Origin of the sequence: Cytobacillus sp. FSL W7-1323, assembly GCF_038595015.1 — a bacterium.
Taxonomy (GTDB): Bacteria; Bacillota; Bacilli; order Bacillales; family Cytobacillaceae; genus Cytobacillus; species Cytobacillus kochii.
Map to the genome: position 1 here is coordinate 3,514,983 of NZ_CP151998.1, position 57,671 is coordinate 3,572,653.

The 57,671-nt window shown below is 36.6% G+C and carries 54 protein-coding genes, 1 riboswitch and 1 other annotated feature (2 of these 56 cut by a window edge); of the genes, 21 read left to right on the forward strand and 33 right to left on the reverse strand.

Annotated features, from left to right (window positions below):
* The 4 genes from MKX67_RS17655 to thpR all read right to left on the reverse strand — a co-directional run.
* Positions 1-559: the 5' portion of a phosphotransferase family protein gene (locus MKX67_RS17655; protein ID WP_095372211.1), read on the reverse strand. The gene continues 233 nt to the left of window position 1, outside the view; the window shows 559 of its 792 coding nt (coding positions 1-559); the start codon lies at positions 557-559; its stop codon lies off the left edge, out of view.
* Between the two features lie 146 nt (positions 560-705).
* Entirely contained in the window at positions 706-2,832 is a 2,127-nt protein-coding gene (gene pulA / locus MKX67_RS17660) for a type I pullulanase (RefSeq protein WP_307316720.1), read from the reverse strand.
* Positions 2,833-3,551: 719 nt separating this feature from the next.
* Positions 3,552-4,499: a nuclease-related domain-containing protein gene (locus MKX67_RS17665; protein ID WP_095372209.1), complete on the reverse strand. Its 948-nt coding sequence runs from the start codon at positions 4,497-4,499 to the stop codon at positions 3,552-3,554.
* Positions 4,500-4,511: 12 nt separating this feature from the next.
* Positions 4,512-5,072 carry an RNA 2',3'-cyclic phosphodiesterase gene (gene thpR / locus MKX67_RS17670; RefSeq protein ID WP_307316718.1) on the reverse strand — a complete coding sequence of 187 codons (561 nt, stop codon included), beginning with the start codon at positions 5,070-5,072 and terminating at the stop codon, positions 4,512-4,514.
* 181 nt (positions 5,073-5,253) lie between these two features.
* Here thpR and cysK point away from each other — a divergent pair, with 181 nt between their 5' ends.
* Complete coding sequence (gene cysK, locus MKX67_RS17675; protein WP_095372207.1) at positions 5,254-6,183, forward strand: cysteine synthase A; 930 nt, start codon at positions 5,254-5,256, stop codon at positions 6,181-6,183.
* A 385-nt stretch (positions 6,184-6,568) separates the two neighbouring features.
* Here the strand turns inward: cysK and MKX67_RS17680 are convergent, their stop codons facing one another.
* On the reverse strand, positions 6,569-8,089 hold the full coding sequence (locus MKX67_RS17680) for an MDR family MFS transporter (RefSeq protein WP_307316716.1): 1,521 nt from the start codon (positions 8,087-8,089) through the stop codon (positions 6,569-6,571).
* A 153-nt stretch (positions 8,090-8,242) separates the two neighbouring features.
* On the opposite strand from MKX67_RS17680, the gene MKX67_RS17685 reads away from it, so the two are divergent.
* On the forward strand, positions 8,243-9,115 hold the full coding sequence (locus MKX67_RS17685; protein WP_095372205.1) for a TetR/AcrR family transcriptional regulator: 873 nt from the start codon (positions 8,243-8,245) through the stop codon (positions 9,113-9,115).
* A 78-nt stretch (positions 9,116-9,193) separates the two neighbouring features.
* On the opposite strand, the gene MKX67_RS17690 is transcribed toward MKX67_RS17685, so the two are convergent.
* The 4 genes from MKX67_RS17690 to MKX67_RS17705 form a co-directional block, all read right to left on the reverse strand.
* The gene (locus MKX67_RS17690) at positions 9,194-10,450 is read right to left on the reverse strand and encodes an MFS transporter (RefSeq protein ID WP_095372204.1); all 1,257 of its coding nucleotides are present in this window, start codon (positions 10,448-10,450) and stop codon (positions 9,194-9,196) included.
* Between the two features lie 24 nt (positions 10,451-10,474).
* Positions 10,475-10,708, reverse strand: a complete 234-nt coding sequence (locus tag MKX67_RS17695) for a hypothetical protein (protein WP_307316713.1) — start codon at positions 10,706-10,708, stop codon at positions 10,475-10,477.
* A gap of 452 nt (positions 10,709-11,160) precedes the next feature.
* On the reverse strand, positions 11,161-13,203 hold the full coding sequence (locus tag MKX67_RS17700) for a catalase (protein WP_342488509.1): 2,043 nt from the start codon (positions 13,201-13,203) through the stop codon (positions 11,161-11,163).
* Between the two features lie 208 nt (positions 13,204-13,411).
* Positions 13,412-15,349 (reverse strand): FUSC family protein, encoded by a 1,938-nt coding sequence (locus MKX67_RS17705; protein WP_307316708.1) that lies wholly within the window; start codon positions 15,347-15,349, stop codon positions 13,412-13,414.
* 245 nt (positions 15,350-15,594) lie between these two features.
* On the opposite strand from MKX67_RS17705, the gene MKX67_RS17710 reads away from it, so the two are divergent.
* The 3 genes from MKX67_RS17710 (at position 15,595) to MKX67_RS17720 (ending at position 17,072) form a co-directional block, all read left to right on the forward strand.
* Positions 15,595-16,176 carry a GNAT family N-acetyltransferase gene (locus MKX67_RS17710; RefSeq protein ID WP_342488510.1) on the forward strand — a complete coding sequence of 194 codons (582 nt, stop codon included), beginning with the start codon at positions 15,595-15,597 and terminating at the stop codon, positions 16,174-16,176.
* 85 nt (positions 16,177-16,261) lie between these two features.
* Positions 16,262-16,618 (forward strand): DinB family protein, encoded by a 357-nt coding sequence (locus MKX67_RS17715; protein WP_307316702.1) that lies wholly within the window; start codon positions 16,262-16,264, stop codon positions 16,616-16,618.
* Entirely contained in the window at positions 16,596-17,072 is a 477-nt protein-coding gene (locus MKX67_RS17720) for a GNAT family N-acetyltransferase (protein ID WP_095372199.1), read from the forward strand. The genes MKX67_RS17715 and MKX67_RS17720 overlap by 23 nt, the downstream gene beginning before the upstream one ends.
* Before the next feature lie 43 nt (positions 17,073-17,115).
* Here MKX67_RS17720 and ytvI read toward each other — a convergent pair whose 3' ends face one another.
* The 5 genes from ytvI to MKX67_RS17745 form a co-directional block, all read right to left on the reverse strand.
* Positions 17,116-18,246, reverse strand: a complete 1,131-nt coding sequence (gene ytvI / locus MKX67_RS17725) for a sporulation integral membrane protein YtvI (RefSeq protein ID WP_095372198.1) — start codon at positions 18,244-18,246, stop codon at positions 17,116-17,118.
* Between the two features lie 424 nt (positions 18,247-18,670).
* A complete protein-coding gene (gene dat / locus MKX67_RS17730) occupies positions 18,671-19,537 on the reverse strand; it encodes a D-amino-acid transaminase (protein ID WP_095372197.1) in 867 nt (288 codons plus the stop codon).
* Positions 19,538-19,628: 91 nt separating this feature from the next.
* Entirely contained in the window at positions 19,629-21,044 is a 1,416-nt protein-coding gene (pepV, locus tag MKX67_RS17735; protein WP_095372196.1) for a dipeptidase PepV, read from the reverse strand.
* Positions 21,045-21,274: 230 nt separating this feature from the next.
* Positions 21,275-22,789 (reverse strand): osmoprotectant update ABC transporter permease/substrate-binding subunit OpuFB, encoded by a 1,515-nt coding sequence (gene opuFB, locus MKX67_RS17740; protein WP_095372195.1) that lies wholly within the window; start codon positions 22,787-22,789, stop codon positions 21,275-21,277.
* Positions 22,782-23,738, reverse strand: coding sequence for an ABC transporter ATP-binding protein (locus MKX67_RS17745; RefSeq protein ID WP_342488511.1), 957 nt, complete (start codon positions 23,736-23,738; stop codon positions 22,782-22,784). Before MKX67_RS17745 ends, opuFB begins: the two co-directional genes overlap by 8 nt.
* Before the next feature lie 409 nt (positions 23,739-24,147).
* On the opposite strand from MKX67_RS17745, the gene MKX67_RS17750 reads away from it, so the two are divergent.
* Complete coding sequence (locus tag MKX67_RS17750) at positions 24,148-24,369, forward strand: DeoR family transcriptional regulator (protein ID WP_095372193.1); 222 nt, start codon at positions 24,148-24,150, stop codon at positions 24,367-24,369.
* 70 nt (positions 24,370-24,439) lie between these two features.
* On the opposite strand, the gene MKX67_RS17755 is transcribed toward MKX67_RS17750, so the two are convergent.
* The gene (locus tag MKX67_RS17755; protein WP_095372192.1) at positions 24,440-25,168 is read right to left on the reverse strand and encodes a pseudouridine synthase; all 729 of its coding nucleotides are present in this window, start codon (positions 25,166-25,168) and stop codon (positions 24,440-24,442) included.
* A gap of 96 nt (positions 25,169-25,264) precedes the next feature.
* Here MKX67_RS17755 and MKX67_RS17760 point away from each other — a divergent pair, with 96 nt between their 5' ends.
* Positions 25,265-25,462 (forward strand): hypothetical protein, encoded by a 198-nt coding sequence (locus tag MKX67_RS17760; RefSeq protein WP_095372191.1) that lies wholly within the window; start codon positions 25,265-25,267, stop codon positions 25,460-25,462.
* Positions 25,463-25,837: 375 nt separating this feature from the next.
* Here MKX67_RS17760 and MKX67_RS17765 read toward each other — a convergent pair whose 3' ends face one another.
* Positions 25,838-27,628: a sodium:proton antiporter gene (locus tag MKX67_RS17765; RefSeq protein WP_095372190.1), complete on the reverse strand. Its 1,791-nt coding sequence runs from the start codon at positions 27,626-27,628 to the stop codon at positions 25,838-25,840.
* Between the two features lie 229 nt (positions 27,629-27,857).
* On the opposite strand from MKX67_RS17765, the gene MKX67_RS17770 reads away from it, so the two are divergent.
* The 4 genes from MKX67_RS17770 (at position 27,858) to MKX67_RS17785 (ending at position 31,431) form a co-directional block, all read left to right on the forward strand.
* The gene (locus MKX67_RS17770) at positions 27,858-28,502 is read left to right on the forward strand and encodes a GntR family transcriptional regulator (RefSeq protein ID WP_095372189.1); all 645 of its coding nucleotides are present in this window, start codon (positions 27,858-27,860) and stop codon (positions 28,500-28,502) included.
* 30 nt (positions 28,503-28,532) lie between these two features.
* Positions 28,533-29,732 (forward strand): CaiB/BaiF CoA-transferase family protein, encoded by a 1,200-nt coding sequence (locus tag MKX67_RS17775; RefSeq protein ID WP_218971963.1) that lies wholly within the window; start codon positions 28,533-28,535, stop codon positions 29,730-29,732.
* Between the two features lie 46 nt (positions 29,733-29,778).
* Positions 29,779-31,074 (forward strand): citrate:proton symporter, encoded by a 1,296-nt coding sequence (locus MKX67_RS17780; protein WP_095372187.1) that lies wholly within the window; start codon positions 29,779-29,781, stop codon positions 31,072-31,074.
* 81 nt (positions 31,075-31,155) lie between these two features.
* Positions 31,156-31,431 carry a hypothetical protein gene (locus MKX67_RS17785; RefSeq protein ID WP_095372186.1) on the forward strand — a complete coding sequence of 92 codons (276 nt, stop codon included), beginning with the start codon at positions 31,156-31,158 and terminating at the stop codon, positions 31,429-31,431.
* Positions 31,432-31,581: 150 nt separating this feature from the next.
* Here the strand turns inward: MKX67_RS17785 and MKX67_RS17790 are convergent, their stop codons facing one another.
* Positions 31,582-33,198 (reverse strand): polysaccharide biosynthesis protein, encoded by a 1,617-nt coding sequence (locus MKX67_RS17790; protein ID WP_095372185.1) that lies wholly within the window; start codon positions 33,196-33,198, stop codon positions 31,582-31,584.
* A gap of 242 nt (positions 33,199-33,440) precedes the next feature.
* On the opposite strand from MKX67_RS17790, the gene MKX67_RS17795 reads away from it, so the two are divergent.
* Complete coding sequence (locus tag MKX67_RS17795; RefSeq protein WP_341052789.1) at positions 33,441-34,721, forward strand: NAD(P)/FAD-dependent oxidoreductase; 1,281 nt, start codon at positions 33,441-33,443, stop codon at positions 34,719-34,721.
* Between the two features lie 13 nt (positions 34,722-34,734).
* Here MKX67_RS17795 and MKX67_RS17800 read toward each other — a convergent pair whose 3' ends face one another.
* Positions 34,735-34,917 carry a sporulation protein Cse60 gene (locus MKX67_RS17800; RefSeq protein WP_095372184.1) on the reverse strand — a complete coding sequence of 61 codons (183 nt, stop codon included), beginning with the start codon at positions 34,915-34,917 and terminating at the stop codon, positions 34,735-34,737.
* Positions 34,918-35,005: 88 nt separating this feature from the next.
* Between MKX67_RS17800 and MKX67_RS17805 the strand changes: the two genes are divergently transcribed.
* Positions 35,006-35,362, forward strand: a complete 357-nt coding sequence (locus MKX67_RS17805) for a DUF3221 domain-containing protein (RefSeq protein WP_095372183.1) — start codon at positions 35,006-35,008, stop codon at positions 35,360-35,362.
* On the opposite strand, the gene MKX67_RS17810 is transcribed toward MKX67_RS17805, so the two are convergent.
* The 4 genes from MKX67_RS17810 to MKX67_RS17825 form a co-directional block, all read right to left on the reverse strand.
* Positions 35,359-36,096, reverse strand: a complete 738-nt coding sequence (locus MKX67_RS17810) for a MerR family transcriptional regulator (protein WP_340975993.1) — start codon at positions 36,094-36,096, stop codon at positions 35,359-35,361. The two genes, MKX67_RS17805 and MKX67_RS17810, sit on opposite strands and share 4 nt — an antisense overlap.
* 9 nt (positions 36,097-36,105) lie before the next feature.
* Positions 36,106-36,840, reverse strand: a complete 735-nt coding sequence (locus MKX67_RS17815) for an ABC transporter permease (protein ID WP_233435207.1) — start codon at positions 36,838-36,840, stop codon at positions 36,106-36,108.
* The gene (locus MKX67_RS17820; protein WP_307316675.1) at positions 36,840-37,556 is read right to left on the reverse strand and encodes an ABC transporter ATP-binding protein; all 717 of its coding nucleotides are present in this window, start codon (positions 37,554-37,556) and stop codon (positions 36,840-36,842) included. The genes MKX67_RS17815 and MKX67_RS17820 overlap by 1 nt, the downstream gene beginning before the upstream one ends.
* An 87-nt stretch (positions 37,557-37,643) precedes the next feature.
* Positions 37,644-38,081: a hypothetical protein gene (locus MKX67_RS17825; protein WP_307316674.1), complete on the reverse strand. Its 438-nt coding sequence runs from the start codon at positions 38,079-38,081 to the stop codon at positions 37,644-37,646.
* 105 nt (positions 38,082-38,186) lie between these two features.
* On the opposite strand from MKX67_RS17825, the gene MKX67_RS17830 reads away from it, so the two are divergent.
* Complete coding sequence (locus MKX67_RS17830) at positions 38,187-38,348, forward strand: hypothetical protein (RefSeq protein WP_322910370.1); 162 nt, start codon at positions 38,187-38,189, stop codon at positions 38,346-38,348.
* Positions 38,349-38,507: 159 nt separating this feature from the next.
* On the opposite strand, the gene MKX67_RS17835 is transcribed toward MKX67_RS17830, so the two are convergent.
* Together MKX67_RS17835 and leuS are read right to left on the reverse strand one after the other, a co-directional pair.
* Complete coding sequence (locus tag MKX67_RS17835; RefSeq protein WP_095372177.1) at positions 38,508-38,813, reverse strand: rhodanese-like domain-containing protein; 306 nt, start codon at positions 38,811-38,813, stop codon at positions 38,508-38,510.
* Between the two features lie 125 nt (positions 38,814-38,938).
* Positions 38,939-41,353, reverse strand: coding sequence for a leucine--tRNA ligase (gene leuS / locus MKX67_RS17840; protein WP_095372176.1), 2,415 nt, complete (start codon positions 41,351-41,353; stop codon positions 38,939-38,941).
* Positions 41,354-41,410: 57 nt separating this feature from the next.
* Positions 41,411-41,641 (reverse strand) — a binding site (T-box leader).
* Positions 41,642-41,826: 185 nt separating this feature from the next.
* On the opposite strand from leuS, the gene MKX67_RS17845 reads away from it, so the two are divergent.
* On the forward strand, positions 41,827-42,180 hold the full coding sequence (locus tag MKX67_RS17845) for a hypothetical protein (protein ID WP_191809793.1): 354 nt from the start codon (positions 41,827-41,829) through the stop codon (positions 42,178-42,180).
* Between the two features lie 48 nt (positions 42,181-42,228).
* On the opposite strand, the gene MKX67_RS17850 is transcribed toward MKX67_RS17845, so the two are convergent.
* The 3 genes from MKX67_RS17850 to MKX67_RS17860 all read right to left on the reverse strand — a co-directional run bounded on the left by MKX67_RS17850 (position 42,229) and on the right by MKX67_RS17860 (position 44,143).
* Positions 42,229-43,413, reverse strand: a complete 1,185-nt coding sequence (locus MKX67_RS17850; protein WP_322910371.1) for an MFS transporter — start codon at positions 43,411-43,413, stop codon at positions 42,229-42,231.
* A 287-nt stretch (positions 43,414-43,700) separates the two neighbouring features.
* Positions 43,701-43,865, reverse strand: a complete 165-nt coding sequence (locus MKX67_RS17855; protein ID WP_095372173.1) for a glycogen biosynthesis protein GlgD — start codon at positions 43,863-43,865, stop codon at positions 43,701-43,703.
* Between the two features lie 14 nt (positions 43,866-43,879).
* Positions 43,880-44,143, reverse strand: coding sequence for a YtzC family protein (locus tag MKX67_RS17860; RefSeq protein ID WP_095372172.1), 264 nt, complete (start codon positions 44,141-44,143; stop codon positions 43,880-43,882).
* Positions 44,144-44,318: 175 nt separating this feature from the next.
* Between MKX67_RS17860 and MKX67_RS17865 the strand changes: the two genes are divergently transcribed.
* Positions 44,319-45,287 (forward strand): TIGR01212 family radical SAM protein, encoded by a 969-nt coding sequence (locus tag MKX67_RS17865; RefSeq protein WP_095372171.1) that lies wholly within the window; start codon positions 44,319-44,321, stop codon positions 45,285-45,287.
* Positions 45,284-45,856, forward strand: coding sequence for a class I SAM-dependent methyltransferase (locus tag MKX67_RS17870; protein ID WP_095372170.1), 573 nt, complete (start codon positions 45,284-45,286; stop codon positions 45,854-45,856). Before MKX67_RS17865 ends, MKX67_RS17870 begins: the two co-directional genes overlap by 4 nt.
* 330 nt (positions 45,857-46,186) lie before the next feature.
* On the opposite strand, the gene MKX67_RS17875 is transcribed toward MKX67_RS17870, so the two are convergent.
* On the reverse strand, positions 46,187-47,272 hold the full coding sequence (locus MKX67_RS17875; protein ID WP_322910372.1) for a tetraprenyl-beta-curcumene synthase family protein: 1,086 nt from the start codon (positions 47,270-47,272) through the stop codon (positions 46,187-46,189).
* 24 nt (positions 47,273-47,296) lie between these two features.
* Positions 47,297-48,100, reverse strand: a complete 804-nt coding sequence (locus MKX67_RS17880) for an alpha/beta hydrolase (protein ID WP_095372168.1) — start codon at positions 48,098-48,100, stop codon at positions 47,297-47,299.
* 181 nt (positions 48,101-48,281) lie between these two features.
* Here MKX67_RS17880 and MKX67_RS17885 point away from each other — a divergent pair, with 181 nt between their 5' ends.
* Together MKX67_RS17885 and MKX67_RS17890 are read left to right on the forward strand one after the other, a co-directional pair.
* Positions 48,282-48,803, forward strand: a complete 522-nt coding sequence (locus MKX67_RS17885; RefSeq protein WP_322910373.1) for a gamma carbonic anhydrase family protein — start codon at positions 48,282-48,284, stop codon at positions 48,801-48,803.
* 64 nt (positions 48,804-48,867) lie between these two features.
* Entirely contained in the window at positions 48,868-49,686 is an 819-nt protein-coding gene (locus MKX67_RS17890; RefSeq protein ID WP_322910374.1) for a C39 family peptidase, read from the forward strand.
* Between the two features lie 94 nt (positions 49,687-49,780).
* On the opposite strand, the gene asnB is transcribed toward MKX67_RS17890, so the two are convergent.
* Both asnB and metK read right to left on the reverse strand, forming a co-directional pair.
* Complete coding sequence (asnB, locus tag MKX67_RS17895; protein ID WP_095372166.1) at positions 49,781-51,673, reverse strand: asparagine synthase (glutamine-hydrolyzing); 1,893 nt, start codon at positions 51,671-51,673, stop codon at positions 49,781-49,783.
* A 462-nt stretch (positions 51,674-52,135) separates the two neighbouring features.
* Complete coding sequence (gene metK / locus MKX67_RS17900) at positions 52,136-53,335, reverse strand: methionine adenosyltransferase (protein ID WP_322910375.1); 1,200 nt, start codon at positions 53,333-53,335, stop codon at positions 52,136-52,138.
* A 300-nt stretch (positions 53,336-53,635) separates the two neighbouring features.
* Positions 53,636-53,761: riboswitch (SAM riboswitch) on the reverse strand.
* A 387-nt stretch (positions 53,762-54,148) separates the two neighbouring features.
* Between metK and pckA the strand changes: the two genes are divergently transcribed.
* The gene (pckA, locus tag MKX67_RS17905; protein WP_095372164.1) at positions 54,149-55,732 is read left to right on the forward strand and encodes a phosphoenolpyruvate carboxykinase (ATP); all 1,584 of its coding nucleotides are present in this window, start codon (positions 54,149-54,151) and stop codon (positions 55,730-55,732) included.
* A 382-nt stretch (positions 55,733-56,114) separates the two neighbouring features.
* Here the strand turns inward: pckA and MKX67_RS17910 are convergent, their stop codons facing one another.
* Both MKX67_RS17910 and MKX67_RS17915 read right to left on the reverse strand, forming a co-directional pair.
* Positions 56,115-56,357, reverse strand: coding sequence for a DUF2584 domain-containing protein (locus MKX67_RS17910; protein ID WP_095372163.1), 243 nt, complete (start codon positions 56,355-56,357; stop codon positions 56,115-56,117).
* Positions 56,358-56,426: 69 nt separating this feature from the next.
* The gene (locus tag MKX67_RS17915) at positions 56,427-57,191 is read right to left on the reverse strand and encodes a prolyl oligopeptidase family serine peptidase (RefSeq protein ID WP_095373622.1); all 765 of its coding nucleotides are present in this window, start codon (positions 57,189-57,191) and stop codon (positions 56,427-56,429) included.
* Between the two features lie 119 nt (positions 57,192-57,310).
* On the opposite strand from MKX67_RS17915, the gene MKX67_RS17920 reads away from it, so the two are divergent.
* On the forward strand, positions 57,311-57,671 hold the 5' end (the start) of the coding sequence (locus MKX67_RS17920; protein ID WP_095372162.1) for an ABC transporter substrate-binding protein. The gene runs 638 nt beyond the window's last position; the window shows 361 of its 999 coding nt (coding positions 1-361); the start codon lies at positions 57,311-57,313; the stop codon falls past the right edge of the window.

Sequence of the window (57,671 nt, forward strand, 5' to 3'; positions counted from 1 at the left end):
CCGGGTCACCGATCATTGCTCCATCCCAATCTATTAAAAACAACTGATTATCCTCGGATAATAGCCAATTATTATGATTCACATCACAATGACACACAGTCGTTACATCCGTTTCAATCGCATTCACTGTGTCTTTTAAAAATGTTAGTGACTCAGCTACTAATGGAATTTCCAATAAGTCTTGATCCAATTCCGTTAATAGTGATTGTAATACTGTCTCTGGATGGATGGCCGATTTCCCTAACCTAGTTAACATGGCAAGCAATGGTTTTGATGAGTGAATCTTCTTTAGCAGCTTGGCTACTCTCTCGCTATTCATTTGCGATTGCCTAAGCTCACTACCACTCATCCATTGCTGAGCAGTAAATACATCTCCATTCTCCATCCTTTTCGTCCAAACAAGCTTCGGGACAATTCCTTCTGCAGAAAGCACGGCTAGAAAAGGAGAAGAATTCCTTTTTAAAAATAATCGCTGTTCATCATGTTGTGCATAATAGGCTTCTCCAGTTGCACCACCAGCCGGGATAATCCGCCAGTCATCCCCGAATAAATTTTCCAAAATAGTTCACCTGCAATTTACTACGCCATTTATGAATAGCTGTATTAAACAATTTCACACTTAAAGTTTCAATTGAAAATAAAAATAGCTATTGATACAAATTCAACAATAGCTATCTTTATAAATTTTATCTCTTTCAAGAGTTTTTAGCAAGTTACTTTTTCCTGAACAAAACAATAGCAGGAAAAGGGAGGCAAAGTAATATTAGAATAGTTACCTAACGAATGAGGAGAGGCTTGATTTTGAGTGACATATAATTTCCATTGCCCATATGGTAAGGAAATTTCATATTCCTTTTCAGTTGGATTAAAATAACATAATACATCCTCATTAAACTTATGATGTGAAAGTAAATACGCCAGTAGTGGTTTTTCAATATCTAGAAAACTTACCGCTTCATTAATTTGCTTCGTACTGGATAAACGTAAAATCGCATACCTTTTTCTGAAAGCAATTAATCCTTTTACATATTCAACATTCTCTTTATATTTACTCCTAGCCATCCAATCCAATTGATTCACACAATCAGGTGAACGATAACTATTCCCTTCACCGTTTTTTGTTCGAAAGAACTCTTGACCACTGTGCAAGAAAGGAATCCCTTGTGCAAGAAGAACCATCGCTGTTGCTAATCGATGTCTTAGTCTTTTACTTTCATCTGTGTCTTCAGGAAAACATATATGGATTTTATCCCATAATGTATGATTATCATGTACTTCCACATAATTAACCGTCTGAAATGGTTCATTAAATATCCCTTGTTGACCAATGCTCCCCTTCAATACTGTTTTAGCTGTTTGATAATAATAGTGATTACCAAGTGCATATCCACAATCGTATAGATTAAATGTATTCCCTTTTATTCCATCTCTAAACTGATCATTAAATTGTGCAATGGCACCAAGCCTATCTTGATTATGAATATTCGCTTTCTCTTCTTTAGCGAGAGGTGTATTTAAGTCCCAACCTTCACCGATAACAAGGATTGTCGAATCAATGCCATCTAACGTTTTCCGGATAAGTTTCATCGTTGTCACATCTAAAATACCCATTAAGTCAAATCGAAAACCATCAACCTTAAAAGTGTTGGTCCAATAAGTAATCGAATCAACAATAAACTTTCTTACCATATGCCTTTCAGATGCGATATCATTTCCGACACCTGTACCATTTGATGGAGTACCATTTAGATCATGTCTAAAATAATAACCTGGTACAATTTTTTCAAAAGAGGAAGTTTCTCTTTCATACACATGATTATAGACAACATCTAAAATGACCCTTATACCTTTTTGATGAATGACATCAATGAGTCCGATTAATTCATTTATTCTTGTATAAGGAGTGGCAGGATTAGAGGCATAGCTTCCTTGTGGCACATTAAAATGAAGAGGATTATATCCCCAATTATAACAATCGTCTGGTCTAGTCTCATCAACTCCAGCAAAATGATTCAATGGTAAAAATTCGATATGTGTTATACCTAATTCTTTCATATAATTGAGCGCTGTAGAGTCTCCTTTTACGTTAGCAGTGTTCTCTTCAGCTATGCCTTTATATAAACCTTTGTGGCGGACACCGCTATTTGGATGAATGGTCAAATCCCGAATATGCGTTTCGTAAATAATAGCATCTGTCATCATTGAGAAGGATGGGCGTGCTGTTTTTGGATGTTTATATCGATTCTCATCAATAATGACACCTAATTGCCCATTTGGAGTAATTGCTTTTACATATGGGTCTACAGCTTCTCTCCAAACCCCGTTCACACATATGTGGTAGCAATAACACCATTCATGTACATCCATTGATACAGTAACCTGCCAAACACCTTTTTGCTTCCTACTCAGTTCAATCATTTCTGAATCATTGCCATGATGTAACTCTAATCGTAGGGCAGTTGCCGTTGGTGCCCATACTTTAAAAGTCGTTGCATGCGGTTGATATTCATATCCAAGAGGCCCTTCATATTTGAAGAGCTCATCAAATTCAGGTGTTCTTGTCACCGACCCAATATCGACCTCAATCACATCTCCGTGTTCACTTTCTATATAACATATCGCCCCAAATGGAAAAGGATGAGGAAAAGAACAATAGTATTTGCGAAAATCATTAATTTCTTCTATTCCTTCTATCACAAGCTCGTAACTTTCATCACGATGGATATAAGTAAAATACTTTGAATGACCCTGGTGATAATCATAAGGAAGTAATAATGTGACTAAATCTAATCGATCTAAATACGCATAAAATGCTTTCTTACTATCATTCATATTACTCCCCCATCCCTTCATTTAATTATTGTCCTCTTTGCTAGATTGGAAATATCTCTTAGGCGAAATGATAAGCCATTCTCCCCTCTATCCTGCACATCAAATGAACGGGAAGCCGCATTGAGATAGAAAGTCCAAGAAGTGACATCACTTCTTTATACTTCCCTACTTTCCTTTGCAATGTGAGCATACTAATCAATTATAATAATGTCCATCCCTGTACTCGCCACAGTTCCTACGACATTTGCGGAAATCATATGTAACGCCAACAAAAAGTCTCAGGTTCTATTCCTATCGGTTTATAAACCGATTCACCTTATAGGCAACTTAAGCATCAAACCACAGCCCATTATTTTTACAAATAGCAAATAGAGTTATTTAATCCCTAAATTCACCCGATATCAAAACTCTTCTTCATTATCTATATTATTCACCAGTGATTTAAGTGCTTGTTTAGCTGAATAGACTTTCAAAATACCTCTTATCAAATCATTACCCGATCTATATGGAAAAAGGCCAGTTTAACAGCCGAGCTCTTATTCCATCCATGCAGTTCATGAATGGTACAAACACTGCCTTACAAACCAATAACACTTTTTATTCGGACCTGTTACTGGACAAGAGTATTTGACTTTGCTGTCTTAAATTTGCCTGAACGAGAGACACACTTATTTCATTTTTTTCGTATGGATAGACAATAATGATTAATCGCCTATTCGTTACCCTTCCCCTATGTCACTCCATTCCGATCTTTCGAATGATATACTTTCCGCATAAGTCAACAAGGCTTGTGCTGCTAATAACTGCTGACTTTTTAACGGTGCTTTTGTTTGTCTTTTATTTATGAACCAAGACGGATACTCTTTCCGATCAATTAAAGTAACATCAAAGGGTACTGAAGGATAATCAATATATCCTTCTCGGCAAAGAACAACCTTTTGAACAGGTAAAGTGACATCATGTTTGTCCAAAATTTTCTTGACTACTGTGACTGTTCTGTTTAATGAGATCAATGGGTTTAAAATTTTCTGTTCATTTTCTTTTTTAGCTAACCAAAATCGGCCAGCACTTCCGGTATAAGCCGTTAATTCAGCACCGTCTAAAAAATGGAGACAGATTACTTCCGTCGGTGTGAGAATAATTGTATCAAGAGAAACCGGTGCTTGACCTAGCTTTAGTATCGGCTGGAATAGGACAAGGAATGTATCTGGAAACCTTTGTAACAAGTATTTTAACTGTTCATTATAATAGTAACTTCTTGGTAGAGATGATTCAGAAAACAAGGTTGAGCTTGCCCACTTTAATTGTGTACGAAATAATTGATCGAGGTACATTTGCTTAAGTTCCTTTGTTGAGGTAGGTCTCACATGATAGTCCGCGGTAAACGAAAATGAATCTTCATTATGATTCGTTTCCTCTTCAGCCACCTCTTCAATCATTGTCTCCTTGTTTCTTTTTACAATATTGAGCAGCTTATCCTTCAAGCGTGGTTTATGATATTGAGCTGGTTCTTCCTCTATGAGTTGGTACTCTTTTCCTTCTTCTTCAAAACGGGTCAATAACAGTTCCCATTGTTGTTTTTTTAATTTTACAAATCTAGATGGATATAAATAAATATTCTGCTCATATCGTGAAATACAATCGACAATTTTTATTAACTGCCCCACCCTACTACCCCCTTAACTTTTTAATGAGAATGTTGCTATTCTTTTATATTTCGGCTTACTCTCTGTATTTACTTCATAAAGACCCACTTCAGTAGCTTCAAATGATAACGGTGTTTCCATAATAGGCGGAAAATGTGTGAACTGATTTTTACCTTGCCATTTTTTAGCTAATGTAATATGTGGTGTGAAATTTCTTCTATCACGTGAGAAACCATACTTTCCACAGACTTGATTAACAATGGATTGAATTTCATGTAATTGCTTTTCTTTATGTATATCACACCATAGAATACGAGGGCGTTCCTTAAGTCCAAAAGTTTGAACACCTTCAAGATACAGCGTAAATGGGGAAGTATTTTTTAAATCATTAACTATCAGTTGGTTCATTTCGTCCAATACTTCTAAAGAAGCACTCCCTAAGAAAGCAAGAGTAATGTGATAATCACATTCATGTACCCAATCTTTAAACGGATAATCAGCCTCTACTGCCAGACATTTTTGTTTTATGATTAATTGTATATTTCTTGGTATACTAATCGCATAAAAGTAATGAGGATTTCTCTTTTCCATCATCTTTATCCTCCCAATTCCTTTTGATTATCTATATCTATTTTATCAGAACAGATAAGAATTTCAGTATTTTTCCATAGGTATGATGTCATGTTTGCCTTTAAGCAATTCCTTTATAACTGATAAGTTAAATATGATATAACTATAATAAAGAGTAAAGCATTGAAGAAAGGATGCGACTTGAATGAAGGTTGTTGAAAACTTAGCGCAACTAATAGGAGACACCCCTCTATTGAAATTAAATAAAATTGGGCCTAAAAATGGGGCTACTATTTATGGAAAACTAGAGTTTTTTAACCCTAGCAAAAGCGTAAAGGACAGAGCAGCATATAATATGATTCTAAAAGCTGAAAAAGCGGGGTTATTAAAACCAGGGGCTACAATTATTGAACCCACAAGCGGAAATACAGGCATAGGTCTTGCTATGAATGCTGCCGCTAGAGGATATAAAAGTATACTCGTAATGCCCGATACGATGACGAAAGAAAGAATCAATTTATTAAAAGCGTACGGTGCAGAAGTTGTTCTCACACCAGGAGATGAAAAAATGCCTGGTTCAATCAGAAAAGCAAAAGAATTAGCTAAACAAATTCCTAATAGCTTTATCCCTATGCAATTCGAAAATAATGCTAACCCAGATGCCCATAGGCATTCAACTGCTATTGAAATTATTGATGGGATGAAACAAATAGGTAAGGATTTGTCTGCATTCGTTGCTACTGCAGGGACAGGGGGAACCATTACAGGTACCGGGGAAGTATTGAAAGATTATTATGAGGGACTCCAAGTCCATGTTGTAGAACCAAAAGGTTCGCCTGTGCTTTCCGGTGGAGAACCAGGAAAACATAAATTAGTAGGGACAAGTCCTGGCTTTATACCAGAAATCTTAAATACAAATGTCTATGATGAAATACATCAAATCACAGACGAAGACGCCTATCAAACAACAAGAGACCTCGCACGAAAAGAGGGCATCCTTGTCGGTCCATCATCTGGAGCAGCTTGTTTCGCAGCGATACAGGTCGCTAAAGGTTTAACATCAGATGATGTCGTTGTATTCATTGTTTGTGACACAGGTGAGAGATATTTATCAAGTGATTTATTTAAAATTTGAATATAGAGCTAGAAAGCCGGACGAATGCTATCGTAGATTTGTCAGGCTTTTTTATTATTACACTCCTAAATTAAAAACCGATCCCCCGTTAACCAAGTTTACCAAGCTTTCACACCTCGTGTGTACCCAATTTAATTCCCTAATTTCCTATTTTAGTTTTCATTTGTGTCTTTCCTGCTGAATGACTTGCAAGTTCGCATTGCTCGGCTTTCATTTCCATTCTCGCTTCTGAGTAATATGCAAACCACACATTTAATAAGTACCTTGTGCTTCCAATATGCCCTAAAGAAACCCTCCCATATTTCTTTCGCGTGTTCCCCGCTCATATGCGTTATGTTTAGAACAACAAAAAAAAGGCCACTCGATTTATCGAATGGCCTTTCTCTTATACTTCAGCACTCACTTGTTTTGAATGCCTATTGTCTTCCTCTTCTTCTAACTTACGTACTGCTTCCTCACTTGTATCCACTCGTTTTATAAATAATACGAGTATAAGTGCAACAATATTAATTGCAAGTGATACATAGAAGGCATATTGTATACCTGATAGTAACGCTTGTTGAGTAACTGCAGCAGTTGTTGCTTCTGTCATTGTTGTAGGGTCTACACCTGTCATTAAGCTTTCTGCTTTAGATTGTGTGACACTATTCATAATCGTTACTAATATAGCTGTACCGATTGAACCCGAAACTTGTTGAGCTGTGTTATTTATTGCTGTTCCATGTGGATTTAAGCGATTTGGAATTTGGTTCATACCATTTGTCATAATTGGCATCATTACCATTGACATACCAAACATTCTCAACGCATAGATAATCACAATATGACTATAGGATGTATCGATTTGTAAATTAGCTAACATATAAGTTGAAATAGCTGTCACTATTAAACCAACAGCAGCTAACATACGCGGTCCAAATTTATCAAATAACTTACCAGTGATTGGTGACATAATTCCCATCACAATTGCTCCTGGAAGCATTAACAGACCAGAATCGAGCGGCGATATTCCACGAACACTCTGTACATATGCTGGAGTTAAGATCATACCTGAAAACATGGCGACCGCATTAACAATTGCAATCACTGATCCCAGTGCAAACATCGGATATTTATATACACGTAAATCTAATAGTGGTTTTTCCATTGTCATTTGACGAATAATAAAGAGAATAAGTGAAATGCCACCAACAATTAAAGTCGTTAGTACCCATGTATCTGTCCAACCATCAGCACTTGCAGAACTAAAACCATAAAGCAAGCCGCCGAAACCTAAACAAGATAGCACGACTGAAAAATAATCAAGTTGCACATTTTTATTTTGAGGCATAACGTTCTCTAATTTCCAAATAGATAGTAATAAGCTGATGATTGCTAATGGCAAAATCATCTCAAAAAGAACACGCCAATCATGATATTGAACAATATACCCAGACAAAGTCGGACCAATGGCTGGTGCAGTAATCATAACTAATCCAAACACACCCATTGCAGTACCGCGTTTTTCACGAGGAAAACTAACAAGCATGACGTTCATTAATAAAGGCCCCATAACGGATGCACCTGCAGCCTGAACCATACGACCTGCTAATAACATACCAAAGTTTGGTGCAAATGCAGCCATAGCTGTACCAATTGTAAATACAGACATACAGAAAATATATAAGCTACGATTTTTAAAACGTGTTAGTAAGAATGCTGAAGCAGGAACAAGCACGCCACTAACTAGCATATACCCAGTTGCCAGCCACTGTACTGTAGAATAATTTTCTACATTTAAATCGACCATAATACTAGGCAACGCCACATTTAATAATGAATTATTTAAGAAAGACACAAACGCACCGACAAATAATATTGCAAGCATTAAATACGGAGGTTTTTGAGGTTGTAAACTTGAATCCATACTTTCTCATCCTTTTTATTTTTTATTTCGAGTACTGAACCATTTTAAACCCAAAGTATAAATCGGTCAACATATTTATACTAAAAGTTCAATTACATTGTATTTCTCTTCTTAAGAATTTATAATTAAAGCCATAAGGGTGGGGAATACACGATGAATAACAAGAAGAAGAAAGTGGCAGATGCAGCATTGAAACTGTTTCAAGAAAAGGGAATTCAACAAACATCTGTACAAGATATTATTGATTCAGCAAATATTTCCAAAGGGACATTTTACAATTATTTCGCCACAAAAAATGATTGTATCGCTGAGATATTAGAGGATTTGCGCTATGAAGCAAGTCAAAGAAGAATTGCACTACAAGTGGGGAAAGATACAAAAGATAGAGATGTCTTTATAGATCAAATCTCCCTATTATACACACTACAAGAAGCCAGTAATCTTCATCGATTATTTGAAGCGATATTGCATTCCAATGAAAAGGATTTAAAGAAACTCGTTTTACAACATAGAGTGTACGATATGGAATGGTTAACATTTAGAGTTATTGAGGTATTTGGAGAAGACACTAGAGATTATGCGTTTGAAGGAGTTGTCTTATTTACTGGAATGCTCCAACACCTTCTCTTTGTGAAAAGAATTACGAATAATGTTTATGATTTAAAACAACTTATTGATGTGACACTATCTTATTTAGAGATGATTTTACAAACGATGAAATCTAGTGGCGTTTCTCTTCTCAATTATTCAGCTATTAATCAGCTAAGAACTCATATAAATAAACGGATTATCAAAATTGAAGAAATTTTTGAGTTTGCTCAGCAATTGCAAGAACAGCACCAATTTGATGAAGATCAACAAGATTTATTTGATGCGATATTAACAGAATTAAAAGCAGACCGAATTCGTAAACCTGTTCTGTTACCTTTACTCAAACCTTTCCAAACCTCACTAGACAAGACAGAGATCGAACTACAAGCTCATACGTTTACAAATTTGATTTGGTACTATTTACAAACAAAATAAAAACAGCTTGGACAGTTTTGCTTTTATCTAAAATAACCACGAGCCAAATGAATTTGGTTCGTGGTTATTTATTTCCCATTAGCTATTTGCTTTTGCTAACTTTGGCCAGAAGACAATTGGTACTAAAATGAATGAAATCAATCCACCAACTATACTTAAAGTAGCATAACTAGAATGAGCAACAACCATGCCCGAAAGCAACCCACCTGTCGCACCAGATAGGGCAATAAACACATCGACTTTTCCCTGAATGTGAGCTCTGTTTTCATTGGTTGTTCCATCAACAATTAATGTCGTTCCACTGATTAAACCGAAGTTCCAGCCTAACCCTAATAAAGCTAAAGCTAAGATTAATCCAAATAAAGAATCCTCAGGCACACTAGCAGCGGTAATTCCAGATAACAATAATGTAACACCTGCAGCAATTGCAATAAAATATCTACCTAATCTATCAACTAGAACACCTGTAAATAGAGATGGTAAATACATCGCACCAATATGAACGCCAATTACCACTCCGATTGCTTGTAGTGTATGACCATGATGAAGCATATGAACAGGGGTCATCGTCATAATCGCTACCATAATTAACTGTGTTAAAATCATTACTGTTGCCCCAACAACGATATGATATTTATTTACATTTTTGGTAGCAATAACAGAATTACTCATTTGATTTTCTTCTTCAGCGACCCATTGCTTCGCTAAGATAAATGGGTCTGGACGTAATAAAATAAACAATACAATCCCAGCAGCTATGTATGCAAGAGCAGATAATAAAAACGGGCCAGCTAAAGGAGGAATGGTTAATCGGCCTGCCACCTCCCCCATAATATTAACTAGATTGGGCCCTAATACTGCTCCAAATGTGGTCATAACCATTGTTAAACTTACTGCTTTTCCCCTTTGATTCTCATTAGCCAAATCACTGCCGGCATATCTCGCTTGTAAATTGGTTGCCGTACCTGCGCCGTAAAGGAATAAAAAAAAGAATAATAGAAAAATATTCTGTAATATAGCTGCCAAAACAACCCCTAATGCTCCTAGTCCACCTACAATAAAACCTATAGTAAGTCCAATTCTTCTGCCATAATGTTGAGAAGTTTTCCCTACTATAAAAGCAGTAACTGCTGATCCAATCGTGAATAAAGCTGTTGGCAAGCCTGCATATGAAGCCGTTCCTAATATATCCTCTGCTAATAACGCTCCTACCGTAATGCCTGCAGCCAAACCTGCTCCACCAAACAACTGAGAAATACTCACAACCGTTAAAGTTCTTTTATATAATCTCTCTCTCTCACTCTCACTATAACTCGATTGAATCGGTTCTCCCATTTCTTCCCCTCACTTTGTTAAATCTTATATTTCTTGATTTTGAAGTTTTATTAGTATTGTATCCTTAATAAACTTTCGGCAGCTTTCAGATAAAAGTGACTTATTCGGATGAATCATATCACCATATATGTTATTCCCTAGAATTCTCACTTCTCCTGCAAATGGTTTATCGGATTGTGCATCGTACCCTTGTAGGACAATATAAATAGATTGTCCCCTCCTCGCAAAATCAATGATAGACATTTGATGTTTACTCAATTTTATTCCATCCCCTCTGGTTATAACCGTTATTGACTAGTTTACTCTATTTTTGGTAAATGGGAGCAATGATTTGATTATCATTCAGTTAGTAAAAGCTTTCATAACACCTTAGTTTAAGGTATTCAACCATTTATTAATCTTCAAGCATAATAAGTAATACATGAGAGGAGTTGATTTTATAAAGGAGTTTTTATAATTGACCCTATTACGACGTTTAGATGGCACTAATCGTCTTTACTGGATCTAACAGACAAGAGAAGATAACGGATGATTTGATTAATAAAATTGAGGGTACAACTATTTCAAAAACAATACATCATAATCATTGAAGAAATTCTCTATAAAACAACTATGTATGATAGAAAAGATGATACATGTAGTTAAATTTACTATTGAACGCAAAAAACAGAGACACCATTAGATGACGTCTCTGTTTTCCTTCTTAGTCATTATACTTGCGACCGATTCCAAAATCTGTGAGCGGACAAAGCATCAATTATTTGTTTCGCAAAATCATTACCTGATTGTTCTTCTAGTAAAATGCCTTCTTCACTAGGATAATCTAAATCTTTAATCCAATAGATGGCATCACCAGTAGCAGCGATTGGTTTGAAGTGTTGGTATGCTTCATCTATAAACAGCAATGCATCATGCTTAAAGGTTGCATCAACTTCATCACTACCAATGAGATACACACCATCAAATACCACTGAACTGTCACTAGCAAATGTATGTTTTGCTTGTAACTCTACTCCCCCACTCCCTCTAATTGTGCCAAGACGGTCACTTATAATACATGGGTTCACACCAGCTTCTTGCAAATCATTGATGATTGACTTTGCTTTTTCACCTTCAAACCCATCTGTAACAATGATTGCTAGTTTACGTGTAGCTGCGGAAAAGATTGTGTTTTGTTGACTTAGTGCAGGTGATGATTTCGCTGTAGTTGTCTCATTTTTATTCTCAACTGCATCTACACCCACTTTTTCAGCAATGCGATTAGCAAGATCACTATTTACGTGACTAAACATTTCGACTACACGCTCTTTTACAGCTTGGCTTTCCACTTTACTCAATTCGAATTGAAAAGCACTAATCGTATGTTCTTTTTCTATATCGCTCAAGCTATTCCAGTACAGTGTAGCTTGACTAAAGTGATCTTCAAAACTATCACTTCGTTCTCTAATTTTCCTACCTTCTACTTTTTCTTGATAGTGAGCATAACCACCTTCAGATTCTTCAACCGTATTCGGCGAACCATTTGCTAGGGTATTATTATGATAAGCAGCTTGTCCTGTATTAATCGTTTGGCGACCATAACCATCTCTTTGATTATTGTGGAAAGGGCAAACAGGTCTATTAATAGGTAGCTCATGGAAATTTGGACCACCTAAACGAATGAGTTGGGTATCTGTATAGGAAAACAATCTTGCTTGTAATAATGGATCATTCGTAAAATCAATACCAGGTACTACATTTCCAACTTGGAAGGCCACTTGTTCTGTTTCAGCAAACACATTGTCTACATTGCGATTCAGTGTCATTTTACCAATTTTACGAACAGGAATTCCTTCTTCTGGCCAAATCTTCGTTGGATCCAGAATATCGAAATCAAACGAAAATTCATCCTTCTCTTCTAAAATTTGCACACCAAGTTCGTATTCAGCATAGTCGCCTGCTTCGATAGACTCCCATAAATCACGGCGATTGAAATCAGGGTCTTTCCCTCCTAACTTTTGTGCCTCGTCCCAAACAAGGGAATGTGTGCCTAATACTGGTTTCCAGTGAAACTTAACAAAGTGACCTTCCCCTTTATCATTAACCAATCTAAATGTATGAACACCGAATCCTTCCATTGTTCGATAACTTCGCGGAATACCACGGTCACTCATCACCCACATCACCATATGGGCAGATTCCTGATTTTGCGAAACCCAATCCCAAAAAGTATCATGTGCAGAAGCCGCTTGTGGCATTTCATTATGCGGTTCAGGTTTCACTGCGTGAATTAAATCAGGAAATTTAATACCATCTTGGATAAAAAATACAGGAATATTATTACCTACTAGATCATAATTTCCTTCTTCTGTATAAAATTTTGTAGCAAATCCCCTGGCATCTCTCGGCGTATCAAGTGAACCACGCGAACCAACAACTGTTGAAAACCGGACAAAAACAGGCGTTGTCGTATGAGGATTAGTTAAAAATTTCGCTTTCGTGAATGCCTTCATTGAATCATCATAAACTTGAAACTCACCGTGAGCCCCAAATCCCCTAGCATGAACAACACGCTCAGGAATTCTTTCATGGTCAAAATGCGTTAACTTCTCACGTAAATGGAAATCCTCTAGTAATGTTGGACCTCTTGTACCAGCTTTTAAAGAATGTTCATCTTCTGAAAGTTTTACTCCTCCGTTTGTTGTTAAGTCTTTATCCTTATTGTCATTACTTCTAAAATTTTCAAGTTGTTTGTCTTTATCATTTTTAGACATAGTAATTCTCTCCTTTTATTATGTAATTATTTTTAAGGAATAGTTGTTTTTATTTACCCTCCATATTTTTTCTAAAACAAAAATAATCATTTTTTTTAAATAATAATTATAAAAAAGATGGAATCAACACATTGATTATTTTAAGCCAACGCCTATTTACAGGTTTCTTTTATGACATACTAGCGTTTTATCATAAAAAAAAAGCACCCTATGATGGATGCTTTTCTTCGTGCATTTGTAATGATCTTTGAAGATGAATCATGTCATTTTTCAAGTTAGATAAACCTTGCATTTTAGGAAAGGACAAATTTGCTGGAGCGTGCTCTCTGTAAGCTGCATTAGCTAAAGATTCATAAGAATACAAGAGTTGCGCTAAAGCCTCATCAGATAATTTCACTTGGTGCGCTTTCTCTTCTGCTGTTTTTTCAAGAAAATAGGTGATTTGCTCTAACCAAAAAACAACTGGCCAATAATAGGTTAATGCGCTGCGATCGATCGGGATCTCACCAGCTGCTGTATTATATACAGTCTTTAAGCCTTGAATATTTGTTTTCAATTTAGATAGTTCTCTTTCTGATTCATGACCATCTTTTGTATGGGTTGAAAACATTGTAAACATGAGCTGAGCTTGGCTACGAATTGTTTTTGAAATGAGGTGGGGTAGCCTACTAGAGGCTGAGCTTCTCCCAATAATTAAAACACCTAATAAACCAATGATACTGCCTATAAAAACATCAATTATTCTTGCTTGTGCGAAATAAGTAAAAGCAAAATCACCTGGCGTTACTGTTTCTGCCATCAACAGCGCATTAGGTGTAAAAAAGATTGCCGCTAATCCATAGTTTTTCACAATAAATAATTCTGTAATAAAGGTAAGTAAAAAGATTAATAAGGCAATGACAAGTCCAGTAGGGTGAAAACTAAGTATAAAGCTAGCGATTAAGATTCCCACTATTGTTCCAATTCCACGTTGAATTGCACGATGATAAGTGGCAACGACTGTTGCTCCAGACATGACAGCTACACAAGAAAGAGGTACCCAAAATGAACGTTCAAAATGAAATTGGTAAGCGATAATCCCTGCAATGATTGTCATAATTCCAATTCTCAAAGCAGACAGTAATACAATCGAGTTCTTATCAAATGAATGAAGTAAAGCTTTTCTAACAGTGGGCTTAGAAAGCTCTATTTCTTCTTTCACATGCGAAGATATATCTTCTGTATCCCAATCGAGGCGTTTAATAATTGCATATAATTGCTTATACTTGGCGTGCCAGCCTCTTACTTCATCTTCTTCGATTTCAATTATATCCAATCTATTTTTATCAACTGAATTCGATAAAACTTGAAGCTGTTCTATTAATTTTTGTGGTGGCGCTGTTCTTTCATTTAAAAAGTTTTTAATCACCTCTAGAAAAATGCGATTCAAATGATCATTTAACACATATAAACGATCATATCTCTTCTTCCTTCTAAGAGGTAGGTAGCCAGCAATTAAGATATCCTCGACATCATTTAAGGAGGACATGACTTTATATCTCTGTTCATCAAACTGCTCTGTACCAATGCTTTTTATCAAAATGGTTAATTCATTATAAGCCCTTTTAACGACATCTGTTTCAGGTCCAAAAGGATTCACAAACCAGCCTGCCATCGCAATCAACCATGACAGTGCACCACCTAAAAACACAAACCCAGCACGCTGAAACGCTAGCTCAGGCTCTGTAGGCATTCCAGAAGTCATTGCGAACACTAATACAAAAAAGATCGCACTTGGCCCGGTAAAGCGTAACGCTCCAAAGACAAACGTGGCCATTGCAGCAATTATACCCATAATGATTGCAACAGCAAGTGGAAACGGTGCAGCAATTGTCCCTAAGAAGGATGATAAAGTAATTCCTATGGCAACGAAAAATAGTTTTTTTGCTCTTTGGGCATAAGGGATATTAAATACATAAAGATAGGTAAACCCACCCATACCTGTTAATAAACCATACTCTAGCTCTCCAAAAAGGATACCAATAATAACTGGAAGACCTGCAGCTAATCCAGCTAGAAAAGCCTTTACCCATGGAAAAGGTTTTTTGTTCACCTTTAGAGCTTGTTGAAGAAGGGATGCATTTCCTTTATCTGTATTTCCACTCATTTATAAAACCTCACTTAAAACCTTAAAATAAAAACAATAAAGAGCATCTATTCACACTAGATGCCCATGTTCTATAGAACGTAAATAAATCCCTTTAAAAGGGAATTTCCTGACATATATATTAGTATAACATATTGCCAAAATACTTATGTGGCAATCCTCATGGTACATTTTCACTTTACTACTTGTATGAATATTTCGTATACTTTTATTGATTGTAGAAAAAGTAAGGAGTGTGGTTGCTGTTGAAAGTACACCAAGCGTTGTTAGCTGATGTAGATGATATTCTTACTTTGCAGAAAGGGATCGTTGAAGAAAATCGATTTTTCATTACTACAAACGAAGAATTTTTAGCAAATATAGATGAAGAAAGAAAAAGATTATCTGCAATCATCACAAATAGCAAAAAACACTCGGTTGTCTTTGTCGCTAAGTCTGATCAAAGAGTCGTTGGATGTATTATATTTCGCTCATCATCCATAGCCCGACTAGCTCATCATGGTAGTTTTAGTATATATGTTGACTCAAGCTATCGTAAAAAAGGCATTGGTATGCAATTATTGCAAACACTGATTAAATGGGCTGAAGAACATCCTGTCATTGAAAAATTATCTTTAGGAGTGTTTTCTACTAATTACCCTGCTATCCATCTTTATGAAAAAATGGGCTTTGTGGAAGAAGGACGAAAAATAAAAGATATTAAACTTAGTCATGATGTGTATGTTGACGATGTTTTAATGTACAAAGATGGTTTAAAAATATTACGAGGTGATTCCGTTGATAAGACGTCATACTGTTCTTATGAATCAATTACACACGTATCGTGAGGAAGTGCTATTAATCCTCAAGAATGTATCTGCATAGCAAGCAGAAATCATTCCTGCCGGTTTCCGCAATAACATCAGATGGCATATGGGGCATATTTACCTTGATCAGTTTTTATGGATACAATCGTTAACAAGAGAGGTTAGCATAGACTTATCAGCCTATCATTCATTCTTTGGTTTCGGTACAACACCAACTGATTTCAATGAATGCACCCCTTCTTATGAAGATCTTATCAGATTACTTCGTGACCAACCGACAGTTATTGAACAGCATTATGGTGATATCTTAAATCGCGAATATCAACCTATTGATATGGGTATGTGCACCATTGAGGATGTCCTCATCAGAACCATCTGTCCTGAGGGAATCCACATGCAAACAATCAATATAATTATCCGTTTAATTAAGGAAGGTTCCTATGACCAATATTCGAAAAATTAAGCAGAAAGATAACTTAAAGATTGCAGCAATTATAAAAGAAGCATTAGAGTCAGCCAATTTAGCTATTCCAGGAACGGCTTATTACGATCCTCAATTAGATTCGCTCCATCAATACTATGAAGAAACCCCAGGCTCAGCCTATTGGATTGTTGAAATGGAAAAAGAAATCATTGGAGGTATCGGCATTGCTCCTTTTGACTTAGACGAAGGAATATGTGAATTACAAAAACTATATGTATCACCTAAAGCTAAAGGACTGGGCTTATCCAAAAAGTTAATGGATACTGCGCTGACATTCGCAAAACAACATTATCAATATTGTTATTTAGAAACACACAATACACTAACAATTGCGGATCGCCTATACCAATCATATGGGTTTGAATTACTTCATGAGCCACTAAAAGGGTCAGAACATTCAGCTATGGATCGTTGGTACATAAAGCCACTGTAAATGAAAAAACGAACAAATTGTTCGTTTTTTCTATTTCACCAAACTAACCAGCTTTTTCATTCTGAAACCCATCTCTTATAAAGTAATAAATACTATGTGTAATCTTTATATCGTGAAGAATGATAAGCAATACAAGTGTGACTGGACCAATAAATAAGCCAAATGCTCCGAATAATTGGAGACCAACAAAAAGAGAGATTAACACAGCAACCGGATTTAAATCCATGCTGCTCGATAAAACTTTGGGCTCTAACAATTGTCTTACGACTAATGTCACACCATAAACAATGGCAATGCCAACCCCAAGTCTGACATCTCCTGTAATGAGAAGATAAACACTCCAAGGAATGAGGATTGTCCCTGTGCCTAAATAAGGTAGAAGTTCTGCGATACCTATAATAACCGCTAGTGTAAATATATTTTCTACTCGCAAAATAGCTAGACCAATGAAGACAATAATTCCTGTTGCGATCATTAGAATAAACTGCGCTCGTATAAAACCAAACAGTCGGTTTCTTATGGCAAAGTTAAACTCTTTTGCCTTCACTCTCACACGAAAAGGGAGGATTCTCCTGAAAAAACTTCTATATTGTCCCCAATCTTTTCCCATAAAGTAAATGCTTAATAAGAAAAAAATAAAGGCAACAAAAAAAGTAGGCAAGCTGAGTAGCAACTGAGATAACCAATCAACAACCCCTTGACCAATATCTCCTAAAATAGAACCAACCTGTGAACCAAGTTCCATTATTCCTTGCTTCATGGCCTGATTATTACCCGAACCAATTGAGTTAAATAACCCTGACGCATCTTGCCAAAAAGGTAAAATAACCGTATTAAAAAAGTGTTGCACATTAATAGAAGCGCCCTCTATCCAGTTAGGGATTTGCAAGAAAAAGGTTTTAAAATTGGCAATTAGTAAGAACAGTAGGCCAGTAATCATACCGCATATAACAAGAACACCGCCTAACAAGCCAACGAAGCTTGCCCATCCTGAAGAAAAGCGTAATTTACTTTGTAATAACCGAACAAGGGGCTGTAAAAACCAGGCAAATAAGGCAGCCAACCAGAAAGGATAGGTAAGGGTGAATGTTTTTATGACGAACCAGCCGACCAACACCAAAGTGAGTATAAGCACGCCAGCTCGTACAATCATCCAAGCATGACTTCTTTTCATAAAACATCCTCTTTTCATTCAATTCTACTGTTTATTTCATGTCATAATTATATACTAGTCCTCTGAAAGAACAAAAAGTCTACACTCGAAAACCATGAAAAATTTGGTGCGTTTTTTTGAAAAGTGCTGGATATTTAGAGATATTAAAGTTAGTAACTTTACAATAATGTCCTTGAAAGTGAAAAATTCCTTGAGCATCTCTATGCAGCTAAAGAAACAGCCCCACGCCCATTCTTCATATTCATGAAGACGATTAATGATTTGTGTGCAATCAAGAAAGGTATTAGCTGACTTTATTCATGAAAAGGCCCTGCTAGCAATAAAAAAGCACCTCCACTTGTAGATACCGTCTAACAAGTGGGGTGCAGTTTTTGATATTACTTATGGTTAGAAAGAATTCTACTTCCCTTTATATTGATATCCCTTACACTGTCGTTGTTAAGCTTCCGCATTCGCTTTCAATCGCTGCATCAAATAATCCTTGAATTCTCTTTGTTAACACGCCAGGTACACCTTCACCTACTTGTTTTTCGTTTATTTGAATGATAGGTGTAATTTCTGAAGTTGTGCTAGATAAAAATACTTCATCCGCTGTATTTAAATCATTTAACGAGAACGGCTCTTCCACTACCGGAATACCATCCTTTTCACAAACCTCAATCATTTTACGACGAGTGATGCCATTTAAAATCAGATTGGAAGCAGGATGTGTGTAAAGTGTTCCATCTTTAATAATAGAAATGTTAGATGAGCTACCTTCTGTTACAACTTCGCCACGATGTTGAATCGCTTCATAACATCCTTTTGACACAGCCTCTTGTTTAGCCATGACATTACCAAGTAAATTTAAGCTTTTAATATCGCAAAGTAACCAGCGAATATCTTCTTTTAATATGGCTTTGACACCATTTTCTAAATTCGCAAGCGGACGCGCTACTTCCTTCGTATAAGCCACAAATGAATGAGCTACATCAGAAGTAGGGTATGGATGATTACGTGGAGCTACTCCTCTTGAGAATTGCATATAAATCGTTCCATGCTCTAATGAATTTTTTGTTATTAATTGTGTTAACAGCTCTTTCATTTCTTTAACAGTATAAGTTAACTCCATGCCAATTTTTTTTGCGCTTAAAATAATTCGCTCCAAATGTTCTGTCGCTGTAAACATTTTGCTATTATAGACGCGAATGACTTCATACACTCCGTCACCAAATTGGTAACCACGGTCTTCAATATCAACATTTGCTTCCGATCTTTCAATGATATTGCCATTAAAAATGACATAATTCATGATAGAGCATCTCCTTCAACGATTTCATTTTTCCTTTAAAGTGCTAAACTTCAACGCTATCTTATCAAGGAAAACAGCATTTATCAATAGATTATTTTGTTAATTCGTATATTGCTTCTGCATAGATGGCTGTTGCTTTCAATAAATCTTCAATATACATATATTCATCTTTCTGATGGGCTACATCTTCTCTCCCAGGGAATAACGCACCAAAAGCTACTCCAGCTTTTAATGAACGCGCATAGGTTCCTCCACCTATCGAAAGTAATTCAGCTTCTTCCCCAGTCTGTTCTGTATACACTTTTTTTAATGTTTGAATGAGGAAAGAGTCACCATCTACGTGATGTGGTCTTGAATCATCTAGGTTTTCAAATAGCATCCCCAATGTTTGAGCTTTTTGTTCAATTTTCTTCAATGTAGATTCAATATCAGTAGTAACTGGATATCTCATATTTAAACCCAATCTACCTCCAGTTTGTTGTTTGTAATAGATTTTACCTACATTGATTGTCAAGTCTCCCGTGATATCGTCCGAGAAGGCAATACCTAACTGATTACCTCTAGAATCATTAGCAAAATGCTTCGCTATGAAACCGATAAATTGGTCTGCTTGTTGATCTAGCTTTAAACTTGAGAGAAAATCTGCTAATAATAGTCCGGCGTTTTTACCCAAATTCGGCTCCATCCCATGTGCAGATACACCTTCAAGCTCAAGAATAAGTTCACCATTGTCCATATAATATTTACCTTGAAGTTCTTTTTCCTTTAAAAAGTCAACATACATTTGTACAACTTCAGTTGGCTCATATTGAACCATAAGCGATGCTTTAGCAAAGTCAGGAACCATATTGTATCTTTTACCTGACTGGAGTGAGAGCACTTTTACTTGTGAGGAAGCGACACCGCGAATAATTTCTTTTTGCACAAGGTCAAAGTCAGCAATGCCCTTTTCTGCATAAATAATAGGAAAATCCGCATCTGGGGCAAAACCTAAAGTTGGCATTTCTTCTACTTCAAAGTATCGATCCACACAACGCCAATCACTCTCTTCATCCGTACCAATAATCATCCTTACTCGCTTGTTCATATCCAGGCCTAACTCTTTGACAATTTTCATTGCATAATACGCAGCCATTGTTGGTCCTTTATCATCAATCGCTCCACGAGCAAAGATTTTACCATCTCTTATTTCGGCACCATAAGGATCACTGGACCAGCCATCTCCCTCAGGAACAACATCGACATGACAAAGAATACCGAGTAACTCTTCACCTTGTCCAAACTCTAGGTGACCAGCAAGATTCTCAACATTTTTTGCTATAAATCCATCGGATTCACCTAAATTCAATAGATAGGTTAACGCTTCTTTTACCTCTTTACCGAGCGGTGCATCAGATGTGGCATTTTCCTCATCTAGCACACTTTTAATTTGCAATAACTTTTGTGTATCTTTAATTAAGTCGTCCTTCCTTTTCATAACTTCTTCTTGCCAATTAATATCACCCAATGTAAAAACCTCCTGCTATATGTAATCAACATCCTTCTCTTTTAAAAGGATTAATAAAGTAAGTGCTTTCATGGTTATTATAACACTACCCTTAAAAATATAACGATATGTACGGTATGTTTCTATTTCAAAGTCTACATCTTATATTCATTATTGATCATTTCTTTAATAAACGTTCAAAGTCCGAACAACACATCACATTGTTCGGACTTTCTTATCTTTCTTGTTCACTACTGGATAAGACCTTTCTCTTTTAAATATTCTTCTGCTACTTCTTTGGCACTTTTCCCATCAACATTCACTGCATAGTTCATTTTTCGCATCTCATCGTCTGTTATCTTCCCTGCCAACTGGTTGAGAGGATCAACAATTTCCGGATATTTCTCAATTGTTTCTTGTCTCAATAACGGTGCACCTTGATAAGGAGGAAATAGTGATTGATCATCTTCTAGAACAGTTAGTCCATACTCTTCTAACTCAGAATCAGTTGAGTAGGCATCAACAAGATTGATTTCACCATTTTCCAAAGCGGTATACCTTAATTTAGGCTCCATTGTCACCACTTCAGAAAAACTTAAGCCATACAACTCCTGAATACCGATGTAACCATCTTCTCGATCAGAGAATTCGAGTGTAAATCCTGGTTTCATCATGCTTTCAATTGCTTTTAAGTCGGATATTGTTTGAAGTTCATGTTCTTCGGCAAATTCATTAAGCACAGCTAATGCATAGGTATTATTATATTCCATTGGTTCTAATAGAACTAAATCGAATTCCTCTTGAATTCCTTCTTTCGCTTGTTCATAGACGGCTGTTTGGTCTGTGCTTACTGCTTCTTCCTTTAAAAACTCAGCAATCACTGTACCAGTGAATTCAGGATAAATATCAATACTACCGGAAGTTAAAGCTTTAAATACAAAAGAAGTCTTACCCAGTCCTGGCTGGAGCTCAACCGTTAAGTCTGTTTCTTCTTCAATCAATAATTTATACATATTGATAAGAATCTCAGGTTCTGATCCAAGTTTTCCGGCAATCTTCAAGTCTTTCTCTTGTTGAAAGATATAAGGAGACACCGTTACAAACAAGGCAATTATAGCTCCAATACTGACACCTACTAGCGCTTTCTTAAATGATAATTTCTGGAACCTTCTTAAAATAAAATCAAATAAAATAGCTAAAAGGGCCGCTGGAATAGCGCCAATTACAATTAGTGTAGAATCATTGCGGTCAATCCCTAGTAAAATAATATCTCCTAGGCCTCCTGCACCTATAAGTGCTGCTAGAGTTGCCGTTCCTATAATTAGAACCATACCTGTACGGATTCCAGCCATAATGACAGGTATCGCTAGAGGGAGTTCGACTTTCATCAACCGTTGTGCAGATTTCATTCCCATCGCACTGGCCGCCTCTTTTAAGGCTGGATCAACTTCTTTAATTCCTGTATATGTATTTCGTAAGATTGGTAAAAGAGCATAGGCAACTAAAGCAATAATAGCTGGGATCTTACCAATACCTAATAAGGGAATTAATAAGCCAAGTAAGGCTAAAGAAGGGATTGTTTGAATAACTGCCGCAATGCCAAGAATGGGTTCTGCTACCTTTTCATTCCTCGTTAAGATAACCCCTAATGGGATTGCAATAATCACGGCAAATAATAAACTAATAAACGAAATTTGCATATGCTCAATTAATGCACTGAGCAATTGGTCTTGTCTCTCTGATAAAACGTTAATAAGTTCATTCATACTCTCCACCCACATCTTTCGCTTGAGTGGCTAAAAACTGAATGACACTCTCCCTTGTAATCATCCCAACGATAACACCATTTTCTTCCACTGCTATTTTTTCATGTGTGACCAGTTGATCTAGCACTTGCTCTTTACTTATGTTTGACGTTACTGTTTCAGTGATTGATACATCGCTCGTATCAAAAGGAATCATCACATGATTAATGGCAAATCGATCAACTGTTTGGTCAGTTGAAGTGATGAACTCTTCAACAAATTGACTTTCAGGTTGATACCTCAGCTCTTCTGGTGTACCAATTTGGACCATTTTTCCTTCATTCATAATAGCAATGCGATCACCTAGCTTTAGCGCTTCTTTCATATCATGTGTCACAAAGACAATTGTTTTATTTATATTTCTCTTCATTAACAATAAATCATCTTGTAGCTTCACTCTCGTAATCGGATCAAGCGCACTAAATGGTTCGTCCATTAATATCACTTCAGGATTGGCAGCTAAAGCACGGGCGACACCTACTCTTTGTTGCTGACCACCAGATAGCTCAGCTGGCTTTCGGTTCCGATACGTACCTGCATCCAGTCCCACTAAGTCTAATAATTCTGTCACACGTTGATGAATTTTTCTTTTTTTCCATTTTTTTAATTCTGGTACAATGGCTATATTCTCTTCTACTGTCATATGCGGAAAGAGAGCTATCTGTTGCAACACATAGCCGATGTCATAACGTAAATCATGAAGAGCATAATCAATAATATTCCTTTCATTTATTGTAATTGATCCACCACTTGTTTCTTCTAAGCGGTTAATCATCTTTAGTGTTGTTGTTTTACCACAGCCGCTTGGACCTATTAATACAAATAGTTCGCCTTTTTCTATGGAGAAATCCAAAGAAGTGACGACTTCTTTTTCTCCAAAAGCCTTAGACACACCAGCAAATGTAATCATGAGTTTCCTCCAACTAGATAATTTCAATCTATAATAACTTCCCTAACATTTCATTCTTTAAACCAATAAAAAAGTTTTTTCTTTTATTTTTTTTTGAATATTTAGAACATAAAACAGGCTCCTTTAGCCATATATATGATGTTAAAAAGAATGGAGGATGCTTTTGTATATTTAGGAGGAAAAAGAGAAAAATAATGTAAAATCATGCAAGTGACTAGAAATTATCTGAAAATAGGTTTACAATATTAATAATTAGTATGACATCTTGATTATTTCTTCTGTTAAACCAAAAAAGGAGTTGTCTCGGGAAAAAGAAGACTACATATAACTGAAAGGACATGTTTCTTAACTGAAACTGTCGGTTGCAGGCACTTGCCATGGGTTTATAAATTGGATAGGGAGTGGTTTTTTGAAACCTTCGACTAACCGGATGTTAAACCGTATCAAATCCGTTTATATGTTTATTCGGAAAAACGGAACTGTAACAACTCAGGAGCTTGTAGAGGAATTCGGTATCACTCCTCGTACGATACAGCGAGATTTAAATGTTTTAGCTTATAATGACTTGGTGAAAAGTCCAAGCCGAGGAAAATGGACTATTACACAAAAGAAAGTGAAGATGTCATCATAAGAAAATGACAAGCGAAAAAAAGAAGCTCTTATTTAGGCTTCTTTTTTTGTTACAAAGTATATTTTAGTACTTACATTTCATTACTTGGATCATAAGATAATAATTCTTCTAATTCTTCATCCGTTAATTCTCGATATTCTCCTAACGCAAGAGAATCATCAAGTTGAAGCGGACCCATTGTAAGCCTTTTTAAATAAATCACCTTTTTATTTACTGCCTCAAACATGCGTTTGACTTGATGAAACTTCCCTTCTGTAATCGTTAAATAAATTTCAGAGTTTGTCTCACTTTTTAATATTTCTAGTTTTGCTGGCTTCGTTTCATAACCATCATCAAGCTTCACACCTTTAGCAAAGGAATGAATATCAGCCTCTGTTACTCTATCATTAATAATGGCATAATATGTTTTTGGCACATGTTTTTTTGGTGACAATAACTGATGACTAAGCTTCCCATCATTCGTTATTAGTAATAGTCCCTCTGTATCCTTATCCAGTCTACCTACAGGAAATGGAGAATAAACGATATCTTCCAGCTCTAATAGATCAATGACAGTTTGATGCATCGTATCTTCTGTGGCAGAAATTACCCCGTTAGGCTTATTCATCATTAAATATATGTATTCTTTATACTCAATTATCTCCCCATGAATACCCACTTCGTCCTGTTTTGGATCAATATGTTGTTTAGCATCTTTAATCTGCGCCCCATTTACCTTTACTGCTCCTTGCTTTAATAATTGCTTTACTTCTTTTCTACTTCCATAACCTAAGTTTGCTAACATTTTATCTATTCTCATCTTACTTACTCCTTTTATATCATCGTTCCTACGCACATATTGCTCTTATCAACATAGACTAACATCATAGTTTATCGATAAAGGAGTGCAAGAAACATGTATTACTATCGTCAACAACCAACGTTTTTCCCTATTCCAGGCTTCCCGCCGAGCAACACCAACCGTAGAATAGAGCGTTTAGAAAATCAAGTACAACGCTTAGAGCAACAATTCGATCGTTTAGAAAGAAGATTAGAAAGAGTGGAACGACGCATTGGTATTAGTCATCCGCCACCCTCTCCTCGCCCTTATTAAGGAAGGAGGAAAGACCAAGAGGAAGTTTTTCCTCTTTCTACATATCCTCTTTATGTCAGTTACTCCTAGTATATCATCTACCTAACATAATGTAACTTACACATACATCCTGGCTCATACACTCTTACTATTTGTTAGAGGACCTTTCTCTATTTCTTTGTTATCTCCATGCTTTTGTCTGTTTTCATTTAAATGACAAAGGGAACCTAATTTCTGTTGCCCATAGTGATGTGACATGTGTTTTTTCCTGTTAACTAACATTTTCCTCACCTCTTCATTCAGTTTTATTAAATATTCTATGTAAGTCCTTCAATAAGTGATTAAAACAATAGAAAATGAAACAAGACTGCATGGTTTCATCATGCAATCTTATGCTTATTTTACTTCCTCCAAATAAATGATAATGTCTTCTTTATCAACAGAAGGTGAATCCTTTAAGGTCTTAAAAGCAATCGATCCATCCTTTTTACGAACACATAAAGGATAACCGCCCACTTGTGCTTCCTCTATTTTTTCATAATTGTCGTTAGCTTGCTTACTTTCTATCGAATAAGTTGTATTTATCTTCTTATTTAACTCTGTGAACACATGCTCTTCGTCAAAAAGCATATGAGCCTTCACAGTTGTGGGAAACCCTCCATCCTTTTCCTCATCCATCCGCTCAGTCGCAATGGTAAACGTTTTATTATAGCCAAACTCCGGAAGAAATGACTGTGTAACCAGGGCATTATAATTAGGGTCATCAGACAATACCAGGATGAATTCGTAAGGAGTTAAGTCGATTTCGAATTGACTATGCTCATCTAGAATTTGTCCCGAGTAAGTTTCAATCCCCTTTTTTCGGATAAGCTTTAACTTGCCACTTGATGTGTCACTAATCAGTACAGGATTACCCAACTCTTTTAACTTGTATGCTAAAGCAATTGAAAAACTACTTGCTCCAACAATCAGTACACCTGGCTCTGATTCAGATGCTAATTTTAATTTTTTTGCCAGCGGTGCTAACGTAAAACCATGAGCACAAACCGTAATAAAAACGAGAGCAAAAGTTAATGTTGTAAGTAATCCTGCTTCTCGATAACCATCATCCATTAATATAGTTGCGAAATAACCAGAGACCGTTAATGCCACAATTCCTCTTGGGGCAATCCATCCAATTAAAGTTTTCTCTCGGTTGGTTAGCTCTGTCCCTATTGTTGATATCCAAATCGATAGTGGACGAACAACAAATAACATCACGATTACAAAGCCAATAATTTGGATACTAAACACTTCTGCAATCGTCTCTCTTGTTAAAGAAGCTGTTAATAGAATAAATATTGTAGATGTTAAGATTACAGAGACATTTTCAATGAAGTGACTAATATTCCCAAGGGCAGATACTCTTTTCTTCTCTCTAGCTAGCACAAGTCCCATCACTGTCACAGCAAGCATGCCTGTTTCATGCATAATCACTTCACTTATGCCAAAACAAATGAACACAAGAGATAAAGTAATAGGGGATTTCAAGTATTCTGGAAACAACCCTTTGTTAGCCATCCAGCTCAAAACCTTTGCAAATATGTAACCGATCACTATCGCTAATAATGAAGCTAACAAGAATTTTCCGAGTTCCATCATGCCTAATGTATCACTTACTAATACTTTAATAACCTCATAAGCAAATAAGGCTAGAAGTGGTCCTGCTGGGTCGACAATAATACCTTCCCATTTTAATAAAGCACTCACTCGTGGTTTAAGTTTGGACTGCCTTAATAAAGGGATTATAACAGTTGGCCCTGTAACGATAAATAATCCACCGATGATAAAAGCCACCTCTAAACTCAAGCCTGCGATATAGTGAGCTGCCAAAGATCCAAGTATCCAAGCAAGAAAAGCCCCAACAGTAACTACCCGAAAAACAGATTTGGAAATACTACGAACTTCACGAATATCAAGCGTTGTACTACCTTCAAATAATATGACAGCTACAGCTAAAGAAATAATAGGGCTATAAAGACTTCCTAGATCTTGTTCTGGGTTCAATAGTCCGAGCGCTGGACCGATTACTAATCCAGCAATCGACATAATCACAATTGAAGGCCATTGAATTTTCCATGATAACCACTGAGAAAAGACCCCTAAGGCAATAACGAGAATAATTCCTAATAATCCAAATGATTCCATTTTATTCACTTCTTTCAACGAAATACGCGAAGGATACACTTCTCTCCCTTTTTAGTAATTACAATTCATTTTGTTTTTCATTCACATTATCAATAAAAAGTAGGAAGAATGCTTTAGTTAGAAAATATTAAATATACTGAAAATTTACTGTTGACAGTATACATTTATATTCTTATGATAAGTACATATTGAATACGCTTACATTTTTTTGTTGAAAGGAGTGGTTTACTTGATTTCCATTATGAGAGAAACATTAACTGTACAAGTGTATCAGCATTTAAAAAAGAGATTATTAGACGGATATTATCCTGGTGGGGAAAGATTAATAGAAGTAAAAATCGCTGAAGAATTTAACGTTAGCCGAGGGCCAGTACGTGAAGCATTAAAAATGCTCATCCAAGAAGAATTAGTTGTACAAAACGGAAACACCCTTAAAGTATTTAGCCCTTCCCTTACGGATATGATACAAATTTATCAAATTAGACAGCAATTGGAGTCGTTCGCAGCAAAATTATCTGCTAAAAATATTGAAAATTCCGACTTAGAACTTTTAGAAAGCATTATTGATCAAACGAAACAAGCATGGTTATCTCAGGCGAAAGAGGATGTCGTAAGACTTAGTATACAGTTTCATGAAATCATCTTAAGCTCATCTGGAAATGATCATTTAGTTTCATTAACTAATACCATTCGTGATAAAGTAACCTATTTCAGAAATAGTGGGATTAAAATCGGCATACGAGACGAGAGTTGTATCGAGGAACACGCTCAAATTCTAGCCGCACTTAAAGAACGAGATAGCTTAAAAGCAGCCAATGAAATGTACAATCATATTGAACAAGATTTACTCTCTTTACAAGCAATCTATAAGTAAATTTATTTATTAATCATAGAGGTGAAAAAAATGTCCAATAAAGCGTTATCTGGTTTAAAAGTTCTTGAACTGGGACAGTTAATCGCTGGACCCTTCGCATCGAAATTATTAGCTGAATTCGGTGCAGATGTCATTAAAATTGAACCTCCTACAAAAGGAGACCCTCTTAGAACTTGGAGAGTAATAGAAGATGAGACTAGCCTTTGGTGGTATGTGCAATCTAGGAATAAGAAATCAATTACACTGGATTTAAAAAAAGAGGAAGGTCAAAAAGTTCTCCGCGCATTAGTAAAAGAAATTGATATTCTAATTGAGAACTTTCGTCCAGGTACCCTAGAGAAATGGGGTATTGGATATGAGGAATTAAAAAAAATTAATCCACGATTGGTTATGGTACGAGTATCTGGTTATGGACAAGATGGACCCTACAAAGATAAACCTGGGTTTGGATCAATTGGAGAAGCAATGGGTGGACTTCGCTTTATAACGGGCTATCCCGACCTCCCTCCAGTGAGGGTAGGCATAAGTATAGGTGATTCCCTATCTGCTCTATATGCAGTAATTGGTGCACTAATGGCGGTTTATCACCGTGACGTAACTCATTCAAAAGAAGGACAAGTCATTGATGTAGCCCTTTATGAATCAGTGTTTAGTTTAATGGAAAGCATCCTACCTGAATACGGAAGAAATGGGGTAATCAGAGAGCGTACGGGTAGCACACTACCAGGTATTACTCCTTCCAATACATACCTTTGTTCGGATGGCAAATATATCGTCATTGGTGCGAATGGGGATACGATTTTCAAAAGGTTAATGAAAACCATTGGCAGAGAAGAGCTTTCAAAAGATTCTCGCTTTGAAAATAATATCGGTCGCTCTAAACATGCAAAGTATTTAGATCAGCTGATTGAAGCTTGGACGAGTCAGCACCCACTACTTGTAGTCAAAGAGCTCTTAGATGAGGCTGGTGTACCAGCTGGGTCGATTTATTCAATTGAAGATATTGTAAATGATCCACATTATCAAAACAGAAATATGATACAAGAAGTACCTATTGATGGAATCGGAACTTTGAAAATGCCAGGAATCGTACCGAAAATGAGTAAAACACCTGGTGAGATTAAGTGGGCCGGTCCAAACTTAGGGTCGCATACAGAAGATGTTTTAATGTCAGAATTATCGCTCACAAAAGAACAAATCGCAAAATTAAGAGAAAAAGGGATTATATAGAAGTAAAACACATCAACTTATAAATAAAAAAGGAGTGAATGTAAACGTGCTATCTCTATTAGGCTTCTGCATGATGATATCTTTTCTTCTTCTAGTTCTGACTAAAAAACTTTCACCTGTTGTTGCTTTTGTCTTTGTTGCAGTTGCTTTTGCCATTATCGGAGGATTCAGCAACGAAATGGGCCAACTGATGATGGATGGGATTATCCAAGTAACCCCTACAGCGATAATGATTGTTTTTGCGATCCTATATTTTGGATTAATGATTGATGTAGGGCTATTTGACCCAATGATTTCACGTATTTTAAAGTATGTCAAAGGGGATCCATTAAAAATAGTGATAGCTACAGCTCTTATTACAATGATTGTTGGTTTAGACGGGGATGGCTCATCAACTTTCATGATTACCATATCAGCGATGCTACCTCTTTATAAGAAGTTAGGCATGAACCGCCTTATTTTGTCATGTGTTGTTGCCTTAGCTGCAGGGGTAATGAATATGATACCTTGGGGAGGTCCTTTAGTTAGAGCCGCTGCTAGTTTAAATGTGGAAATGAGTGATTTATTTATCCCTCTCATCCCAGCGATGATCGGCGGACTAGTCTGGACATTTTTCTCTGCTTATATTCTAGGTAAAAAGGAAAGAGAAAGAATCGGTGTCATTCAAATATACACTGAGAGTTTCACAGAACAATCGAGTACAATAGAACAGAAAAAAACGTCCCCCACATTATTCTGGTTTAATTTACTTTTGACAATCGCATTAATGATCATGCTTATTATGGACGTATTGCCATTACAAATTTTATTTGCCATTGCTTTTTCTATCGCACTTTTTGTCAACTTCCGGGATCCAAAAGCGCAACAAGAGCAAATTTTAAGTCATGCAAATAACTTTGTATTAATCAGTACATTAATCTTTGCTGCAGGGATATTCTTAGGTGTCCTAAATGGAACGCAAATGATGGACGCGATGGCTGTTTCCATTGTTTCTGTCATACCTGAAGGCCTTGGCCCTTACCTCCCTGTCCTCGTTGCGATAACGAGTTTACCGTTAGTATTTGTTTTCCCACCTGATGCTTATTACTTTGGCATTTTACCAATTATAAGTGAAACAGCAGCCAACTTTGGCATCGACCCAGTGGAAATAGGTAGAGCAGCATTACTCGGTCATTCAACAACAGGCTTCCCTCTGTCTCCTTTAGTTCCTGCGACCTTTATTCTCATCGGGCTATCTGGTGTAGACTTTGGTGAGCATCAGAAGTTCCTATTTAAGTGGGCGTTTGGGACCACGATTGTGATGACGATTATTGCCGTACTTACGGGTGCCATTTCCTTTTAGTAAAGATTTTCAGTATTTCCCAACTCCTATGAAACTTCCATCTCATCATTCCGTCTACTCATAAAAAGGGGAATGAACTTGATGAAAAAAACATCTCGTCTACTGCTATTTCTATTACTACTCTTCTTAAGTAGCTGTTCAGCAGCACCAGAACCTAAAATTTCCGAACAACAAGCCAAGTCCATCGTTATTGAAAAAAACACAAGAACAATTGGGAGTGTAACTATCGTTTCAATTGAACAGAAAGGGAATAAATATATAATCAAATGGGAGAATCCAGAGAATTGTGAAAGCGGGGTTGAACATATGAACCACCAAAGCGGTAAAATCATTACAAGTGAAGTTACTATCTGTTAACTGAAGCCGTAAAAAGCTAAGGATATATTGATTGGACCTACTCAAAGTCTGCGACAATTATACCCCTATTCGCTTATCTTTTTGTCAAAAGGCTACATCAACAAACACAATGGCACCCAGTATACATACGCCGGGTGCCTAAAAAAATTACTATTTCTTCAACTTCAATTTAATTAAAATCCGCTCGATTCTGTCTCCGAATAATAAGGGCAATAGACGAATCCTATTTGCAAGATAGAAGTATACACTTGCACCTACTCCTCCACAAATAAAAACAATCATTATTGCATGCCATCCGGATGTTGGATCTAAGAAAATCATTAGCATTTGATACAATAGCCAAGTAATAACCGTCATAACCAACGTAAGAATGACAATTAATAAACTGCGTCTGAATACTAATCTAAATTGATAGCCTGAGAATATTTTAATGACAATTAAGTTAATCAAGATCGCCACAGCATAACCAAGTGCTGTTGCTAGAACTGCTCCCTCTGTTTCTAACCACTTAATCAGGGGTATATTTAATGCAAGCTTAACTAAAATTCCTACTAATAAACTAAGAATGGTAAAGCGCTGCTCATTGATCCCTTGTAGAATAGCAGCTGTCACTGCATAAAGGGCAAATAACATCGCCACTGGGGCATAAGCTCGAAGTACAGCGGTACCTAACTCACTATGCTCATAGAACAATGTGTATACTGGTTCTGCCAGTAGTGCAAGACCAACAACTGCCGGTAAAATTAAAAACAAGATCACTTGAAACGTTTGATTCAACTGACGATTCATCGTCAAGCGATCATTTTTCATAAAGGAATTCGTAATCGTTGGCACAAGTGTTAATGAAAATGCTGTTGCTAACGTAACAGGAATCATCACTAATTTATGCGTTTGATAGTTCAATACGGAAAGGGCTTCTCCTGCTTCTTTACCAGAGTATCCTATCGATTGCATCGCTTTATTAAATGTTGATAAATCAATCATTTGGAATAACGGATTAACCAATGCGACAAGGACAAACGGAATCGAATAAAGAATGATTTCTTTATACATATCTGTAAGAGAGATATCCATTGTACCTTTATCTTTAGCTAATAATTGATCTAAATAAGGCTTTCTTTTGTACCAATAAATAAACAAAACAGCTAAACTACCGATACCACCTATGAAGGCTGCAAAAGTAGCTACACTGACTGCTGTAACTAAATCGCCATCCATTACATAAAGGACGACAAATGCCCCAGCAAGTAGAAAGGCAATTCGTACAATTTGTTCAACGACCTGAGATACGGCTGAAGGTCCCATGGATTGATGACCTTGGAAGAATCCGCGAATTAAGCTCATAAACGGAATAATGATTAAGGCAAAGCTGACCGCTCGAATAACGGAGACAATATCTTGTAGCATTGCTACATCTTCTGGGTCCACAAAAATCTTTGCTAGAGTAGGCGCTCCCATATACATGATTAAGAAACAGACAATTCCGCTACAAAGCATAATAATTAAACCGGATTTGAATAGCTTCCTACCAACTGCATACTCCTCTAATGCGTTATACTTTGAAATAAACTTTGAGACGGCAAGCGGTACACCCGCAGTCGCCACACTGATAAAGATTGTGTATGGTACATAAGAATAGTTATAAAGGATTGTTCCTTCGTTTCCAACGATTTGATAAAATGGAATCACATAAAATAATCCAAGAAACTTAGATATGAATGTACCAAGAGTTAAAATAAATGTTCCTCGTAAAAGCTTAGACGACATATAATCCCTTCCTCTATTGTCCAAGCGCTACCAAAAGCGTGGTGTTTTCTATCATTCGCAAAATTAAACTATACAACTTCTCATTCTACCATATGTTACGACAATAATAGACATATTTTTATCTCAGAAGACCCTTTTCATTCTTGATGATTTTTTAAGAAGATGTTTAGATGTTTTATCTTTTGCTTTATAATAGCAAAGGTATGCTATTTTCATTGAAAGGGAAAAAGTTGGTGAAGAAAATGAAACAAACACAATATGATGTCATTGTCATTGGCGGTGGACCATCTGGACTAATGGCTGCCATTGGTGCTGCAGAGAATAAAGCAAAAGTATTACTTATTGATAAAGGCAATAAATTAGGTAGAAAACTGGCGATTTCAGGTGGTGGTCGTTGTAACGTGACTAATCGACTCCCAATCGATGAAATCATTAAACATATTCCTGGTAACGGTCGCTTTCTACATAGCGCCTTTTCTATTTTTAGTAATGAAGATATCATCCGTTTTTTCGAGGACCTAGGCATTGCTTTGAAAGAAGAAGACCACGGTAGAATGTTCCCAGTAAGTAATAAAGCACAATCCGTTGTCGATGCACTACTTATGCGACTAGACGAATTGAAAGTAACGATAAAAACAAATAGTCCTGTTGCTGATATTCAATTCCAACCGGAGAAAAGCCATACAGTCCAATTACATTCCGGTGAACAGTTTCATGCAAAAGCAGTTGTGCTAGCAGTGGGAGGCAAATCTGTTCCTCATACAGGATCTACAGGAGATGGCTATGGTTGGGCAGATAAAGCTGGACATACGATTACAGACTTATTCCCTACAGAAGTCCCGTTAACGTCAAGTGAATTATTTATTAAGAACAAAGCGCTACAAGGACTCTCTTTACGCGATGTAGAAGTAAGTGTATTGAACCCTAAAGACAAGCCGTTGATTACACATCAAATGGATATGATATTCACCCATTTCGGACTGAGTGGTCCTGCGATTTTAAGATGTAGTCAATTCGTTGTCAAAGCCATGAAAAAATGGAAGCTAAAAAAGGTAAACGTACGCATCAATGCCTTACCTGGGCAAAATGGCGAGAAAACCTTCCAAGAGATCATATCACTAAAAAAATCAGAGCCAAAAAAGAGTATCAAAAACTTGCTAAAAGGGATCGTTCCAGAGAGATATCTTCTCTTCCATTTAGAAGAAGTGGGTATTGATCCGACGGCACAAGCAGTGAGTATCACGAATGAACTGCTACGTTTATTCGTTAGCCGTCTACATGATTTCCGTGTTGAAATCGATGGGACATTACCATTAGAAAAGGCCTTTGTAACTGGTGGCGGCGTTTCTGTTAAAGAAATTGAACCACAAACAATGGCGTCAAAAAAAATGGCTGGTTTATATTTCTGCGGAGAAATTCTTGATATTCATGGCTATACCGGTGGCTACAATATTACCTCAGCCCTTGTAACTGGACGTTTAGCTGGCAGTAATGCGGCTCTATGTAAAAGCGTAACTACTTGATAAGTAAAAGTAGTTACGCTCTATAAATGACCATCGCCGAAAAACAGTAAATTTGCTCTTCATCCTCTTCTTGCATCGCAGCAATATTATACTTAATATCAACAAGCTTTTGTTCTTCCACCTTTTCTAAAAAACGGTTCATCGCAACCTCTAAATCTTTTTCATGCTCTTGGTCGAATAACTTTACCTTGATCATTTGATGAAAACTCCCTTCATGGGAATAAGTATTTTTATTTATTATTAACAGAAAATTCATAATATATACATAGGTAGGAGGTGATGAAATGAGCTTCGTTAAACGAATACTTTTAACTACCATTTGTCTTTATGGCTTGTGGGTAATTGGAGATATCAGTAATTCAATTACTAAATACAATGGTGCTGGTTTTATCGACGCCATTTTGATAAAAGAAAAAGGCATGATTTACTTTATCGACGAAGAAAAACGGCCCACTGTCCAGATAAATGAAGAGGCATCATCTAACACGACCTATCAACCTGACTATATACCGAATGGACCGACATTTTTGCTTGATTACCACTCATTCGATTCAGGGGATCAAGTTCGCATTTGGTATACAAGCATTTTAGAGTCTTATCCTGGGAGAATAAATATCGTAGACGTAGAAAAAATTGATTAATCTCCGTCATTTTTTTCTCTTAACATGGTAAGAATCTTTTTTGTATCTGCGATTGCTTCTTTTAAAGACATTAATAAGCGATCAGTAACATATACAATATCCTCCTGATTTTCTGATATGTTCAATACCTTTCTGACATGAATTGGATGAGCCATTTTTGCTTGTTGGACTAGGCGTAAAATAGATGCATAAGAATAATGAGCCATCCTTAATACTCGAATCACCTTTAGCATATTAATTTCCTTTTCTGTAAAAACACGATACCCCTTTTCATTACGAGGAATAGTAATTAATCCGTTTCTTTCCCAATTTCTTATTAGCTCTGGATGAAGTTGAATTTTTTCAGCTACTTGTTGTCTGGACAATCCTTCACTTTGTATTTCCTTAGGTGAATATAACCAACTCTCTGCAATCTCAGCTGCTTCAACCGCTCTTTCATATTCCTTGGTTAAATGCAGTAAATGCTTTTCAGCCTGCTCGTACGCTTTCAGAAATTGCTTCTGACCACTAAGGAGCACAATCTCTCTTGCATTTTTACGAATACTGCCTTGAATGATTTCACACCGAAAAGCGAACCTCGCTATTTTTAATTGAAAAAGATGTATGTCATCATATTGTCTGTATCCATTATCAGCACGAGGAGCAGGGGAAAGATATCCCCATTCCTCGTAAACTCTCACAGTATTAGGATGAACGCCCATACTATCAGCGATTTCTTTAGTTGAATAAACCAAGATATCTCACTACTTCCATCTAAAATATTTAATCGAAAGGAATCCACTAATGAATACACAAGCCATCATTGTCACTATTGGAAAAATCATGTCGCTTAGAACTCCGCCTAAACTTACTTCCTTAAGCAACTGAATACCTTGTGATAAAGGAAGGAATGCAAAGACATTCTGTAAAATTTGTGGAAAAATCTCAAAAGGTATAGTAGCACCTGAAAAAAGAAGCATGCCGAAATAGGCTAACGACCCCCATAAATTCGCTGCTTTTTGATCTGGAACAATACTCCCGATGAGTATGCCAATGCTATACATAGCCATTAAAACAAATAAATAACTACAAAGAAACAAACCAAAGGAACCAGCCATTTCATAATTGAAAACAAAAAGATATACCGCAGTCACCCCTAGGAAAGACAACATAGAGGCAATAAACTGAACCAATGCCTGCGCACAAAGCAAAGTTAAAGGCGAAGCTGGGGTCACCTGAAACCTTTTTAAAATATGGCGATGACGGTAATCAGCAATGGTAAGGGGCAGTCCCATTACACCTGTAGCTAATATACTAATAGTTACAACTGCCGGATAAGAATGGAGGAACATAGTATTTCCTTGGGTAAACAGTTCATTATTCATAATATAACCAAATAATAAGGCAACAATGATTGGAAAAATGATACCGAAGATCAGTATATCTAAACCTCTCCAAACGAGTTTCGCTTCTATTTTTGTTAAAGTATAGAATGTCATCATCCTTCCCCCTCTTCATCTGTTAAAGTTAAATAGGCAGCTTCCAACGAAGCTTGTCCTGAATAATTGATCACTTCTGCTATCGTTCCTTCGCATATGATATGTCCGCCCTTTAAAATCATAATGCGGTCGCAAAGTGCTTCAACTTCATCCATATAGTGAGAGGTAAGGATAATAGATAATCCCTCACGCTTATAATTTCTTAGCGTTTGCCACAATTTTTTTCTTGCTTTCGTATCTAAACCCGTAGTCAATTCGTCTAGAAAGACTAATTCTGGGTTGGGTAACAATGCTAATAACACCGCTAATCTTTGCTTTTCACCGCCTGACAATGATTTAACTAATGATTTCTCCTTATCTTGTAGGCCAAATTTGGTCAATAAAAATTGATATGGCGCGGTTGCCTTGTATAACACACTCCATTGCTGACATGCTTCAGAAACGGTCATTTTATCTGGAAAATGCGATTCCTGAAATTGCACACCCACTTTCTCAAAAACTTGCTTTCTATTATGAATTGGAGATTGTCCTAATATAGCGACTTCCTTATAAACAGCAGGCCTAATTCCTAGCACAGCTTCTATCAACGATGTCTTTCCTGCGCCATTTTCTCCTAGTATTCCGAGTACCTCTCCTTTTTGAAGGGAGAAACTAATCTTATCAACTACCGTTTTCTCTCCATAACTAACGGACAATTCTTTTACCTTCAGAACCATCAACTCACTCCCTTTTCTAAGAATAGATTCACATCATAGCAAAAGAAATGAAGGGTGGTGGTATATTGGAGGGTTTTTAAAACTTTTTTATTTATTTTCTGATAATAGGATATCGATGATTTGTGTGAGTGGTTCTTTATCTAGGACTCTATAAAAAGTAGGTTTTTTGTTTTTGTAGTGAATGGCGATTGCTTCATCATATACGCTAACACTTTTTCCAGCTGTTTTCGTTACAAAACCAATTCTATACAGTTCTTTAGATGCTGTGCGATGATATCTTTTTAATTCAATATCTGCCAAAAGTGAGCGAATTTCTTTTAGTTGCTTATCATGATCGTCCTTATTTAAAGATACAGTTTCTGTTGTTTCACTAGTAGCTATAATGATGGACTGTAGATTTTCCTCCGATATCAGTACGACCTCATTAAACCCCAGCTTTTTCTGAGAAAGATAAAATTGATATACACCCATGGACAAAAATAATAGAACAATTACCGATAAAAAAGGAATGATTTTTTTACTCATTCTTTCTCCTTTCGCATCTATTTGAACGATCGTCTGAAGTAAATAAATTGAATTTTTATAATATTATACCTATAATAGAGTAAATTGTTAACAGGTGGTGTAAATATGCAATACGCAATTTATGGTGGCACAAGCGTAAGCAAGGAAGCGATAATCGCTCTTCCACCTCTTGGTGAAAGAAAGGAAATTTTCTCCTCTCTTGGCAGTGTGTTAAGTGGCCATCGTATCATTTCATTTGACACAACTCTGAGAAACCCACCGTGTTAGATAATATTCAATTGATCAACACATTTCATGACAAATTTGGCATATTGTAAAAGCAAACTGAAAGTTATGTAAACAACTCGTGATTCTTACATACTAATGGTTATACGATAACGAAAAAAAGAAGACCTCCTAAAAAGAGGCCTTCTTCATAAGTACCAATTATTTTGTTTCGCCTTCCCACTCAAGCATACCCCCGACCATATTGGTCACTTGATAGCCTTGTTCTTGCATAAAACGACAAACTTGTCCACTACGATTCCCTGAACGGCAAATCATAATATACTCTTTGTCTTTATCAAACTTATCTAGGTTTTCAGGAATTGTGCCCATTCTAATATGCTTCGCACCAGGAATAATTCCTTGAGCTACTTCGTCATCTTCCCTTACATCTACAAGTTCAAGTTGTTCTCCAGCTTCTATCTTTTTCAGTAATTCTTCTGTTGTGATTTCTTTCATTTCAGTCATCATCAACCACCCTTTCCATTATCATTATCTTTATTCTAAAGAAGTGTTGATCGAAATGCGAATATTACAGTCTCATAGGGAAAGGGTAGCTCTTTTCATTAAGCTACCTCTTTTCCTAAATAATCTTAATTAGCGACAATATTCACTAGCTTCCCAGGAACAGCAATTACTTTTCTTACTGTTTTGCCATCAATTTGTTCTTTGATTTTATCATCTTCCATGGCAATTTGTTCTAGCACATCCTTTTGTGCATCAACGGGTACCATTAATTTAGCCTTCACTTTACCATTGATTTGGATAACGATCTCCACTTCATCATCTGTCATTTTCGCTTCGTCATATGCTGGCCAAGCTTCATAAGAAATGGTTCCTGTGTGACCAAGTATCTCCCATAGTTCTTCAGCAATATGTGGAGCAATTGGAGCCAACATTTTTACGAACCCTTCTGCATAAGCCTTTGGAAGAATATCAGCTTTGTAGGCTTCATTGACGAAAACCATCATTTGTGAAATTGCTGTATTGAAGCGCAAACCTTCAAAGTCCTCTGTTACTTTTTTGACTGTCTGATGATACACTTTTTCCAGTTGAGACACTTCTACATCCTGCACTTTGTTGCTTAATGTATGATCTTCTTCAGCAATTAAACGCCAAATACGGTCTAAGAATCGTCTAGAGCCATCTAATCCATTTGTAGACCAAGCAATTGAGGCATCAAGTGGTCCCATAAACATTTCATATAAACGAAGCGTATCCGCTCCATGGCTTTCTACAACGGCATCAGGATTAACAACATTTCCTTTTGACTTACTCATTTTTTCATTATTTTCCCCAAGAATCATGCCTTGGTTAAATAATTTTTGGAATGGTTCTTTCGTATCAACTACACCTATATCGTATAATACTTTATGCCAGAAACGAGCATATAATAAGTGAAGAACCGCATGTTCAGCGCCACCAATATAAATATCAACCGGTAACCACTCTTTTAATTTTTCGGCATCAGCTAATGCCTCACTGTTTTTCGGATCAATATAACGTAAATAGTACCAGCAGCTACCTGCCCATTGTGGCATCGTGTTGGTTTCACGGCGACCTTTTTTACCTGTTTCAGGGTCAATAACATTAACCCACTCTTCAATATTAGCTAACGGTGATTCACCTGTACCAGATGGCTTAATCTCCGTTGTTGTTGGTAAAATTAACGGTAACTCTTCGTAAGGAACTCCCGTCATTGTACCATCTTCCCAATGAATAACAGGAATCGGTTCACCCCAATATCTTTGACGACTAAATAACCAATCACGTAAGCGATACGTCACTTTTTTCGTCCCAATCTCTTTCTCTTCTAGCCAAGCGATCATTTTTGTAATTGCTTCTTCTTTACCTAAGCCATTTAAGAAATCAGAATTAATATGTTCTCCTTCACCCGCATAAGCTTCTTTAGAAATATCTCCACCAGCTACGACTTCTTTAATAGTCAAGTTAAATTCTTTCGCGAAATCATAATCACGCTCGTCATGAGCTGGAACAGCCATAATGGCACCTGTACCATATGAAGCAAGCACATAATCAGCAATCCAGATAGGCATTTTTTCACCGTTAGCAGGGTTAATTGCATAAGCACCTGTGAATACACCTGTTTTTTCTTTGGCTAAATCTGTTCTTTCTAAATCACTCTTTGTTTTAACTTTTTCAATATAAGTCTCAACTGCATTACGTTGCTCTTCTGTTGTAATTACATCAACTAGTTTATGCTCTGGGGCAAGGACAGCATATGTCGCACCAAATAATGTGTCTGGGCGTGTCGTAAACACTTCAAACGTACCTTTGTCACCTTCGATATGGAAAGTCACTTCAGCACCTTCAGAACGACCAATCCAGTTGCGCTGCATATCCTTCAAGCTTTCTGGCCAATCAAGTAAATCAAGATCTTCTAGTAAACGGTCAGCATAAGCTGTTATTTTTAACATCCATTGGCGCATCGGTCTTCTTTCAACAGGATGGCCTCCACGTTCACTTTTCCCATCAATTACCTCTTCATTAGCTAGCACAGTTCCAAGTGCAGGACACCAGTTCACTGCTACTTCATCGATATAAGCAAGACCTTTTTCATAAAGCTTTAAGAAAATCCATTGCGTCCATTTATAATATTCCGGATCTGTTGTGTTAATTTCACGATCCCAGTCATAAGAAAATCCTAATGATTTAATTTGACGGCGGAATGTATTAATGTTTTTCTCGGTAAATTCAGCTGGGTCATTCCCTGTATCAAGGGCATATTGTTCAGCAGGTAAACCAAATGCATCCCATCCCATTGGGTGAAGAACATTATACCCTTGCATTCTTTTCATACGGGCAAGAATATCTGTTGCTGTATATCCTTCAGGGTGTCCTACGTGTAAACCTACACCAGACGGATAAGGAAACATATCTAACGCATAGAACTTTCTCTTCCCTTTTTCTTCACCCGTTTTAAATGTTTTTTGTTCTTCCCAATAGTGTTGCCACTTACCTTCAATTTGCTGATGATTAAAGCTCATCTTCTTTCCTCCTAAAAATGCTACGTTTTTAAGTATAAAAAAACCCCTCATCCCTCAAAAAGGGACGAGAGGATTATGTATATCTCCCGCGGTACCACCCACATTAACAGTTTACGGTTAACTGTTCACTTCATTCATCCTTAACGCGGAGTACGGCAAGCATTACTGTCATTTTCACACTTGCTGCTCAGTAGGTGAGTTCATGAAAGGAGCTGACTAGCTTACACCAACCGCTAGCTCTCTAATATCAGGCTTCCTAGCATTACTATTCCTCATCATTGCAGTTATAAAATATTCATATTGACATTGTAATCAATTTCAATGGTTGATGCAAGTAGGCTTTCACAAGTTACTATAGATAAGTATAAGCTATTCAAGAAAAATGAAAACGTGTCAATTTTTTAATCCATGTATTACTCTTCCTTATTTTGCCCATAACTATAGTAAAAAATAAGGAAAGGTGATTTCATATTATGAAAGGTATCGCTTTTATTAATGAAAAGTGGATTATGAATGATTATAAAACGCTAGATGAAAGCCTTGAAGTTCAGAAGCAATCCATCCAGACGTTCATTGAAAATAACCAAATGAAAACCATTAAATTAAATCCTTATCAATTACATGATTACTACACCATTCCACATGCCTTATATTATGATTTAAAACAAACCAAACCGAAGTTAGATTGCCTGATACTCTACTCCGAAAAAGTCATTGAAAGTTTTATCGAGGCCTATCCCGCTCGTTGGTTGATCTTGAAAAGTTTCTTTCATAAAGTCATTTTTCTAGATGAAGTTCAATCACATCATTACCAGGATATTATCTGAATGGTTAAGTAGAGAGCCCCTGGATTTTTTATCTACGGGGCTCGCTTTTTATGAAGGTATAGCTGGCAAAACTTTTTTCTTTTTAAGCTTCTTATCATAAACAACTGTTGTATATACGGAGATGAGCAGTAATGCCATTAATATACCGAAAAGCATCTTCACACCGTATACATCCACGAGTACGCCCCCAAGTAATGGCCCAATCATTCTTCCTCCTGTAGAGACACTGTTAACAATCCCTTGATAGAACCCTTCTTTACCTTTAGGTGCTAAGTCATTAGCAATTGTAGGTACCGCTGGCCATACGAGCATTTCCCCAATGGTTAAAATAATCATTGCTGTGACAAAGCCGGAAAAGGCAACTGCATTTCCTACAACAGCAAAAGAAATAGCAAAAATAAAAATACCAATAATAATTTGTACTTTTAATGATTTTATTCTTTTAACTAGAAGACTAATTAATGGTTGCGCAAGTACAATCATGGCGCCATTTATTGTCCATAGCATACTGTATTGTTTTAAAGAAATCCCAATTTGTTGAGTATATGCTGAGATAGTCGATTGCCATTGCACATAGCCAATACAACATAATAGATAACCGATTAATAAAACGAATAAAGCGTTTAATTTAGGATTACCGCGAAATTTTTGTGCTGTTTTTATTTCATTTGGTTGACTAACAGACTTTACTTCCATTTTTCGATAGCTAGTAATAGCTATCAAGAAAAACAAGATATACATTAGACAATTAGCGATAAAGATATAATTGAAAGAAAATGAAGCTATATACCCTGCCATTGCTGCACCTAATGCTACACCTAGATTTGTCGCTACATACATCGCATTAAACGCTTTTCTGCCGCCCTCTTTCCATACACTTCCTGCCAATGCATACATAGAAGGAAACACGATCCCTGAGCCAAAACCTAAAATCGTCAATAATACAATGTATTCCGGCCATCCGTGTTTAAAGACCATAATAATGAGTGAAGATAACGAAATGACTATGCCTAATAAGATCGAACGATAGCCACCTAATTTATCAAACAGCACACCACCAACTAGATTGCCTATGACTGTTGCTGCTGAATTGATCATTAAAACAATGCCGGCAATCGATAAAGACTTTCCTAATACTTCATGCATATAAATGGTGTTTAAAGGCCATAAAAAAGAGGAACCTGTTACATTAACAGCCATTCCAATTACTAATAACCACAAAGCTCGAGGCATCATCCATACCCCTTTCAAATTCTATTCATTTCATTCCATTTCGAATTCCAAAATAAATTCTATTCGTTTTTTATGATGGATTCAATACTAATTTTGTGACAGATTTAGACATCTATCTAATCTATACATATAAATGAATAATTACTCTTGAATCTAAGCATAAACGGAAGGAATGGATGAATTTATGTATGAAATATACAGAAATATTTTTTAATTTATCATAACCATACACAAGCAAACTCCACGAGAATTGCTTGTGTACAGATCATTTACTAAATACATATTATTTATTCTGGATGAAATTTAGATTTAACGGGTTGCCCACCTGTTTCCTCATATTTCTTTTTAGATCGTGGGATCACATTGGCACTACCGAATTCTACCTCTTGGTTATTGATACCATTTCTTGTTTTTTGCTCTGGATTGTTTTGTTTTGACTTTTTTCTAACCAATTGTTATTCACCTCTTAATGGGGAGTAATGATCATTTGATTTTGTAACTGCTGTAGCTGTAATCTCATTCGATGAAGTTCTTCCCTCTGCGCATCTGTAGCACTATGAGACATCGTCATCAAATCATTGTAGGCTTGTTCGATATGAGCAAGCGCTTTAGCATAGTCTTGATCGTTATAATGTTCTTGCATTTGCCCATCTTTAAACTGCATGTTAGCAAATTCAATGACTTCTTCACATTGTTGCATTAATTGTTGTACGGAATCACGGGTTGCCATAAAAGCCTTCCCCCTCTTTTTTAATGAAATGTACGAAGCAAATACGCCTCAATGATAGTATTTACCGAGTGTTCGATTTCTACTAATTGAAATGTTATCAATGTGTAATTGAGTTGATGATTTCTTTCATGATAATATTGAATTTGTCACAGTGGTGACTTTAGGAGGGCTGACTTTGGATTTACTGACTCAATTTCCATATACAAATGATCAAAAACGTTATCATACATGGAACTTTCATTTAAAAAAACATTTCGGGCACAAGGTCTTTAAAGTTGCTTTGGATGGAGGCTTCGATTGTCCTAATCGGGATGGTACTGTCGCTCATGGTGGCTGTACATTTTGCAGCGCAGCAGGATCAGGTGATTTTGCCGGTAATCGTGCAGAACCATTAGACGTACAATTTATTAAAATCAAGGATAGTATGCATAAGAAATGGAAAAACGGAAAATACATCGCCTATTTTCAGGCATTCACAAATACCCATGCACCTGTTGAAGTACTAAAAGAAAAGTATGAATTTGTTTTAAAACAAGAAGGGGTTGTTGGCTTATCTATTGCCACAAGGCCTGATTGTTTACCAGATGATGTCATAGATTATTTAGCTGACCTTAATAAAAGAACATACTTATGGGTTGAATTAGGCCTACAAACCGTTCATGAAAAAACAGCCCAATTAATTAATCGTGCACATGATTATGATTGCTATAAAGAAGGAGTAAAGAAACTTCGTCAACATGATATACGTGTCTGTTCTCATATCATTAATGGTTTACCTGAAGAGTCACCTGAAATGATGATGGAAACAGCACAAGAGGTTGCAAAATTAGATGTACAAGGAATTAAAATACACTTATTACATCTATTAAAAGGAACACCGATGGTTAAGCAATATGAAAAGGGAATGGTTTCATTCCTTAGCCGAGATGAATACATTCAGTTAGTTTGTGACCAATTAGAGATTTTACCTAAAGAGATGATTGTTCATCGCATCACTGGCGATGGTCCCATCGACCTTATGATTGGTCCTATGTGGAGTGTGAATAAATGGGATGTGCTAAATGGCATTGATCATGAACTGAAGCAAAGAGATAGCTGGCAAGGTAAATATTATCAACCATTTACCGAGGAGGTGAGCTCTTGAAGCTAGAACGTATTCTACCATTTGCGAGAGAACTACTACAGAAAGCAATTGCACCAGGAGACGTCGTGGTTGATGCTACACTTGGAAATGGACATGACACATTATTTTTAGCTCAGCTCGTTGGCGAACATGGCAGAGTATATGGATTCGATATCCAAGATGAAGCCATACAGTCTACCCAAATAAAACTTGATGAACATGAACTTTCTAATCGTACTGTTCTATTCAATCGTGGTCATGAGCATGTGACTGCTTGCATTCCACCAATCCATTTCGGCCGTATCACTGGCGCTGTTTTTAATCTCGGGTACTTACCTGGTGGAGACAAAACGATTGTCACAAGACCGAGAACAACCATTTCCGCGATTGAACAGTTAATTGATATGATGGCACCTGAAGGCATCATTATTTTGGTGATTTATCACGGCCATCCAGAAGGTGCTGTTGAGCGTGACTATATTTTGCGTTACTTGAAAACCATTGATCAAAATACTGCTCATATTTTGCAATATCAATTCATTAACCAAGCTAACCGTCCACCTTTTATTGTTGCGATTGAGAAAAGGTAAGTTAAGACAAAGAAACACTCCCGAACAGACAAGAACAAATTTGTTCTTGTTTTTTTTATTCTCGTTTACTTTTGTTTGAATCGAATCTGAGTTATCCTAGTCTACTTGTAGCCTTTTCTTAATGGTTGACTAGATGCCGCTTGCGAGTCAGATTTTTCCGAGTTAGAGTATCCTGTTCCTGCTTTTCTCTTGTTTTCTGGATTGATTCCGATTTATTGAGCTAGAAGCCCCTTACTAATGTTCCACGATGATGACAAGTTTTATGGGCTGGAGAACTTTATTCTGCAAATTTTATCGTTAGACATGATTTTAAGCTATTAACCGCGCGATTCATGAACGCACAACCCCCTGCCTACTTTTTAATGCGCGATAGGCACGACCATTAATATAAAAAAAGAGGCTTGAGAATCCACCAGATTTAATCATCTTTCTTGCTAGTTTTTTCATTTGTTGTCCTCTCCCGACTTTTTCATCCGATAAGTATAACCCTAATAATCCTCGATTAATTAAAAGGTGAAATCGTTTATGAGGAAGCTTGTCCGTATGCTCATCTGCACACTTTACAAAATAACGTATGCGCTCAAATAATTCTTTTTCATCTTCATAATAAAAGCAAAAGTTTAAATCTCCGGCTTCCTTATCTTCCTCTTGATCAATGTAATAGTCTAATAAAATGTGCAGACCTTGTATATATGGAAAATACCCATTACGTATAATCTCCCCGTAACTTTCCTTATAGTCCCTTCTCGTTGCATAAGCAACTAAGCAAAAAATACCGAGTGTAGAACCCGAACAAGCAGAAAATTCATACCAGCTCATAGGTGGGATGATATCTTGATGTTCTTTATGCCAACATTGCAGGCGAGAAACTCTTTCCTCAATTGCCACATGTTTATGTATTTGCAAATCACAATAATAACGACAAAGCTCTGTCAAATAAGTTTTGATCAATGAATAATTTTCCATAGAAGCTAAAACTTTACGGCAAGTCATCACTAATGCTAACAGATAGCCACCATCCTCCTGGTCATCCCGATAACGATAATAATTCACCTTAGGTAACTGCTCATCGATTAACAATGAGTGACGCATCGCTTCATGTATTGCCGTAAAATCTTTAGGGTCCATCGATGTACTTCTATCACATAGATTATCTAAGTAATCACTAATGGTTTGATAGGCAACAATAAACGTTATGACTTGACGATAGTCATCAACGGCCAAAAGTGACATGATGGCCCCACCCTCACAATGAAAGGTTTTATCTTTTATGCTAGAAAGTGCTTGTGACTTTAATTCATCATTGGGGATTGATTCCGCCAATTTGCGCCATTTGTTTAACTCCTCATTCACAGCAGGCATCACTTTTTTATATGCATTTGTCATTAAGCTGATCGGCATTGTTGGAACATTCATTACATGGACTCCCTTTACTCTTTACTATACGATATACCCGATAGACCGCAAACTACTCATTACAAAATCCTTTGCGTAATCAAATACATCTTCCCTCTCCGGCTCATTAAAGATTTCATGATAGCATTTTGGCCATTCTTTAAAACGTTTCTCAGTAAACGGAGCTTTATTGAACCATTGTTTAACAGGAACTTTATTAACGATTTTGTCATCCCCACCTTGCATAACCAGTAAAGGAACATCTTGCACCTTTTTTATATCTTCAAATGCCAAATTGATTGTTTGGTGTAGTTCACGAAACCATCGTACAGACACTTTGGTAATATACAGTGTGTCATTTACATCCATTTCTCTTACATCAGCATTCCTTGTTGCCATATCAATAGTTAACCCCGAATTGACTCTCAATGTAGGAGCAATTTTATTTAAAGGATACGACGCAAGCTCGAGTAGCTTTGGTGGATTTTTCATAAGCCCTAAACATGGAGATGAAAGAATGACGCCCGCAAGCTTTAATCTTTCTTCTTGTAACAAGCGTATTGTTATTAAACCACCCATACTATGACCTAAAAGAAAAACAGGTAAATCAAAGGTGTAAGCAGCTTGTATCCAATCCTTTACTTCAATAAGATACTCTTGAAAAGAATCAATATGCCCTCTTCGTGATCTAGTCGTCATTCCTTGACCCGGAAGGTCACCCATAACAACGTGAAATCCTGATACTCTCCACATTTCTATTAACCAACCATACCTGCCGTGATGTTCCATTGCCCCATGAACCATCACAATCACACCTTTTGCCTCACCCTCAGCTTCCCATTTCCACATCGTCTGATCCTCCTAAAAACAATTCTGTTTCGTTCAAGTTTGTTACCCTTTATTATATCCTACCTTTTAAAAATCTTCACGATTTCTCATGATTTCTCCATGATATAATATTAAAAAAGAACAGAATGGCTAGAAAACAGTCATTCTAAATTGACTAAGGTAAAAAGGAGCTATGATAACAATGATTTATCCTTTTCATGACAAACAACCCAAAATTGCTGATGATGTATTTATTGCTGATTATACAACTATTACGGGTGATGTAGAAATTGGCGAAGAATCAAGCGTTTGGTTCAATACAGTCATCCGCGGTGATGTTGCACCCACTTATATTGGAAAAAGAGTGAATATACAAGACAATTCAGTTCTTCACCAAAGCCCTAATAACCCACTCATCCTGGAAGATGAAGTAACAATTGGACACCAAGTTATCTTACATAGTTGTAAAATAAGAAAAAAAGCATTAATTGGCATGGGTTCTATCGTCTTAGATGGAGCAGAAATTGGTGAAGGTGCATTTATCGGAGCAGGTAGTCTTGTTCCTCAAGGTAAAATCATCCCTCCAAACACTTTAGCATTTGGTCGTCCAGCAAAAGTAGTGCGTGAATTAAATGACGATGATAAAAAGGATATGGAACGGATTATACGAGAATATGCTGAGAAAGGGCAGTATTACAAAGCACAAAAAAAAGAAAGGCAATAACTTCTGATAAATTCTGCTCAATCGCCGATAATAAGTGGAAGACATTTTTTAGGTGGTGTAATTGTTGAAATTTATTATTGTATTGGCATTAATTTTGTTAGTTTATTTATTTATTAAACTGCTAAAAAATGGTGCTAAACAACTGCTTATCCTTCTTCTTATTTTAATCTTCCTTCTTCCTTCTCCGAAAGCAACAACGGAACACGCTGATGCTGCCCTTTTCCGAGAGAACAAATGGGCGGAAGGAACAAACAATGAAGAATTTATCGTAAAAATAAAACAACAAGTATTATTAGACATTCCGGTCATATCACAATTTCCAGAACTCCCTCGCGGATGTGAGGTTACAAGCCTTGCGATGTTACTCAACCACGCAGGCGTAACTGTGGATAAAATGACTTTAGCTAAAGAAATTAGGAAAAACCCTGCAACCTTTGAAAAAAAAGATGGCAAGATTTATTATGGTCACCCCAATGACGGTTTTATTGGCGATATGTACTCTTTTAACAATCGAGGTCTCGGTGTTTACCATACGCCTATTAAAGAGCTGGCAGAAAACTATTTACCAGAGAGGATTCATGATTTTACTGGTGATGACTTTTCGTCAATCAAAACACATCTCTCTAATGAGAAGCCTGTCTGGGTGATCATTAATACGAAATACAATGAACTGCCTGATGCTTATTTTCAGACATGGCACACACCAAGCGGCGTAATTGACATTACGTATAAAGAACATTCCGTTTTAGTGACTGGATACGATGAACAATATATATACTTTAATGACCCCTTCTCTAATATAAAAAATAAGAAAGCACCTATCAAAGAGTTCCAGGCCGGTTGGGAACAAATGGGCAGGCAGGCAATTACTTATTTAAATTAGTAAAGTACAGTTAAGACATTTAGAATTTTTTTACTTTAACAACAAGAAAACCCGAACTCAGTTCGGGTTTTCATTCTTTTTCACAGTTGTTGACTTAAAGGTGTGCTGTTGTTGCTGAAATAAATTGCTTTTCAAAATCATATTTCTTTTCAATAAACACATCATGCCACACAATAAACATAAGTACCGTCCAGATTTTCCTACTATAATCTGCTTTTCCTTGTGCATGCATTTCAAGTAAGTTTACTACATACTCTTTATTAATTAAATAATCTGTATGACTTTCTTTAATTAACGTTTTCGCCCAATCATACATCTCATCTTTTAACCAATGACGGATAGGGACCGGGAAGCCTAACTTTTTACGATTCAACACATGTTCCGGCACAATACCTTCCGCTGCCTTACGAAGGATATATTTCGTTGTTTGATGAGACGTTTTTAAATGAGTTGGGATGGTTGAAGCCACATTAAAGACCTCTTTATCAAGGAATGGTACCCTCAATTCTAATGAATGTGCCATCGTCATTTTATCTGCTTTTAAAAGAATATCTCCGCGCATCCAAGTATGAATATCAATATACTGCATTTGATTAACCGCATCATAGGCTGCACTTTCAGCATATAATGGACGGGTAATATCTTTAAAATCATTCTTCTCATTATAAACCTGCAATAATTCTCTTTTTTCATGTTCTAAGAACATTTTCGCATTGCCAATGTAGCGTTCTTCCATTGGCGTCGTTCCTCGTTCAATAAAGCTCTTACCCCTCATCCCCTCTGGCATGATTCGAGAAAGGGTACGCAATAACTTTCTTCCTGCCGAAGGCATTTTACTAAAAATTTCCAAATCCTGTGGTTCACGATATATATTATATCCACCAAACAATTCATCAGCACCTTCGCCTGATAATACCACCGTTACATGTTTTCTTGCTTCCCTTGCGACAAAGTAAAGTGGAACGCAAGCAGGGTCCGCTAATGGATCATCCGTGTGCCACATAATTTTTGGAACTTCTTGCATATATTCTTCTGGAGAGATGATATAGCTTATATTTTCAACACCTAGTTTTTCAGCTGTTTCTTTAGCCACATCCACTTCACTAAAACCATCTCTTTCAAAACCTACTGAAAACGTTTTAATATTAGGGTGAAACTGTTTTGCTATTGATGCAATAATAGAAGAATCAATCCCGCCGGATAAAAACGAACCTACGGGTACATCACTGCGCATATGCATTTTAACTGAGTCAGTTAAAACATCTTGAATCTCTTTAATAAACTGAGATTCTTCTTTTTGTACAGGTTGGAAATGTGCTTTCCAATAACGCTGGATATGCATAGATCCACCGATTTTCTTCTTGAAATAATGACCTGGCTCAAGTTTCTTTATACCCACCGACATTGTCATCGGTTCAGGTACAAATTGATAAGTCATATAATACTGCAAAGCATCATAATTAATGACATCGTTTTTTAATGCCAACAGGATACTTTTCTTTTCAGAGGCAAAATAAGTGGTTTCACCATCTTCAAAATAATAGAATGGTTTGATTCCAAAAGGATCTCTCGCTCCAAAAACTTCTTGCTTTTCTTTATCCCAAATAACGAAGGAAAACATACCTCTCAGCTTTTCTGCCGCCTTCTCCTTGTAATAACTGTACAAAGCAATAATCACTTCAGTATCCGAATTAGTTTCAAAAGTTAGTCCTTTATTGATTAATTCCTCACGTAGTTCAACATAGTTATAAACTTCTCCATTAAAAATAATCCAGTATTTACCATTGTCATAAGTCAGTGGTTGATGACCACTTTCAATGTCTATAATACTTAATCGACGGAAGCCAAATTGGATATGGTCTGCACGATAATATCCTGAATCATCTGGTCCACGATGAGTAATAATGTTATTCATATTCTCAAATTGCTTATCTGCTTCTTGTACTTTTTGTGCTTGATCATGTATACAACCAATAAAACCACACATTATGTACGTCACCTACTTTTTATTTCATCTAGTTTGTATTTTTTCCCATACCTTGTATAGACGATAAGTTATTTTAAAAAGTTTCACCTTTCGAAAAAAAAATGGAATGATTTATGCTAGGCAGTATGTTCATGTTTACTTCTTCATATACTTAAGGATGTTTATTCTTTACCCTCAATTTAAGACGAAAAGATGACAATTATTTTAATTTTATATGAAATCGTTTCCTTAAGGGTTTTTGTCCATTATTAGGGGGCTTAAAATATTATATTTATTTGCTACTGTAATATCTAAAAAAACGACTTTTACTCTTCTATCTTTGGCTATTCCACTTCTTGAAGTACGAGCTAATCGCTTTGGCTCAATTGTACGTTTATTAAAATTTAACGATAGCCCCTTTTCCACATAAAAAAACTGTAGAAAACTCATTAAAGGAGTTTTCTACAGCCATAATTTTCTAATTTATTTTAAAGCTTCCTTACGCAATTCTTCCGCTTTATCTGTGCGCTCCCAAGGTAAATCAATATCTGTACGACCAAAATGTCCATAAGCGGCTGTTTGCTTGTAAATCGGACGGCGTAAATCAAGCATTTTGATAATGCCAGCAGGACGGAGGTCAAAATTGTTTCTAACAACTTTAACTAAAACATCCTCAGATACTACTCCAGTTCCAAATGTATCAATACTGATGGATACCGGCTGAGCAACACCAATTGCATATGCTAATTGTACTTCCGCTTTGTCAGCTAGTCCAGCAGCAACGATATTCTTTGCTACATAGCGAGCTGCGTAAGCAGCTGAACGGTCAACTTTCGTTGCATCCTTACCAGAGAATGCACCACCACCGTGACGTGCATAACCGCCGTATGTGTCAACGATAATTTTTCTACCAGTTAAGCCAGCATCACCTTGAGGTCCACCAATAACGAAGCGACCTGTTGGGTTGATGAAGTATTTTGTGTTTTCATCAATTAATTCAGTAGGAACAACTGGGTTAATTACATGCTCTTTTAAATTGCGTTGAATTTGCTCTAAACTAATTTCTGGATGGTGCTGCGTAGAGATAACAATTGTATCAATACGTACAGGTTTGTTGTTTTCATCATATTCTACTGTTACTTGTGTTTTACCATCTGGGCGAAGGTAAGGTAAGATTTCCTCTTTTCTTACTTCAGCTAAACGGCGAGAAAGTTTATGAGCTAATGAAATAGGTAATGGCATAAGCTCTTTTGTTTCATTACATGCAAAGCCAAACATTAAACCTTGATCTCCAGCACCAATGGCTTCAATTTCTGCATCAGTCATCTGTCCTTCACGCGCTTCTAATGCTTGGTCTACACCCATAGCAATATCAGCTGACTGTTCATCAATAGAAGTTAATACAGCACATGTTTCAGAGTCAAAGCCATATTTTGCACGTGTATAACCAATTTCCTTAATGGTTTCACGAACGATTTTTGGAATATCTACATATGTGGATGTAGTGATTTCTCCTGCAACCAATACAAGACCTGTAGTAACAGACGTTTCCGCAGCAACCCTCGCATTTGGGTCCTGTGATAAAATAGCATCTAATATTGCATCAGATATTTGGTCACTGATCTTATCCGGATGACCTTCAGTTACTGATTCAGAAGTAAACAATCTACGTTTTGTTGACATCTGACTTCCTCCTTATTTATCGAATCAATAAGACTTTATTATAGTCTTTATTTTTGATACGGAACTCATTCCCTTATTTGAATCTTCATTATTTATGGGCCAATGTTTATCTCATACCCTTAATAACCTATGCGCTAACTTGGAATATTGAGAATAAAATGGTTGGTCTTTTTCCCATACATAAATAGTACATTCCAAAAGCCGCTCCTCGTATTCGCCAACATCATGTTAAAAAGCATGAAAAAAAACCTCTTCTCTGATTTAGTGAAAAGGTTGAAGCAAAATGATTCGCGCCTTTCACTCTTATCGTTCAAGGATAGTGAGTAATAAATCCTTGCATCAGGTTAGCACCTTTGCTCATGAAAATGTAGTTGGCAGGTTGCTGGGTTTCATAGGGCCTGTCCCTCCACCAGCTCGGGATAAGAGAGTATCCGTTCAAGGATTCATCATAACTTACACATGGAATATAGTCAAATGTTTTTCATTAACAATTCAATGTAAAAATTGTCATATCCGACTCTATAAACTTTAGTTTTGATAACGGATAATTTTAGTTAAGATCATACCGTTCTTTTTCCTTAATATATATAAAAATTACATTAAATTTGCTGATTATCCTTTTTAAATTTGCAAAAGCTATTTATAATGAATACTGCCTGTATTTGTGACAATTTCATTAATTATATAAAAATGATTTATATAGTATAGACTGAATGAATAAATGTGTTATACTATTTTTGAAGAAATAATCACAAATAGCGACTGAGATGCATATCTCTTAAATAATATTATATAAAGGAAGGTATTCATCAGATGAATTCTGTATCGATAACTGAGTTAAATGATTTACTAAAAGGCGAAAACATCCAAGTTCAATTATCTGTGCCGCAACTAGTTGAAAAAGTATTAAACAGAAACGAAGGTGTTCTTACATCTACTGGTGCAATTCGCGCGACAACAGGTAAGTATACAGGTCGTTCACCTAAAGACAAATATACTGTTGAAGAAGCAAGCTCTAAAGATAAAATTGACTGGGGAAGTGTGAACCAACCAATTTCTGAAGCAGTCTTCAATAACTTATACAACAAGGTGATTGCTTTCTTAAAAGAGAAAGAAGAAGTTTTCGTATTCAAAGGATTTGCTGGTGCGGATAAAAAACACCGTATGCCAATCCAAGTAATTAATGAATATGCTTGGCATAACCTTTTTGCACACCAATTGTTTATTCGTCCTACAGAAGAAGATTTATTAGATCACGAATCTGAATTTACAGTTATTTCAGCACCTAATTTCAAAGCAGACCCAGCAGTTGACGGTACAGCTTCAGAAACTTTTATCATCGTTTCATTCGAACGCCGTATTGTACTTATTGGTGGTACTGAGTATGCTGGTGAGATGAAAAAATCTATTTTCTCTGTTATGAACTACATGCTTCCTGAAAATGGAATTCTCCCTATGCACTGTTCAGCCAATGTTGGCCGCGAAGGTGATGTTGCTTTATTCTTTGGCCTTTCCGGAACTGGTAAAACAACATTATCAGCTGATCCCAACCGTCGTTTAATCGGTGATGATGAGCATGGCTGGTCTCCAAATGGAGTATTCAACATTGAAGGTGGCTGCTATGCGAAGTGTATCGACCTTACACGTGAAAAAGAACCACAAATTTTCGATGCCATCCGTTTTGGCGCTGTACTTGAGAATGTTGTATTAGACAAAGAAACACGCGTAGCAGATTATGCGGACAATACGCTAACGGAAAACACGCGTGCGGCTTACCAATTACAAGCAATTGACAATATTGTTGACCCGAGTATTGCAGGTCACCCGAATACTATTATCTTCTTAACAGCTGATGCTTCTGGTGTATTACCTCCAATCTCTAAATTGAATAAAGAACAAGCAATGTATCACTTCCTAAGTGGATACACTTCTAAGCTGGCTGGTACTGAGCGTGGTATTACTTCACCACAAGCGACTTTCTCCACTTGTTTTGGATCACCATTCTTACCATTACCAGCTCAACAGTATGCAGAAATGCTTGGTAAAAAAATTGACGAGCATAACGCGAAAGTATTCCTAGTAAACACTGGTTGGACTGGTGGAGAATATGGTGTAGGAAGCCGTATGAAGCTTGCTTATACACGAGCAATGGTTGAAGCTGCTCTAGAAGGCGAACTAAATTCTGTTGAGACAGTAACTGACCAAGTATTCGGTTTAGAAATTCCTCAACATGTAACTGGTGTTCCAGATGAAGTACTATTGCCTAACAAAACTTGGCCAGACCAAGATGCATATAATGTAAAAGCAAAAGAACTTGCTAATGAATTCCGTGAAAACTTCAAGAAATTCGGTAATATCTCTAGTGAAATCGCTGAAAAAGGCGGTCCTATCGCTTAATTAAAAAAACCTTCGAGCATCCGACTCGAAGGTTTTTTGTTTCAATAATTTCACTTCACTCATCACTCACTGTTTATTTTTGAGGGTCAAAATACCGGTTCAACCGGCTTCGATTTCTAATAAGTGCGATTAACTTAAGTCAATCGATTAGCTAATCTCACCAAGTTGCAATCGACGGCTTGTTTCATATAGCCACCACTCACTATCTTTCCTATGTATCCAATATTCGCCCTTTATGAGTCTACAAATTAGCTGCTAACTTAAGAAACGATGATCTTTTGTTGATGGACACCGATTAATAAATACTTATATTCATGCAAAGTTTCAATAGACATTTGTATACAAAATAAGCCCAACACTGCAAAAGCAGTCGGGCCAATTTTTAATTTGTAGTTTTTAGCGAAATCAGTTGATAAAAGATTTTCGTACAATCATTTTCCATTTCTAACTTTTGGATGCTTCCCATTCCACTGATTTCACCGTCTCTTGTTTTCTTTACTTCAAGTGGAATATTTAGTGGGTAGAGGCGGTATCCTTCTTTTGTTAATGTAAAAAGGTTTTCATTTAGCCTCTCTTCTCTTCCTTTCGTAACGATCATTGTATTTAATTCTAAAGGCATACCCATAATTGTTTTGCTCCTTGTTCATCGAGTTTTATATTACTATTGTATCTTACAATCTCTATACAATAAAGCTTATTGTTCTTTCATCCACCGCCCAAGATCACGGACAATTTGTCTATTAATAGCTGGCGGAAAATAATGCGTATATTCTTTGAAATACCATGTATCTACAGGTTTACCTAACTCTTTTAATCGCTTCTCTAAGCGGAAGGCATGCTCGACAGAAACATTATGATCTAAGACACCATGAATAATTAATACATTTGCTTGCAGTTGATTAAGTTCATATAATGGTGTGCGATATTCATATCTTTCTGGGTATTTATGAGGCGTTCCACCGATGACTCGTTTCATCATTTTACGCAAGTCCACTCTTTCTTCATATGTGAGGAACATATCGCTAACACCACCCCACGTAACAACTGAAGCCGCTTTAGGCATATGTAAGGCTGTTAATAACGCCATTACACCTCCTCTAGAAAACCCAAAGACATGTACCCTTTTAACCCGAGGGTGTTCTGCTAAAAGTTGAAAAGCTGAAAAAGCGTCATAACGATCATCACCTGCAAAATCTTCATTTCCCTCCCCTCCTTGATTGCCCTGATAAAAAGGCGCAAATACAATGAAACCTTGGAGGGCAAACTGTACAATCCGACTAGGGCGCACTTTACCGACGTTCTTAATCCCACCTCTTAAATATAGAAAACCTTCTGATACGTTTTTATTTTCTGGTTCAGCTAATAGACCTTTGATTTTTAGATCATTAGATAAGTATGTAATGATTGATAATTTCACTTGAGGATGCGGAGATGGAAACCGCCATTTATCGATTATCAATGCTTTTCCCTCCTTTACATATAGTAAAAATTTCACATGGGCAATCACACAAATTTGTCACCCTCATAAGATAGTTTAGATGCAAAAATCTAAGAAACATTGAATGAGGAGGTTCTCAAATGAAAAAATGGCTTAAATGGAGCTTCATGCTTCTCTGTATTTCTGTTCTACTCATTCCTCTTGCAGCTTGTGGAAAAGAGGATGTGACAAAAATACGTATCGGTGAGGTCACAAGATCTCTTTTTTATGCTCCCCAATATGTTGCAATTGAAAAAGGTTTTTTTAAAGAGGAAGGTTTGGATGTTACGTTAACCACCACTGCCGGCGGCGATAAAACGATGACTGCGCTATTATCCGATAGTATTGATATTGCTCTTGTTGGCTCTGAAACATCCATTTATGTTCAGGCGCAAGGAGCAAATGATCCTGTCATAAATTTTGCCCAACTGACGCAAACAGATGGCACCTTCCTTGTTGCAA

Bases quoted from the DNA above. Each gene is read 5' to 3' on its own strand.
- pulA (WP_307316720.1), bottom strand. From the start codon at position 2,832: ATGAATGATAGTAAGAAAGCATTTTATGCGTATTTAGATCGATTAGAT.
- thpR (WP_307316718.1), bottom strand. From the start codon at position 5,072: ATGATGGAAAAGAGAAATCCTCATTACTTTTATGCGATTAGTATACCA.
- cysK (WP_095372207.1), top strand. From the start codon at position 5,254: ATGAAGGTTGTTGAAAACTTAGCGCAACTAATAGGAGACACCCCTCTA.
- MKX67_RS17680 (WP_307316716.1), bottom strand. From the start codon at position 8,089: ATGGATTCAAGTTTACAACCTCAAAAACCTCCGTATTTAATGCTTGCA.
- MKX67_RS17685 (WP_095372205.1), top strand. From the start codon at position 8,243: ATGAATAACAAGAAGAAGAAAGTGGCAGATGCAGCATTGAAACTGTTT.
- MKX67_RS17690 (WP_095372204.1), bottom strand. From the start codon at position 10,450: ATGGGAGAACCGATTCAATCGAGTTATAGTGAGAGTGAGAGAGAGAGA.
- MKX67_RS17700 (WP_342488509.1), bottom strand. From the start codon at position 13,203: ATGTCTAAAAATGATAAAGACAAACAACTTGAAAATTTTAGAAGTAAT.
- MKX67_RS17705 (WP_307316708.1), bottom strand. From the start codon at position 15,349: ATGAGTGGAAATACAGATAAAGGAAATGCATCCCTTCTTCAACAAGCT.
- MKX67_RS17715 (WP_307316702.1), top strand. From the start codon at position 16,262: ATGGGGCATATTTACCTTGATCAGTTTTTATGGATACAATCGTTAACA.
- MKX67_RS17720 (WP_095372199.1), top strand. From the start codon at position 16,596: ATGACCAATATTCGAAAAATTAAGCAGAAAGATAACTTAAAGATTGCA.
- ytvI (WP_095372198.1), bottom strand. From the start codon at position 18,246: ATGAAAAGAAGTCATGCTTGGATGATTGTACGAGCTGGCGTGCTTATA.
- dat (WP_095372197.1), bottom strand. From the start codon at position 19,537: ATGAATTATGTCATTTTTAATGGCAATATCATTGAAAGATCGGAAGCA.
- opuFB (WP_095372195.1), bottom strand. From the start codon at position 22,789: ATGAATGAACTTATTAACGTTTTATCAGAGAGACAAGACCAATTGCTC.
- MKX67_RS17745 (WP_342488511.1), bottom strand. From the start codon at position 23,738: ATGATTACATTTGCTGGTGTGTCTAAGGCTTTTGGAGAAAAAGAAGTC.
- MKX67_RS17755 (WP_095372192.1), bottom strand. From the start codon at position 25,168: ATGAGAATAGATAAAATGTTAGCAAACTTAGGTTATGGAAGTAGAAAA.
- MKX67_RS17760 (WP_095372191.1), top strand. From the start codon at position 25,265: ATGTATTACTATCGTCAACAACCAACGTTTTTCCCTATTCCAGGCTTC.
- MKX67_RS17765 (WP_095372190.1), bottom strand. From the start codon at position 27,628: ATGGAATCATTTGGATTATTAGGAATTATTCTCGTTATTGCCTTAGGG.
- MKX67_RS17775 (WP_218971963.1), top strand. From the start codon at position 28,533: ATGTCCAATAAAGCGTTATCTGGTTTAAAAGTTCTTGAACTGGGACAG.
- MKX67_RS17785 (WP_095372186.1), top strand. From the start codon at position 31,156: ATGAAAAAAACATCTCGTCTACTGCTATTTCTATTACTACTCTTCTTA.
- MKX67_RS17790 (WP_095372185.1), bottom strand. From the start codon at position 33,198: ATGTCGTCTAAGCTTTTACGAGGAACATTTATTTTAACTCTTGGTACA.
- MKX67_RS17795 (WP_341052789.1), top strand. From the start codon at position 33,441: ATGAAACAAACACAATATGATGTCATTGTCATTGGCGGTGGACCATCT.
- MKX67_RS17800 (WP_095372184.1), bottom strand. From the start codon at position 34,917: ATGATCAAGGTAAAGTTATTCGACCAAGAGCATGAAAAAGATTTAGAG.
- MKX67_RS17805 (WP_095372183.1), top strand. From the start codon at position 35,006: ATGAGCTTCGTTAAACGAATACTTTTAACTACCATTTGTCTTTATGGC.
- MKX67_RS17815 (WP_233435207.1), bottom strand. From the start codon at position 36,840: ATGACATTCTATACTTTAACAAAAATAGAAGCGAAACTCGTTTGGAGA.
- MKX67_RS17820 (WP_307316675.1), bottom strand. From the start codon at position 37,556: ATGGTTCTGAAGGTAAAAGAATTGTCCGTTAGTTATGGAGAGAAAACG.
- MKX67_RS17825 (WP_307316674.1), bottom strand. From the start codon at position 38,081: ATGAGTAAAAAAATCATTCCTTTTTTATCGGTAATTGTTCTATTATTT.
- MKX67_RS17830 (WP_322910370.1), top strand. From the start codon at position 38,187: ATGCAATACGCAATTTATGGTGGCACAAGCGTAAGCAAGGAAGCGATA.
- MKX67_RS17835 (WP_095372177.1), bottom strand. From the start codon at position 38,813: ATGACTGAAATGAAAGAAATCACAACAGAAGAATTACTGAAAAAGATA.
- leuS (WP_095372176.1), bottom strand. From the start codon at position 41,353: ATGAGCTTTAATCATCAGCAAATTGAAGGTAAGTGGCAACACTATTGG.
- MKX67_RS17845 (WP_191809793.1), top strand. From the start codon at position 41,827: ATGAAAGGTATCGCTTTTATTAATGAAAAGTGGATTATGAATGATTAT.
- MKX67_RS17850 (WP_322910371.1), bottom strand. From the start codon at position 43,413: ATGCCTCGAGCTTTGTGGTTATTAGTAATTGGAATGGCTGTTAATGTA.
- MKX67_RS17860 (WP_095372172.1), bottom strand. From the start codon at position 44,143: ATGGCAACCCGTGATTCCGTACAACAATTAATGCAACAATGTGAAGAA.
- MKX67_RS17875 (WP_322910372.1), bottom strand. From the start codon at position 47,272: ATGAATGTTCCAACAATGCCGATCAGCTTAATGACAAATGCATATAAA.
- MKX67_RS17880 (WP_095372168.1), bottom strand. From the start codon at position 48,100: ATGTGGAAATGGGAAGCTGAGGGTGAGGCAAAAGGTGTGATTGTGATG.
- MKX67_RS17885 (WP_322910373.1), top strand. From the start codon at position 48,282: ATGATTTATCCTTTTCATGACAAACAACCCAAAATTGCTGATGATGTA.
- asnB (WP_095372166.1), bottom strand. From the start codon at position 51,673: ATGTGTGGTTTTATTGGTTGTATACATGATCAAGCACAAAAAGTACAA.
- metK (WP_322910375.1), bottom strand. From the start codon at position 53,335: ATGTCAACAAAACGTAGATTGTTTACTTCTGAATCAGTAACTGAAGGT.
- pckA (WP_095372164.1), top strand. From the start codon at position 54,149: ATGAATTCTGTATCGATAACTGAGTTAAATGATTTACTAAAAGGCGAA.
- MKX67_RS17910 (WP_095372163.1), bottom strand. From the start codon at position 56,357: ATGGGTATGCCTTTAGAATTAAATACAATGATCGTTACGAAAGGAAGA.